35 protein-coding genes and 2 pseudogenes are annotated in these 46,499 nt (G+C 34.3%); 24 read left to right on the forward strand and 13 right to left on the reverse strand.

Annotated features, from left to right (window positions below; all coding sequences use genetic code 11):
• The first annotated feature begins 96 nt into the window (after window positions 1-96).
• The 14 genes and pseudogenes from C6H08_RS02830 to C6H08_RS02895 all read left to right on the forward strand — a co-directional run bounded on the left by C6H08_RS02830 (window position 97) and on the right by C6H08_RS02895 (window position 15,637).
• On the forward strand, window positions 97-1,302 hold the full coding sequence (locus C6H08_RS02830) for a DUF2972 domain-containing protein (RefSeq protein ID WP_104686094.1): 1,206 nt from the start codon (window positions 97-99) through the stop codon (window positions 1,300-1,302).
• Window positions 1,303-1,659: 357 nt separating this feature from the next.
• The gene (locus C6H08_RS02835; protein WP_158656792.1) at window positions 1,660-3,189 is read left to right on the forward strand and encodes a DUF2972 domain-containing protein; all 1,530 of its coding nucleotides are present in this window, start codon (window positions 1,660-1,662) and stop codon (window positions 3,187-3,189) included.
• 305 nt (window positions 3,190-3,494) lie between these two features.
• Window positions 3,495-4,347 (forward strand): annotated as a pseudogene (locus tag C6H08_RS02840) (class I SAM-dependent methyltransferase).
• Window positions 4,348-4,404: 57 nt separating this feature from the next.
• Entirely contained in the window at window positions 4,405-5,172 is a 768-nt protein-coding gene (locus tag C6H08_RS02845; RefSeq protein WP_005217920.1) for a class I SAM-dependent methyltransferase, read from the forward strand.
• Between the two features lie 27 nt (window positions 5,173-5,199).
• The gene (locus C6H08_RS02850; RefSeq protein ID WP_034580424.1) at window positions 5,200-8,106 is read left to right on the forward strand and encodes a PEP-utilizing enzyme; all 2,907 of its coding nucleotides are present in this window, start codon (window positions 5,200-5,202) and stop codon (window positions 8,104-8,106) included.
• A gap of 26 nt (window positions 8,107-8,132) precedes the next feature.
• Complete coding sequence (locus C6H08_RS02855) at window positions 8,133-8,783, forward strand: gamma-glutamyl-CDP-amidate hydrolase (protein ID WP_034562774.1); 651 nt, start codon at window positions 8,133-8,135, stop codon at window positions 8,781-8,783.
• Window positions 8,780-9,550 carry a phosphocholine cytidylyltransferase family protein gene (locus C6H08_RS02860; RefSeq protein ID WP_034580426.1) on the forward strand — a complete coding sequence of 257 codons (771 nt, stop codon included), beginning with the start codon at window positions 8,780-8,782 and terminating at the stop codon, window positions 9,548-9,550. The genes C6H08_RS02855 and C6H08_RS02860 overlap by 4 nt, the downstream gene beginning before the upstream one ends.
• 1 nt (window position 9,551) lies before the next feature.
• The gene (locus C6H08_RS02865; RefSeq protein ID WP_034562778.1) at window positions 9,552-10,049 is read left to right on the forward strand and encodes an adenylyl-sulfate kinase; all 498 of its coding nucleotides are present in this window, start codon (window positions 9,552-9,554) and stop codon (window positions 10,047-10,049) included.
• 302 nt (window positions 10,050-10,351) lie between these two features.
• On the forward strand, window positions 10,352-11,494 hold the full coding sequence (gene queA / locus C6H08_RS02870) for a tRNA preQ1(34) S-adenosylmethionine ribosyltransferase-isomerase QueA (protein ID WP_034580429.1): 1,143 nt from the start codon (window positions 10,352-10,354) through the stop codon (window positions 11,492-11,494).
• A gap of 53 nt (window positions 11,495-11,547) precedes the next feature.
• Window positions 11,548-12,147, forward strand: a complete 600-nt coding sequence (locus tag C6H08_RS02875) for a hypothetical protein (protein WP_034580432.1) — start codon at window positions 11,548-11,550, stop codon at window positions 12,145-12,147.
• Between the two features lie 9 nt (window positions 12,148-12,156).
• On the forward strand, window positions 12,157-12,630 hold the full coding sequence (gene lptA, locus C6H08_RS02880; protein ID WP_034562784.1) for a lipopolysaccharide transport periplasmic protein LptA: 474 nt from the start codon (window positions 12,157-12,159) through the stop codon (window positions 12,628-12,630).
• A gap of 20 nt (window positions 12,631-12,650) precedes the next feature.
• On the forward strand, window positions 12,651-14,237 hold the full coding sequence (locus C6H08_RS02885; RefSeq protein WP_034580434.1) for a methyl-accepting chemotaxis protein: 1,587 nt from the start codon (window positions 12,651-12,653) through the stop codon (window positions 14,235-14,237).
• A gap of 18 nt (window positions 14,238-14,255) precedes the next feature.
• Window positions 14,256-14,870 (forward strand): annotated as a pseudogene (locus C6H08_RS02890) (trimeric intracellular cation channel family protein); the annotation flags it as partial.
• 323 nt (window positions 14,871-15,193) lie between these two features.
• Window positions 15,194-15,637, forward strand: a complete 444-nt coding sequence (locus C6H08_RS02895; protein ID WP_034580440.1) for a toxin-antitoxin system YwqK family antitoxin — start codon at window positions 15,194-15,196, stop codon at window positions 15,635-15,637.
• A 135-nt stretch (window positions 15,638-15,772) separates the two neighbouring features.
• On the opposite strand, the gene C6H08_RS02900 is transcribed toward C6H08_RS02895, so the two are convergent.
• The 4 genes from C6H08_RS02900 to tig all read right to left on the reverse strand — a co-directional run bounded on the left by C6H08_RS02900 (window position 15,773) and on the right by tig (window position 21,141).
• Window positions 15,773-16,243, reverse strand: coding sequence for a GNAT family N-acetyltransferase (locus C6H08_RS02900; protein ID WP_034580442.1), 471 nt, complete (start codon window positions 16,241-16,243; stop codon window positions 15,773-15,775).
• 20 nt (window positions 16,244-16,263) lie between these two features.
• Window positions 16,264-17,280 carry a 3'(2'),5'-bisphosphate nucleotidase CysQ family protein gene (locus tag C6H08_RS02905; RefSeq protein ID WP_034580445.1) on the reverse strand — a complete coding sequence of 339 codons (1,017 nt, stop codon included), beginning with the start codon at window positions 17,278-17,280 and terminating at the stop codon, window positions 16,264-16,266.
• Window positions 17,281-17,306: 26 nt separating this feature from the next.
• Complete coding sequence (locus tag C6H08_RS02910; RefSeq protein WP_034580447.1) at window positions 17,307-19,412, reverse strand: polyribonucleotide nucleotidyltransferase; 2,106 nt, start codon at window positions 19,410-19,412, stop codon at window positions 17,307-17,309.
• 436 nt (window positions 19,413-19,848) lie between these two features.
• Window positions 19,849-21,141: a trigger factor gene (gene tig / locus C6H08_RS02915; protein ID WP_034580449.1), complete on the reverse strand. Its 1,293-nt coding sequence runs from the start codon at window positions 21,139-21,141 to the stop codon at window positions 19,849-19,851.
• Between the two features lie 80 nt (window positions 21,142-21,221).
• On the opposite strand from tig, the gene fliI reads away from it, so the two are divergent.
• Window positions 21,222-22,586: a flagellar protein export ATPase FliI gene (fliI, locus tag C6H08_RS02920; protein WP_052100054.1), complete on the forward strand. Its 1,365-nt coding sequence runs from the start codon at window positions 21,222-21,224 to the stop codon at window positions 22,584-22,586.
• Between the two features lie 181 nt (window positions 22,587-22,767).
• Here the strand turns inward: fliI and C6H08_RS02925 are convergent, their stop codons facing one another.
• Entirely contained in the window at window positions 22,768-22,950 is a 183-nt protein-coding gene (locus C6H08_RS02925) for a hypothetical protein (RefSeq protein ID WP_034562798.1), read from the reverse strand.
• Window positions 22,951-23,436: 486 nt separating this feature from the next.
• Window positions 23,437-25,440 carry a methyl-accepting chemotaxis protein gene (locus C6H08_RS02930; protein WP_104686096.1) on the reverse strand — a complete coding sequence of 668 codons (2,004 nt, stop codon included), beginning with the start codon at window positions 25,438-25,440 and terminating at the stop codon, window positions 23,437-23,439.
• A gap of 583 nt (window positions 25,441-26,023) precedes the next feature.
• On the opposite strand from C6H08_RS02930, the gene C6H08_RS02935 reads away from it, so the two are divergent.
• The 4 genes from C6H08_RS02935 to C6H08_RS11460 all read left to right on the forward strand — a co-directional run bounded on the left by C6H08_RS02935 (window position 26,024) and on the right by C6H08_RS11460 (window position 29,656).
• The gene (locus tag C6H08_RS02935; RefSeq protein WP_034562800.1) at window positions 26,024-27,127 is read left to right on the forward strand and encodes an MraY family glycosyltransferase; all 1,104 of its coding nucleotides are present in this window, start codon (window positions 26,024-26,026) and stop codon (window positions 27,125-27,127) included.
• A 139-nt stretch (window positions 27,128-27,266) separates the two neighbouring features.
• Complete coding sequence (gene groES, locus C6H08_RS02940) at window positions 27,267-27,536, forward strand: co-chaperone GroES (RefSeq protein ID WP_034562802.1); 270 nt, start codon at window positions 27,267-27,269, stop codon at window positions 27,534-27,536.
• Between the two features lie 18 nt (window positions 27,537-27,554).
• On the forward strand, window positions 27,555-29,189 hold the full coding sequence (gene groL / locus C6H08_RS02945; protein WP_034562804.1) for a chaperonin GroEL: 1,635 nt from the start codon (window positions 27,555-27,557) through the stop codon (window positions 29,187-29,189).
• A 311-nt stretch (window positions 29,190-29,500) separates the two neighbouring features.
• Window positions 29,501-29,656, forward strand: coding sequence for a hypothetical protein (locus C6H08_RS11460; RefSeq protein WP_194145880.1), 156 nt, complete (start codon window positions 29,501-29,503; stop codon window positions 29,654-29,656).
• 317 nt (window positions 29,657-29,973) lie between these two features.
• Here C6H08_RS11460 and C6H08_RS02950 read toward each other — a convergent pair whose 3' ends face one another.
• Complete coding sequence (locus C6H08_RS02950; protein ID WP_034580451.1) at window positions 29,974-31,947, reverse strand: methyl-accepting chemotaxis protein; 1,974 nt, start codon at window positions 31,945-31,947, stop codon at window positions 29,974-29,976.
• Window positions 31,948-32,503: 556 nt separating this feature from the next.
• Between C6H08_RS02950 and C6H08_RS02955 the strand changes: the two genes are divergently transcribed.
• The gene (locus tag C6H08_RS02955) at window positions 32,504-33,412 is read left to right on the forward strand and encodes a hypothetical protein (RefSeq protein WP_233708457.1); all 909 of its coding nucleotides are present in this window, start codon (window positions 32,504-32,506) and stop codon (window positions 33,410-33,412) included.
• 14 nt (window positions 33,413-33,426) lie between these two features.
• Window positions 33,427-33,762 carry a hypothetical protein gene (locus tag C6H08_RS11795; RefSeq protein WP_233708458.1) on the forward strand — a complete coding sequence of 112 codons (336 nt, stop codon included), beginning with the start codon at window positions 33,427-33,429 and terminating at the stop codon, window positions 33,760-33,762.
• 269 nt (window positions 33,763-34,031) lie between these two features.
• Here C6H08_RS11795 and C6H08_RS02960 read toward each other — a convergent pair whose 3' ends face one another.
• Together C6H08_RS02960 and C6H08_RS02965 are read right to left on the reverse strand one after the other, a co-directional pair.
• A complete protein-coding gene (locus C6H08_RS02960) occupies window positions 34,032-35,450 on the reverse strand; it encodes a mannose-1-phosphate guanylyltransferase/mannose-6-phosphate isomerase (protein ID WP_034578923.1) in 1,419 nt (472 codons plus the stop codon).
• A gap of 101 nt (window positions 35,451-35,551) precedes the next feature.
• Window positions 35,552-39,343, reverse strand: a complete 3,792-nt coding sequence (locus C6H08_RS02965; protein WP_194145877.1) for a midas domain-containing protein — start codon at window positions 39,341-39,343, stop codon at window positions 35,552-35,554.
• 97 nt (window positions 39,344-39,440) lie between these two features.
• On the opposite strand from C6H08_RS02965, the gene C6H08_RS02970 reads away from it, so the two are divergent.
• Window positions 39,441-40,034 (forward strand): phospholipase D-like domain-containing protein, encoded by a 594-nt coding sequence (locus tag C6H08_RS02970; RefSeq protein WP_233708459.1) that lies wholly within the window; start codon window positions 39,441-39,443, stop codon window positions 40,032-40,034.
• A gap of 101 nt (window positions 40,035-40,135) precedes the next feature.
• On the opposite strand, the gene tsaE is transcribed toward C6H08_RS02970, so the two are convergent.
• The 3 genes from tsaE to dnaX all read right to left on the reverse strand — a co-directional run bounded on the left by tsaE (window position 40,136) and on the right by dnaX (window position 44,106).
• Window positions 40,136-40,573, reverse strand: coding sequence for a tRNA (adenosine(37)-N6)-threonylcarbamoyltransferase complex ATPase subunit type 1 TsaE (tsaE, locus tag C6H08_RS02975; RefSeq protein ID WP_034562808.1), 438 nt, complete (start codon window positions 40,571-40,573; stop codon window positions 40,136-40,138).
• Window positions 40,574-40,776: 203 nt separating this feature from the next.
• A complete protein-coding gene (locus tag C6H08_RS02980; protein WP_138196154.1) occupies window positions 40,777-41,124 on the reverse strand; it encodes a hypothetical protein in 348 nt (115 codons plus the stop codon).
• Window positions 41,125-41,199: 75 nt separating this feature from the next.
• The gene (dnaX, locus tag C6H08_RS02985; protein ID WP_052099934.1) at window positions 41,200-44,106 is read right to left on the reverse strand and encodes a DNA polymerase III subunit gamma/tau; all 2,907 of its coding nucleotides are present in this window, start codon (window positions 44,104-44,106) and stop codon (window positions 41,200-41,202) included.
• Between the two features lie 159 nt (window positions 44,107-44,265).
• Between dnaX and dapF the strand changes: the two genes are divergently transcribed.
• Together dapF and C6H08_RS02995 are read left to right on the forward strand one after the other, a co-directional pair.
• Window positions 44,266-45,048 (forward strand): diaminopimelate epimerase, encoded by a 783-nt coding sequence (gene dapF / locus C6H08_RS02990; RefSeq protein ID WP_020995706.1) that lies wholly within the window; start codon window positions 44,266-44,268, stop codon window positions 45,046-45,048.
• Window positions 45,049-45,069: 21 nt separating this feature from the next.
• A complete protein-coding gene (locus C6H08_RS02995) occupies window positions 45,070-45,759 on the forward strand; it encodes a hypothetical protein (protein ID WP_034578921.1) in 690 nt (229 codons plus the stop codon).
• 349 nt (window positions 45,760-46,108) lie between these two features.
• Here C6H08_RS02995 and C6H08_RS11220 read toward each other — a convergent pair whose 3' ends face one another.
• Complete coding sequence (locus C6H08_RS11220; protein WP_158656793.1) at window positions 46,109-46,255, reverse strand: hypothetical protein; 147 nt, start codon at window positions 46,253-46,255, stop codon at window positions 46,109-46,111.
• Between the last annotated feature and the right edge of the window lie 244 nt (window positions 46,256-46,499).

Consider the following 46,499-nt stretch of genomic DNA (forward strand, 5'->3'; position numbering starts at 1 on the left):
CCCCCCCCCCCCATTTGAATTAACGGGTATTCACCGCAAACTAGCAATCATTTGAGTCCAACTCCAAACATAAATTCAATTCAACATAACATAGATATGGGTACTGTAATAAACCCGTATCCACCGCTACTTAACCCAAAAACAATAGACTATAAACATATCGGAGCGGAGATGGCGTGGGAACTAAACTTGCCATTGCCTAGCAACTATAAATTTGTATGGGTTTGCAATGGTGGGAGTGGCAGTGAAGCATTTATGTCATTTTTAGAACATTGCGGGGTGAATTTAGAGCCATTCTGGTATCACGCAAAAGAAAAATACATACTTGATTTTAATATGCTGGTCTCAAAACCAAACCAATATAATATCCTGTGTATTCACAACAGATATATCGAACATACAAAATACATTCATTTAACACAAAAGCGAGACTTTATATATATCGCAGGTGATGTGATAAGTAGGCTAAAATCAGGGCTAAATCATTTAGATAACGATGCAATGGCAGATATAATCACGCATGCAATGAGAAATCCAACACCAAACACACCAAAAGAGAAAATGTTTCCAGACTTAAGATATTGCTACAAAGATTCTCAAGGTTTGCCAAACACAAAGTGCTTAAACACACATATGCTTCATTCATACACTGGATTCTATGACTTTTTCTCTTATGTAAAGCCATATATTAAGAATCTATACATTCTAAGCACCAATGATTTGAATGCAGAAAATGCTTTTAAGACATTTCAAAGATTATATGAAATTTTTTGCTTACCCAAAGCACCAACAGATGAAAAACTCTTTACTCAAAGAGCAAATATGTTTCGTGGTGGGTTATATGTTTTACCAATTTCTCTAAGGATACAACTTATAGATGTTCTGGCCACAATAGAGATTATGCCATATCGATTCTCGTTAAATCTACCTTTTAAGGAGTCTAAAATCAATATTTCTCAAGAGATATTTGCCAAGGAAGTCGTTATAGATTCTATGGAGATAGTATTTATGATAAATAAAGATGAATTTGCAAAATTAATGGAAGATTATGAATCTTATGAAAAAGTAAGGCTTTATATTGCAGAATATATAGATATGCTAGAGGTAAGTGTGGAGCATAATAAAAGTCAGCTTGTGAGTGAAACCGACATTCTATTATACCTGCAAAAAACAGGCCCCCATAGAGAACAACTGCAAGAATTAATGAAAATGGAAGCAGAATATTTTAAGACTTATTGTAGAGACATTTTTTCTTCATGGAAATATTACCAGGAGTTTGAGGAGATATGCATAAAAGAGTAGTAATGGTGTGTTTGTGTATATGAGAATTATGATTGTTAATTTTTGTTGGATAAAATCAGTGTTTTATTTTTATTGCTGTGCGGTTTTATTGTTTGCATAGTTTCGAGGTTGTTGATGAGCTTAAAAAAGTCTAGAAACATAAGGGTTTTGAGACATAGGGGGATTACATTTTTTATATGCCACTATGCCAAAAAACAAATTGGTGCAATCAAAAGAGTCGGTGTAAAACGGTATATGCTGTCTTTTCTAGAGAAAAAAGTTGAAAAAAGACTAAAACGCTATAACAATAAGTTTCAGTTATTGTTGGAGATTTACCCTAAGAAATTTTTAAACAAATCTCAATATAAAACTTTCAAATTGGCATACAAGCATTTTGAAGAAAATTATAGAAATATAATTGTTATTAGTCCATTATTTTTTATGAAAAATCTCAAAAAACATATCGAGTGGCTAGAGTCTGAAATATTTAAAAGTCAATATGGTAGTATTGAGAATCTAGAAAATCTCAGCAAAAGTACAATAGGTGCGACTATGATGTCTCCACAGAAAGATTCTAGAATAGACGAATTTACCCCCCCCCCCCATTGTATTGCTGAATATCACCCTTGTTTGTCGGATCCTAATCTACAGATTACTACCCTATACAATACCCACACACAAAAGAGTATCAACACAGATGGTGATAATGCCATGAGTGTATTGCCACAACGCATACAATTATATCCACCGTTATTGCAACCAGACACCATAGACTACTCTACAATAGACTACAATCTTGCATTAGAATTGCGTTTGCCACCCAAAACACCATACAAATTTGTTTTTATTCGCTATGGTTTATCAGGTGGGGCTGCTATGTCGGACTTTTTGACGCATAGCAGTGTGAGCGAAATGGAATATAAAAAAATTTTTAAACATTATTGCAAACAACAAGATATCTGCCTATATATTAATCATCTATGGCAGAGAGAAGAAAAAGATTTACGACGAGTACTTTATGCTTTAAAAGATAATGATTGGTTTCTTATTCTCGTGCGAGACCCCATATCAAGGATAAAAACTGCAATAAATCATGGTTGGTTTAAGCATGGAAGAAATTATGACCACATTATTGAATTTGATATAAATGATGATTTTTACAAGGTTGTGGATAGCATGGGCTTTTTTAATACAGAGGGAAAACTTGTTAGCAATCACGCCTTTATACACAACGATTCTTTAAAGCATGTTATAGGATTGTGCTCTTTTGCATATTACTCAAATATTGCAGTATTACCAAAAAATGCAAATATAACCTACCTTGACATGCAAGAAATTATGCCAGAAAAGGCATTTGACACTATGACAAAACTCGCCAAAAAGTTTGATTTTTCATTACCCAAAGAGCAAAATAGGGAAGATTATGTAGATATTCGATTTGGTAATTTCTTCTACATACTACCACTTACTTTCGCAATGGAGACACAAAACAGCAAGAAAGTCAAAGTCCACATCAGTGTCCAGCATAATATAAAATCAGATTCAGTCATGATAAATCACATTCTCTTTGACACACCCCACCCATTACTAGACCAAGTCGCTTTTAGTATGAGTGAAGATGATTTAAAAGCCTTGCAAGATGACAAAGAAACATTGGATAAAGTTAAAGCCTATATGCTTAGATTCCTAGATGAACTTAAAAAGCGAACTGACTATATACAACGAAATAAAAAACATGAAAATGATGTGTTGGAAATCTTTAGAGGTGATAGGGATTTACGAAAGAAATTTAAAGCTATGCTAGATAGAGAACTTATCCATGTAAAAGCACATAGACCAGATATTGTTGCTTCGTGGAAATACTACCAAGAGTTTGAGAGAATGTGTGTAGAGGAGGGAGATATGTGAGAATAATTGCTATGAGATGATGAGAGTTTTGTTGCATTAACATATAGACTTTCATCATGGAAGAGTAGATTTTTTGTTTTATTTATGTTTTTTTTTGGAAACTAGATTTTGTTGCTTGTTATGGCTTGTGTAACAAAATATCTTTTTTGGTGCTTAAAACCTGAGAGGTTTGGTCGCAATAAATCAAAACAAGAATGGCTATTAATGTGAAATATAGACATATAAGTAAAGCAAAGAATCTAAACTCATTTTAAGATTCTTAAAATTTTGCATTCAAGCAAAGAAATCTAATAAAAAGGATAGGTATGAAACAAGGTGATTTTACGGAAGTGGCAAAGCACTATCACAATCGTCCCGCATATAGTGTGATGCTTTTAGACAAGCTTATAAAATGTGTAAATGACACTAATAAGCCTTTAGATAAGCTAAGAGTAGTAGAAGTTGGTGCTGGCACGGGCAAACTTACAAAGATTCTAGCTGATGACTTTGGCATGAATATAAGAGCGGTTGAGCCAAATGACTCCATGAGAGAAGAAGGGAAAAGCTACACAAAAGATTCTAATATTTCATGGTGCAAGGGTAGTGGTGAAAACACTGGTATAGAATCTAGTAGTGCTGATTGGGTGATTATGGCGAGTTCATTTCACTGGACTGATCCTAAAAAATCCCTGCCAGAGTTTGCTAGAATCTTAGATGATAATTATTACCATAATGTGGCTAATAACGCTGACAATGGGGGGGGGGGGCAAACCTTATCAAAATTCCTCTACACAAAACAAGGCAGCCTATTTTACAGCAATATGGAATCCGCGTCATATAGCAGAAGGCTCGATATTCCATGAGATTGAAACAGAAATTAAGAATATTGTTCCAGAGCTTACTCGTGTGAGTAGTGGGACACAAAATGTGAAAAAATGGGAAGAAATCCTTGTTTCAACAGGGCATTTCAAGGACTGCTTTTTTATGGAATGCGACTACCTAGAAGTAATGAGTAAAGAAAGGTATTTGGGTGCGTGGCATTCTGTAAATGATATTCAAGCACAAGCAGGACAAAAAAGATGGCAACAAATTCTTAGCATGATTGAATCCAAGATTGCAAATCTAGATGAGATTGCAATACCCTATAAGATTCGTGCGTGGAGTGTGCGTAAGGCATAAGTCGTTTGTTATCCTTATTTGTCTTGCTTTGTGCGTAGATAAGTAAGGATAAAAACGATGGAAAAAATAGTAGAACAAGTATGGGATTATACAAAACATGCGAAATTTTATAGTTATAGACCAAATTATGCACCAAAAAGCATTGATATGCTCACTTCTTTAGCAAAAGAGGGTAGGGCAAAGGCGAAAGTAGCAGATATTGGTGCGGGTAGTGGTAATTTGAGTATTATGCTTTTGGAGAGAGGCTTAGAGGTTGTGGCGGTTGAGCCAAATGATGCAATGCGTGAGATTGGGATAGAGAGAACGCAGGGTAAAAATATCACTTGGGTTAGGGCAACAGGTATAGATTCTACTTTACAAAGTGGCGAGTTTGATTATGTAACCTTTGGGAGTAGCTTTAATGTGATGGATAGAAATTTTGCCATGCAAGAAGCACATAGACTTTTAAAGCCAAATTGCTATTTTTCATGTATGTGGAATCATAGGGATTTGGCTGATCCTATACAAGAGAAGGCAGAAAGCGTGATTGTGAAATTTGTGCCAAACTATGATAGAGGTGTGAGACGACAGGACCAAAGAGAGATTATAGAATCTAGAAAAGATTTATTTGACAATATTATCTATCTAGAGGAAGATTTCTACTTTCATCAAAGCATAGATAACTATATCAACGCATGGAAAAGTGTGAAAAATCCTTATTGGGATTTAGAGACAAGCGAGGGCAATGCTTTGTTTGAGAATATCAGCAATGCCATGCGTGAAGCCCTGCCAAGTGAGTTTAGCATAAAATATACGACAAGGTGCTGGAGTGCTAGAAAAGTGTAGGCTTAAAGAATTAATGTAAGGAATAATATGCAAAAATTAGAGTTTCAAAGTAAGGCAAAGAATCTTTATATGCTACAAAACAGGCTAAAGAATGCAGAGATTTTACCGCTTTTAATACTCACAAAAGAGGCAGTAAAGACGAATTTAGAAGAAGCCCTAAATCTGATAGAATCTTTTTGCAAGAGTGAGGGCATACAAAGACTTATTATCCGCAGTTCTTCACTAAGCGAAGATTCTAAACATACTTCAAATGCTGGAGCATTCCTTAGTATCGCAGATATTGTAGCACATGATAAGAAAGCTATTATTGAAGCATTGCGAAAAGTAGCAGATTCTATGCCAAATAGTAACGATGAGATTCTAATCCAGCCATATTTGCAACACATTAGTTTATGTGGCGTTGGCTTTAGTGTAGATAAAGACAATTTTAGTCCATATTATTGTATAGAATGCGATAGTAGCGGCTCAAGCAGCAGCATTACTGATGGAAGCAGTAAGGAGAAAATAAGCTATTTTCAGTATAGAGATATGCCTGATTTTACCCAAGATGGCATGTCTTTAGATACAAATACTTGGGGTTTAGAATCTAAATCTTGTCATGTTGAGTGCAGCGAAACATCTAATATAAAATCTCATCAAAGCTTAAATGATAAAATAGATTCAAATAAGGATATTTCGCCTTTTTCAAAGACTCAATATGACAAGAATCTGGATTCTATAAATTTTGCACCCTTACACCCTGCACCCACCCAAGCGGCTGGGAATATAGAATCTACACCAACAGAGCACACAAACAAAACCACAAATTCTAGCAGTTGTTCTATGGCTTTGGCTGAATTAGAGGGTAGGAGTTATCTAAGCGATAATGACTATCCCTCCGATTCAGCCAATCGTTCAAATTGTATAGACAAGGGCGAATTTTTACGGAATCTAGATTCTAAAAATTACGCCCTAAACCCCGCAGCCCACCCAAATTTAGCGCAGAATCTAGAATCTAACAACAAAAGATTCAAACAAATCATCTCTCTTATGCAAGAGCTAGAATCTCTTTTGCAATATAACTTCATTGATATTGAGTTTGCTTTTGCAAAACCTTTTTCACAAGATATAAAAGAGACTTCTAATCGACTTGATTTAAAGCAAGATAGCATAAAGCAAAAAGATTCTATGCAAGAATGCACCAAAGATTCTAAAAATAAATTAAATGGTAATGAAACACTCTATCTCTTGCAAGTGCGACCTTTAGTAAAATCAAATATCAATCTCTTTAACGCATTGCCACAAGATGCCCTAACAAGACTTCAAAAAAGGTTTACAAGTTTCCTTAAAAAGACACCAAATGTGCTGGGCGATAGGGCTATTTTTGGTGTTATGCCTGATTGGAATCCAGCAGAAATCATTGGATTGCGTCCTAAGCGATTAGCCCTAAGCCTTTATAAAGAGATTGTAACAGATAATATTTGGGCATATCAAAGGGATAATTATGGCTATAAAGCCTTGCATTCACACCCGCTTATGCACTCTTTTTTGGGTATCCCCTATATTGATGTAAGGGCGTCTTTTAACTCATTTATACCAAAAGATTTAGATTCTAAAATTGCTTCAAAACTTGCCAATTACTACTTGCAAAGGCTAGATTCTAATCCACAATTCCATGATAAAGTGGAGTTTGAAATAGTCTTTTCATGTTATGATTTTAATACGCCAAATAGCCTTACAACACTTCTTAATCATGGCTTTAATAGCAATGAGATAAAAAGACTAGAGTTTGCTTTATTAGAGCTTACAAATCAAATTATTAACACAAAAAATGGCTATTACACAAAAGATTTAGAAAAAGTAGCAAAATTGCAAGATTCCTTTACTAAGATTAAAAACTCTGATTATTCCTTAATCGATAAAATCTATTGGAGTTTGCAGGAATGCAAAAGGCTTGGGACGCTGCCGTTTGCAGGTATTGCTAGGGCTGGTTTTGTAGCGGTTTTAATGCTAAATTCTTTAGTTAGCATTGGCTTTTTAAGCGAAGATGAAAAGAATGCTTTTTTACATACACTAAATACGATAAGTAAGCAACTAGCAGAAAGCAGTATGAATCTAAATGCAGAAAACAAAGCCGCATTTTTAGAGAAATTTGGACATTTGCGCGCAGGTAGTTATGATATTTTAAGTCCGCGTTATGATGAAGATTTTGAGCGATATTTTAACCTCGATAAATTGCATGAGATGCAACAACACACGCTATTTTCTCTAAGCAAAGATAGGCTAGAGAAGCTAGATAGAATCTTAAAAGAGCATGGATTAAAGATAGATTCTACTGAATTTTTCCATTTTCTAAAAATTGCGATTGAGGGAAGGGAGTATGCGAAGTTTGAGTTCAGTAAGCTTTTATCTTATACACTTGTTTTAATCGGCGAATTAGGGGAGCATTATGGCATTTCAAAAGAGGATATGGCACATCTTGATATACATGATATTTTATCACTTTATGCTAGTTTGTATTCAAAAAGCCCAAAGCAAAAGCTTTTAGATTCTATCTCTCGTCATAAGGAGGAATATAATCTTACACTAGCGATTAAATTGCCACCTTTAATCACTACAAAAGAGCAAATTTTTGCCTTTCAGACACAACAGGTCATGCCAAACTTTATTACGCAAAAGTCAATTACTGCATTAAAGGCTTTACATACAGATTCTAACTTAGAGGGTAAAATCGTTTTGATTTATGCCGCAGATCCGGGCTTTGACTATCTTTTTACAAAAAATATTGCTGGATTTATCACTTGCTATGGTGGGGCAAACTCGCACATGGCAATAAGGGCTTCAGAGCAAAACATGCCAGCAGTCATTGGCGTAGGCGAAGAGCAGTATCAAAAGTATTGCAAAGCTGAAAGGATAATGATTGATTGTCAAAGCGAACAGATTATTTGTTTATAAAACCATGCCATAAATTAAGGTAAAGCATGAAAAAAAGATATATAGCGATTTCACAGCGACTCTATAGCATGAAAGAATATAATGAAATAAGAGAATCTTTAGCAATAGATTGGGGGCAGTTTTTTGCGATACACTTGCATGATTTTCTTATGTTGCCTTTAAGTTATAAGCAAGATATTGCCCCTTATTTGCCTGATATTGCGGGGGTTATACTTAGTGGTGGGAATGATTTAAGCGTTTGTAATGAGACACCTTTGAATAAAGAAAGAGATATTTTTGAGACAAATCTTATAGATTTATGTATAAAAGATTCTATCCCTTTGCTTGGGGTCTGTCGTGGGGCACAAATGATCGCTTATTATTTTAACTCACAGATTACCCCTTGTAAAAATCATGTAGGGTTGCATGAAGTTGTGCAGGATTTAGAAACTACACAAAGATTTATAACAAACTCATTTCATAATTACGCCATTACACAGCTAGGCAAAGATCTTAGATCTTTAGCGATAAGCAGCGATACAAAAGATTACAGCATTGAATCTTTTAAGCATAAATCTCACAATATTTTTGGGATTATGTGGCATATAGAAAGAGAGAGGGGCATGGAAAATAGCGAAGTTTTTCAAAAGTGGAAAAATGCACTTTATACAAACTCTAATAATAAGGATACAAAATGAAAGCAATCATTCTAGCAGCAGGATTTGGACAAAGGCTAATGCCCCTTACACAAGATGTGCCAAAATGTATGGTGTGCTACAAGGATAGACGCATTATTGATTATGCTTTAAATGCAATGTTTGAGGCGGGTATAAAAGAAGTTTGCATTGTTGGTGGATATAAGTTTGATGTATTGCAAAAATATATAGAATCTAAAAGTTTAACAAATATAAGATTCTATAAAAATGAAAACTACGCAAACACAAATATGGTTACAACGCTCTTTTGTGCGAAGGAATTTTTACTTGAATGTGTAGAGAAAAGGCAGGATTTACTCGTATCTTACGCAGATATTGTGTATTTTAGCGATATTGTAAAAAAGCTTATGATATGTGATTATGATTTAGGTATCGTTGTAGATAAAGCATGGCGTAAGCTTTGGAGTTTAAGATTTGAAAATCCATTAAGTGATGCAGAGACTTTGAGGCTTTGTGGTGAAAAAATCATTGAATTAGGCAAAAAGCCAAAGGATTATAGCCAGATACAAGGGCAATACATTGGACTTTTTAGAATCTCGCATAGTTTTCTAGCAAAAGTTATAGAGTGTTATGAGAATCTTGATAGAAACGCAGAATATGATTCTAAAGATTTTAACAACATGTATATGACAAGCTTTTTGCAATTACTCATTGATACCTATCATAATGCTTATATGGTAGAGACTTTTGGGAATTGGTGTGAGATTGATTTTAAAAGCGATTTAGATATTGATTTTATAAGGGGTTAGCATGACAAAAAGCGGACTAATATTTATTACTGGACTTAGTGGCAGCGGGAAAAGCACATTAGCAAAGGCGCTTATACAAAAAATCGATGAAGTGTATAATACAAAGGCGATTTTTCTTGATGGTGATGTTTTGCGTGAATGTGTAGGCAATACAGATTATAGTAAAGATGGCAGGGAAAAGATGTCAATGTATTATGTCCGCACAGCAAAAATGCTAGTAGAACAAGGCTTTATCGTGGTGTTAGCTACAATATCTATGTTTGAATCTATAAGGAAGTTTAATAGAGAGAATTTTACTAACTATCTTGAAGTATATCTCAATGTTAATGTAGATATTTTGCGGTTAAGAGATAGTAAGGGCTATTATAAAGATGGTGTCGATAATATGGCGTTTATGCAAGGCTTAGTTGCCCCAACACAAAGTGATTTAGTCTTTTATGATAATTTTGATAGCAAAAAAGCAATAGATGAGATTCTAGAAAAGACACAAGGGTTTTGAGTGTAAAATTTTTGGGTAGATCGTTTGTGAGTTATTAAGTATATGTAAGCAATCTTACATTGATTTCTTGTGCAATATGAGACTAATCTACAAATTCAAGCCACCTCTCTTTATCAGATGTAAGAAAAAGATTATTCAACAGAAAATATTAAACTTTAGATTTTAAGAATATGATGATCCAATATGCTAAACACTTACCATTTCAACAAATTAAGGGCAGATATCATCTTTTACACAAATTACACTATAAAATCGTATTTAGAATGTAGAATAACGAAATAAGAAATCAATAGGATAATCCCATGTCAAACGATTTAGATTTATCAAGTTATGATTTTACATTACCAAATGATTTGATTGCAACAGAGCCTATCAAACCAAAAGAAAATGCTAAGCTTTTAATCTATCATAATGGCAAGATAACACATACGACATTTTATGAATTATTTAACTATATCCCAAAAGATTATCTCATTGTGCTAAATGATACAAGGGTTATAAATGCAAGACTTTTTGCAAATAAACTCTCCTTAGAATCTCTTCACAACGCACATGGTAAAACACAGATTCTAAGCGATCTCATACTCCCAACAAAAAGAGAAATATTCTATCATAAGCACATTTCTAATAATCTTCATTTAGTTCAAATAAAAGGTAAGGCAAAATCGCATGATATATTTACATTACAATACAATAACACAAATATATTTATACAAGTAGTAGATATAAAAGATGATGGATATAAAATAGTCTCATTTTTTACACTCAAAGATATTTTGGCATTAAAACAAAACTCACCACAAGATCACGCAAAAGAGCTATCACAAGAAAAAGTCTTTTCTATACTACAAACATGTGGCAATATCCCCTTGCCACCCTATATGAAACGAGAAGGCACAGAAAAAGATTCTAAAGATTATCAAAGTATTTTTGCTAAAAGTGAAGGTTCAGTAGCAGCACCCACTGCAAGTCTGCATTTTTCAGAATCTATGTTTGAGATTTTAAAAGAGAATTACAATCATGCGTTTGTAACTCTGCATGTTGGGGCAGGCACTTTTAAACCTGTAACTTGTGAGAATATATTAAATCATAAAATACACACAGAAACCTGCATAATCGCAAAAAAAGAAGCACAAAAGATTCTAGAATCTAAAAAGATTCTATGTGTTGGCACGACTGCTATGCGTAGTGTAGAATGGCTTATAAGAGAGAATGTAGCACAAATAAAAAGTGATATTATAGGCGAGAATGCGATCTTTCTAAATCCATTTAATCCACCTAAAAAAGTAAATGCCTTGCTTACAAATTTTCATTTACCAAAATCAAGTCTATTAATGCTTGTAAGTAGCATTATCGGCAGAAAAGAAACGCTTAGAATCTATGAAGAAGCAATAGCAAATAAATACAGATTCTATTCCTATGGTGATGGTATGCTTATTATTTAATTGTGTATAATATTTGCTTATTAGAATTTTAAGATATTTACAAAGGTTAGAATATGGCTTTTATGCGGGGCAAAGAGCTTACAAAATGGCGTATTTTTATACTCAAAAGATATATAAAGTTTAAGATATTTTTACATAATATAGACTATATTCTTGTGTTTTTTATTGCCCTTTTATTGTTTAGCTTTGCTTCATTACTACTTTTTAAGCAAAAAGGCGTTCAATATGATTATGCAGAAGAGATTCCAAAGCTTGAGATGTTTGACTTTACCCTGCATCGCTTTAATGCAGAGCATGTCGATATGATTGTAAAAGCAAGTAAGGGTATGCAATATAAAGATAAAGAAGTGTATATTGGCTTTTTTGGCAGTCGCTTTAATGATGATTTAAGCACAGAGACACTAGAGGGACAGGAAGTCTGGCATAAAGGTGATGAATATGACTTTGTAAATGGAATCAATTATACAAAAAGTCCGGACAGAAAGTTTTTTTCAGAAAAAGGTGTATATAATACGCTAACAGAAGTATTCATAGGAAAAGGGAAATTTTTCATAGAAGATACAGACATGACAACAAATGGAGAAAATATATTCTATGATAAAGAAACAGATATTATCAAAGCAAAAAATATTAAAACAACACTTATAAGATAAAGGATAGAAATGAAAAGATACTATATGATTCTATGTATTTTTGCGTTAAATCTTATGTATGCAGCAAAACCCGATGTGATTGACATTGTGGCACAGAACTTTCAAAGCGTTGGGAATGTAACGACTATTACAGGTAATGTAGATATTAAAAAAGGGAGTGATAGACTCTTTGCTGATAAAGTCATAGTCTATACGGATAAGGCAAGAAAGCCTTTAAAATATGAAGCCATAGGCAATGTAAGATTTAGCATTATCACAACAGATAAAAGAGAGTTAAAAGGTAAATCAAATAGACTTATATATCAAGTAAAGCAGAATGAATACAGGCTATATGATAATGCCTTTGTAGAAGAGATAGGTAAGCCAAATGTATTAAAAGGCGATGAGATAGTGCTATCTGGTAGTGGGGAGTATGCCAATATTGTAGGCAAAAAGAAAGCTCCAGCAAGAGTTACCTTTACGCTTGATAAAGATGATGAATAAATTTAGTAAGTGGAGATATTATGCTAAAGACTTTTCGCTCTAAAGTGCTTTTTACTCTTTTTATTTTTATTGTATGTGGGTTTGGTGGGCTTTATTTAACCATTGCAAATGGTTTTAACAAAATGGCAGCAAAAGAAGGAAAAGAAATCGCACAGATGATTGGAGATTCTGTATTTCAAACTATACGCATGGGTATGAATATCGGTGTGCGAGAAGTCATGGACGCAGGTATTGAAGAAGCAAGTAAGATTGAAGGTATAGAATCTATCTCAATATATCGGGCAAAAAGCATTGATGAAATATGGGGAGAAAGAGATTCTAAAAGCATTCCTGCTGATATAGAAAAGATATTTAGCACAAAGGAGCAATATCTTGATAGTGGCACACATAAAGGTAGCTTTACTCTTAAAAAGCCCCTTATTGCCAATGAAAGCTGCCTTGAGTGTCATGCAAATGTAAAACAAGGCGATGTGCTTGGCGTCTTAGATCTTAATATATCTTTAGGTAGTATGTATGACCAAATTGATGAAACACAGACTTACTTGCTTATCACAATGGTTGGTGCTGGAGTTTTTGCTCTTGTTGGATTATATGTCTTTTTTGAGAGAGAGTTGGTAAAACCACTTAATAATCTAAGAGATATGGCAAAGGATCTAACAGAAGGTGGGAGTGGTGATTTGACAAAACGAATCGCCATTAAAAGTCAAGATGAGGTAGGCATTACCTCAACCTATGTAAATCGCTTTATAGAAACGATACAAAATACTATATCCCTAAGCAAAGGTGTGAGTGAAGAGAATACTACAACATGCCTCATGCTTTCAGAAATCGCTGAAACTTTGTCAAAAAATGCAGATAAGCAATTTGTGCTTGTAGATAAAGTCAATATCCTTACACATGAAGTAGGCAAACAGCTAGACATTGTAGAACAAACCACAAGTCATACAATACATGATATTGATGATACAGAAGCGACTTTAGTAGAATTTACTACAAAACTTCAAGATTCTATCAATCTTATTACAGAGCTAGCTAGAAATCAAGAAAGCGTAGTAGCTCATGTCGATGACTTAACCACACATGCAAATCACATTAGAGAAGTTATATCTATCATTAATGATATTTCTGATCAAACAAATGTATTAGCATTGAATGCCGCGATTGAAGCAGCAAGAGCTGGAGAGCATGGCAGAAGCTTTGCAGTCGTAGCAGATGAGGTGAAACAACTTGCTGAACGCACGAGAAAATCACTCGGTGAGATCAGCAGTAATGTAAATCTTGTAACCCAAAGTATAAGTGATATGCAACACACAATCATTGCAGTAGCAGATTCTATGCGAACTATCACAGATACAACAGAGCCTTTAATCATACATGCAAACGATACAAAAGATAAGCTAAAAATCACAAAAGACAATTCACTAAAGCTAAAAGAGATAAATAATGCCATCGTGCAAAGCACAAGCGATCTAAATACCATGATGAATGATATGATGTCGCATAGTGAAAGCACGCAAGCAGTAGGGCATAGTATCCATGATGTCGTAAATGAAATGACACAAAAAGCACAATTGCTAGAAGATTCTATCTCAAAGTTTAAGACCTAAAAGTTAAGAGAATAACACATGATATTGCAAATACTCTATATTATAGCAATCGTTTCGGAATCTATCACAGGGGCATTAGCAGCTGGTAGGTATAAAATGGATCTCTTTGGCGTTTTGCTTATATCCTTAGTAACGGCTATTGGCGGTGGGACGATATGCGATATTTTACTCAATATGCACCCTATGACTTGGGTAAAACACCCTGAATATGTCATCATGCTATGCTTTTTTAGCATGCTTACAACTCGTATCCCATACTTTTTTGCAAACCTTAGCCGCCTTTTCTTATTGCTTGATGCAGTGGGCTTAATCGCCTTTAGCATTATCGGCGTAGATAAGGCAGCAGAGCATGGCTTTGGCTTTGTGATTTGCGTTATCGCTGGAGTTGTAACGGGCATTTCTGGTGGAATCTTACGCGATATTTTGTGTAATAAAATACCACTTGTCTTTCAAAAAGAACTTTATGCAAGCGTGTCTATTGTCGCTTGTATGCTGTATTATTGCCTTTATTTTTACACACCTATTCCTAATGATATTGCCGTTATTATTACGCTAACTTTTGGTTTTTCATTTCGTGTGATTGCTTTGCATTATGAGCTTAGCTTGCCAGTCTTTTCCTTTGATGAGACAAAATTACCACATGATAAGCAAAAAGATACAAGACAATCTTATAAAAAAGATTCTCTAGATTCTAAAGATTTTACAGAATCTAAGAATATAAAAGATTCTAAAAAAGAGTAGATAGAATTTCATTTAACTAGGCAAAGAAGCTAAAGTCTAGATTCTATAAAACTATTTTAAAATAACACTAAAATACAGAATCTATAATGAATCAATTATATTTATTCTACTTTTACGATAAATGTCCTAAAAAAAACTTGATTTTTGTTTTTTTTTTTTTGTAGAATCAGCACAGATTCTATGTAAGAATCATATTTCAAATTGAAAGGCAGCAGATGAAATCTCTTGGACTGATTAAAAAGGCTTTAGTTGGTAGTATAGCTACATTATGTATAGCAAGTATTGCGTATGGTGAAGAGCTAAAAGTATGTGAGATTAAACAGGATAAAATGAGTGGGTGTATAGAGATGATTGAGGGTGAAGAATCCTATACAAACACTCCCTATAAAAACGGAAAGATACATGGCGTTGTTGAAGATTCCATGCTATATTGTGAGGGTGCATGGATGGGAGAGTCAAAGGTGCCTTATGTCAATGGTAAAAAAGAGGGTGAAGCACAACTTTTTGTAAATACAAAACTAGTTGCTACGATAAAATACACTAATGACAAGTTTGTTGCAGGTAAATGCACAAACGGCAAGGCTTTATCAAGGAATGATGCGTCCGCTATAAGCAGCCCCAATGCATGTTCTGGTGGTTATGTGTGTCCAGCAGAGTAAGTTCCATACGCTAATCACTTTCTAACCCCCTCATTCGCTAGAAACTTGCTTCTTGTTGTTGTTTGGGGATCTGTAGGTGAAAATCTTTTCGGACTCCATGCTAAATGTTTGGCTATGGGCTCAAAATGTTGAAGATTAAGATTCTAAAACACAATGATAAATGCGGTTATTAAAGCCAAAAACATCATAAGCCATGCTGTGAAACACAAAACCAAACTTCTCATAAAAACCACATAAATCACTGCAAAGATATAGATTGCTAAAACCTGCATTTTTGCAATCTCTTTTTACCTTCTCAATAAGTATACTTGCAATACCATTGTTGCGATAGGATTCTTCCACATATAATGCCACTAAAAACGGATAAAGATTCGCACATGAGACAAAATCTTGCAATGCTATACCAACACAACCAACAATCTTTATGTCTTTATCTATTGCAAAAAGAAAATGTGGGATAAAATCGCTTGTTTTAACACAACATTGCAAAACTTCTTTATAAAAGTTTTCTGTTTTCTCATCTGCCCATGCTTTTAGCAGAAAAATTTGTGCTTTCTCTAGCAAACTTGGATTATCTTTTAGGGAGCAAATAGATATTTCTTGCATACACTCGCCTTTATTTACTATCAAGATTCAATAATATCCCTATAAATATCACCATTTCTGTGTGATTTTGCAAAAGCTACAAAATGATTATTACGGATATTTTCCTTATTATAACACAGGGGCTTTTTTGTCTGTAAATCAAGCGTAATTCCACCTGATTCTAGTAAAATAATCTCACTTGCGGCGGTATCCCATTCACTCGTGCCATTCATACGCGGATAAATATCAGCAATACCACTTGCTAACGCACAGATCTTAAGCGATGAGCCTCTCTTTAACACGAGGGCATTATATCTTTGTAGGAACTCTTCTGTCGCCTTTGTGCTATGATGGATAGAGTCACAAGCAATCAGTCTTTTTTGATTAGCTAGGGGTATAGAATCTATTTTCTCAAAACTCTCTGCACTTTTAGAAGCATGGCTAGATTCTATATACTCATCAATATTTTTTAGAATCTCTTGTTTAATATGAGAATCTACGCCACTTAAAAACTCTAAATTATCTCCATAAATCTTTTTTACATGCTCTTTTGCAAGTAGAATCTTATGCGTTTTAAGCCATTCAATACGAGATTTTTTCTCAAGATTCATATAAACAAAGTTTTTAAAATCATAAATATTATATGAAAAGCTACCAAAGCGTTTTAAGCCAATATATGCTTCATAAAGGCAAGGGGCATATACGACACCAAGTGCGACTTCATTTTTATGCAATAAAGCAATATTTATTGTAAAGTTGCCATTGCCGCTTATAAAATCCTTTGTGCCATCAAGCGGGTCAATAAGCCAAAAATACTCTAAATCTTTTCTTTCATTATGCTCTAAAACCGCTTCTTCAGAACATACCTTATATGGGCTTATTGCTTGTAAATGCTGTGTAATATAGGCATTAGATTCTAAATCTGCTTGTGTTAAAGGGCTTTTATCTGCCTTTTGTATATGCGTAGTATCACCATGGAATTTCATAATGATTTTTCCCGCCTCAATAGCTATGCAAAGGGTTTTATAGATTAGATTTTCAAAACTCTCTACTTGCATATTAAATTCCTAAATATTAAATGAGTTTATTCTGCATTCTCTTCTTTATTTTCTACAATCTCTAACTCAGTCTTGCCATAGCTACAACTTAGAATCCTAACAGATAAAGCTTGACCGATTTGCAACTCTTCTTGCATGGAAATAGCCCTTAAGATTCCATTGCCACCTTGTGCTAAATCCACTAGAAAGCCAGATTCTACTTGCTTACTCACTACGCCATCAACGCATTCTCCAACTTTATAGGGCAACTCCTTTTTCTCTTTCTTGCGTAAAAGCTCAAATATATAGTTTTTTGCATTCTGCATAGAATCTTTATTATTTGCACTAATATGCACGACACTTTCATCTTTATCGATATTGATACTAACTTGAAAGCGAGAGATAATATCGCGTATAGTCCGCCCACCTTGCCCGATTATCTCCCCAATGCTTGTGTGTGGCACACAAAAGCTCTCTTTTTGCGGGAGTAACTCATAGTTTGGCTTAATCTCTACATTCCGCATAAGTGAGAGAATATGTAGTATCCCTTCCCTTGCTTGGTCTAGGCTTTGATTAAGAATAGATTCACTAAGCCCATGTATCTTAATATCAAGCTGTAAAGCACTAAAGCCTTTTTCATTCCCTGCAATCTTAAAATCCATATCACCATCAAAGTCTTCTAGCCCCATAATATCGCTTAATATCGCAAATCTCTCTTCGCTCTCATAAATTAACCCCATTGCGATACCTGCTACCATATTGTGCATTTTTATATCCGCACCAAGCAAAGCAAGGCTAGCCCCGCATACACTCGCCATAGAGCTTGAGCCATTTGACTGCAGTATCTCTGATACAAGACGGATAGTATGCGGCGTATTTGCTACATTAGATTCTATTGCCTTTAATGCAAGATTGCCATGTCCTAACTCTCGCCTTGAACTTGCCCCAATAGGATAGGCTTCGCCGACACTAAATGGGGGGAAGTTATAATGGAATATAATCTTACTTTTACCTTGAGTTAGAATGCCTTCTTGTATTTGTGCGTCATTTTGACTACCTAGAGTGCAAGTAACAAGGGCTTGTGTCTGCCCCCGTGTGAAACAAGCACTGCCATGAGTTTTAGGCAAAAGGTTAGATTCTATGCTAATCTCTCGTATCTCTCTCAAAGTCCTACCATCAGCCCTTTTGCCCTCGTTTAGAATCGAGCTTCGCATAATCTCTTTTTTGATAGCAAATACATGCTTTGCTACATTTTCACGCTCAAGATTATGTGCTTGTGAAATCTCTTGAATAAGGGCTATAAGCTGTGTGTGCCGCTCTGTCTTTGACATGCTGCATAGACACTCTTTTATAGAATCTGTATATTCTTTTTCTAAACTTTCTTTCAAGGCTAAATCTAGCTTATTGCTACCCTCATATTCTCTTTTTTCTAAAACAAAAGGCTCAAAATGCTTCATATACAGCATTGACATAGCTTCTATATATTTTTTTGCTAGACTTATCGCTTCTAGTAAGTCATCTTTGCTAATTTCATTTGCATTCTCTATTATAGAATCTCTATTTTGTGTAGTAGTCTTTAAGCTTTGCATTTCTATCATGCTAACATTATTATTTATGCCGCTTACAAATAAATCTAGTTTAGATTCTAGTAATTCATTTAAATCATCACAAAGACTAAACTCATCATCACGCCACATAACCCTTATGCCATTTAGAATCCCTTTTTGTGTTAGCGGAATGCTTGAGAGATACAAACAAATACTTGCTAGATTCATAGCTTTTTGGCATATATCTATTTTTCCATCATAGCTCATTACAAGTATTGTGATTTGCACGGGATAGGGATAGTCTTTTGGGAAAAGTGGGCGAAGACTTCTATCGATTAAACGCGAGATTAGAATCTCATTATCACTTGGTTTGCCCTCTTTTTTAAGGAAGCCTTGCGGAATTTTACCGATAGCATACATTTTCTCAACATATTGGACGCTAAGGGGTAAGAAATCTTCACTACTTGGATTCTCATAATCTACACAAACACTGCATAACAATACGCTACCACCAACCTTTAGCATAACCGATCTATCCGCAAGTGTCGCATATTTATCAAGTATATATGTCTCTGTTTGGGTGTTAGTAATCTCAATGATCTTCATAGCTATCCTTGTAAAAAATAAATATGGCAAAAATAAGATAATTGTAACAAATATTTGTGTAGATAGGATGTCTAGCTTTTTTTGAATTGAGTTTAAAAGGAATTTTCATATATTTACATGAATTGTAAAATTGTAACGCTTGATTTTAGTATTGATTATCAAATATAATATTTCAAGCTCATCTATTAGAATTTAGCCCATTCAAACTATTCTTAATGTAATTTATTACGCCAATTATGAATAAAATAAAACAAGAAAAACATCACACATAAAAACATGTTGTAAAATCTTGCATATTTCATAAACGAGAATATAAAAAAGGGAATAAAATGAGGCATTAAAAAACCACTCTAACTTCACACTCAAGCTAGAATGATATTGTCTTAATTATTTCAATGTGTATTGAGAAAAACAGGGGAAGAGGTTATGAGAAATATTATTTAACCCCATTATGCTTATCAAGCAAGTGCGTGATAACTCTATCTTCGATGATTGCCATTTTTACTGCTGGTAGAAGGTTGTTTTTGCGATAATGCTCAATCACATCTTGTGGGTTTTGTCCGCTCATCATAGATTCATAATAAAGCGTTTGAAATACTTCATTATCATCTACGCTGATTTTCTCTTGTTTTGCGAGTTTATCCACGACAAAAGTAACTTTTACACTCATCTCAGCCTTTGGTCTTTGTGCTTCTCTTAGCTCTTTTACCCTATCTTCATTGCCCCTTAAAGCTTCTATTTCTTCTTGCTTCATGCTAGATATTTCATTATTAAGCAATACATTCATTTCTTGCTCTAAAATATTTTCTGGCAAATCAAATGTAAATTTCTTTGCGATATTTTCTAGGGCTTCTTCTTTTAGCTTTTCATTATAAAGCTTCATTTTAGATTCTCTCTCTAAATCTTTTTTGATTTGATCTTTTAGTGTTGCAAGAGTATTCTCTTCTTTATCGCCTAGAATAGCCTTTGCAAAGGCATCATCAATAGTTACTTCATCTTTTTGTTTGATAGCATGTAATTTTACCTTAAATTGCACGGCTTTTCCTGCAAGGTTTGGGGCTTGATAATCCTCTGGGAAAGTTACATCAATCATCTTTTCTTCACCCACACTCATGCCGATTAAGGCATCTTCAAAACCGGGGATAAATTGATTAGAACCAATTGTTAAATCAAACTTTTCTGCCTTACCACCATCAAATGCCTTGCCATCTAAAAACCCTTCAAAATCAATATGTGCTATATGTCCGCTTTTTAGCTTTTTAGCTTTTGATGGCGCGACCGGAGCGCGATTTTTTGCGAGTTGCTCTAATCGCTCATCTACTTGCTTATCAGTGATTTTTTCAGGTTTAAACTTTGGCATACAAGAGATTGCATCATCAACGCTAAATGTCGGTGTAATGCCAATTTTAAGCTCAATATCAATACCGCTTTCACTTTCTTCAAACTTTGAGATAAGTGGTTGCCCTATCACATCTTTTTCGGTGATATTTAATGCCTTAATAGCATTCGCAAAAAACTCATTAATGCTTTGCTGACGAGATTCTTCAAGCAGACTATCTTTGTAGCGAGTTTTTATAACACTCACTGGCACTTTACCTTTTCTAAAGCCATCTAGCTTCATAGTTTTTGCATACTTACTTGCAAGTGTTTCAATGTGCTTATTAATCGTCTCAATAGCGATTTTTCCACTTGCTTTTGCATTTGCTTCGTTAATTCTTTCTGTATTCATAACTATCCTTAAGGGTTTTTAAGTATAATTTCGTATTGTAACCAAATTTTTATTGTTTGTAAATCTTTTAAGGAGCAAAAATGTCTAAAACACATGATAACAACGCAAAACAACAAACTATTAAAATTGCTTCTATTGAGAATCTAAAACAAAAACTAAGCCTTACAACGAATCTTTCGCCAAATTTTGGCGAGATTATCTCTGTGGAGACAAATATCATAAAGGCAGTCGGTTTATCACCAAGTGTGGGCGATGTCGTATGGCTTATCCGCGGTAATGATACACGCACAGAGGGCATTGTAATCGCTACACATAAAGAAGTATTTAGCATTAGTCCCTTTAGTTTTACAGAGGGCTTTAAGAGTGGTGATAGAGTGATGATCGCAAAAGAGGGTTTAAATATCCCTGTGGGCGATGAGCTTTTAGGGCGAGTGATAAATCCTTTAGGTGTGCCACTTGATAGTCTTGGGGCGTTATATGCGAGTGCTTGCACCCCTATCATTAACGCACCTATTTCTGCGTTAAAACGGGGGCTTATAGATGAAGTCTTTAGTGTGGGAGTAAAAAGCATAGATTCTTTGCTTACTTGCGGTAAAGGACAGAAAATGGGAATCTTTGCTGGGTCTGGTGTGGGTAAATCAACACTTATGGGTATGATTGTAAAAGGGAGTGCCGCACAAATAAAGGTTGTAGCACTAATCGGGGAGCGGGGCAGAGAAGTGCCTGAATTTATCGAGAAAAACTTAGGTGGGAATCTTGAAAATACCGTGCTTGTCGTGGCAACGAGTGATGACTCACCACTTATGCGAAAATATGGGGCATTCTCGGCTATGGCAATAGCGGAGTTTTTTAAGGATAAAGGGCATGATGTGCTATTTATCATGGATTCTGTAACGCGTTTTGCAATGGCTCAAAGAGAGATAGGACTAGCCTTAGGAGAGCCACCAACAAGTAAGGGCTATCCACCTTCAGTTTTAACACTTCTGCCGCAGTTAATGGAGCGTGCTGGTAAGGAAGAGGGTAAAGGTAGCATTACCGCATTTTTTACCGTGCTTATGGAGGGCGATGACTTAAATGATCCTATTGCTGACCAAAGCAGAAGCATTTTGGACGGACACATTATGCTTGATAGGAATCTAACTGATTTTGGAATCTATCCGCCTATTAATATACTAAACTCATCATCAAGGGTTATGCACGATATTATCTCACAAGAGCATAAAAACGCTGCAAGGAAATTTCGCCGTATGCAAGCTCTTTTGAAAGAAAATGAAGTGTTAATCCGCATTGGTAGCTATCATAAAGGCAGTGATGTCGAGCTTGATGAAGCGATTGATAAAAAAGCATTAATGGAAGAGTTTTTAGGACAAGATGAAAATATGCAATCAAGTTATGAAGAAAGCATTACGCAAATGATAGAGATAGCAAATAGTGGTGGTATGTAGTAAAATTTTGTTTTGGTTTAGAAACTAGAGTAAAACTTAACTAATTTAATGTTTAAGGCTATACAGAATGTAAGATTTGACTGCAAATCTATCATGATTCTAACTTAATAGATAGATTTGCATTGTAGTTTTTATTAAAGCTGTAATGCTGCGGTAAGAGACTTAGACTTAGCAGATTATCTTATAATAATCCTCTTTTTCTAAGCTCCGCTTCCACTATTGCTCTAGTATTAGCATTCTCTGTGCGAGAATAAAGATCCTGCAGTTCCGAATCACTCATGCTCGCTGCCTTACTCTTAAGCACTCTTTCCGCACTTTCACTAGCCGAATCCATAAAGCCCTTAGCCTTATCCCAAAATCCCATGTTTATCCTTTATAATAAAATATACGCACATGCGGCGCAACTGAATTCTACAAAAAAAACAAATCAAGGGTATGAAGCCTTTTTTATAATAAAACCATGATGACCATCAAAGTATAAAGAAAGTGTAGTGCAAATGAGAAAAATAGCAAATAAAGGCATGAAAGACATGTTTAATTTTATAAATCCACAATAGTTTCATCTATAAAACAAAAAAAACTACAACTTAAATGAAACTTTTTACCCTTTTTAAGATCAAAGGTTCAAAATGGCAAGTGGGAATATTTTGCTTGTTGCAATTTGCAAAGTAAAAGGCCTACATCTAGAATCTAGTGCAACCATGGATAAAGCTTTTGCAGAGGATTTTACAAGTGATTTTTTGATGCTATAGTTATTCATTGCTTAAAAAACTTATTGGAGTCTTAACTCCAGCCTTGCTAAATCCTTTTCAATCTTTTGACTAACCTATCCTCTTACATTTACAATCATTTAAAACTTCTTCTTATTCACATCTTCTAAAATCTGCATAGCAACAGAATCTACTGCAAAGCTTATCTCTTGTGAATGATTTGCAATGCTTACATTTTGTTGTGTAATGCTTTCTAATTGCGTTATGGTTTCATTGATTTGGCTGATACCTTGTGCTTGTTCTTTTATAGATTCTGCCATATCATTTATGCTTTGAACGAGTATGTTTGTATTTGCTTCAATCTCACCCAAAGATTTCTGTGTTCTCTCTGCTAGTTTTCTCACTTCATCAGCAACGACTGCAAAGCCCCTACCATGCTCTCCTGCCCTTGCTGCTTCTATTGCTGCGTTAAGTGCTAGTAAATTAGTCTGATCTGCTATATCTCTAATAATACCTATTACATTTTTAATATCTTCGCTTTGCGTGATAACTTCGCCTGTTCTGCTGCTTACATTCTGCATTGATGAAGTGATTTGCTCTACTGCGGCGGCGGTTTGTTGCAAAGAACTTGCTTGATGATTTGAGCTTTGTGAGAGTGTTTGCACTGATTCTTCTAGCTCTTTTGACTTAGATTCTAAATCTTTTGCAAACTTTTGACTTGTATGCAACATTTTTCGAATCTCTTCGCCCAAAGTGTTTGTAACGACTTCTACTCTACCATTTGCATCTCTTACTTCTGTGGTAAAGTCTAGATTAACATAGCTATCAAATACTCTTGCTATCTCATTTGTATCACTGCCTATCTTTTTCTCTAAATCATCTAGCATGTGGTTTAATACATTTTTTAACTCATTTAATTGTGGATTATGTGGTGTTTCTGTAATACTTGCTCTAAAATCACCAGATTCTATAATCCTTGCTGTTTCCACTGACTGGGCTACGGCTTTGGAATCTTGGTCTAGTCCTAGCTTTGTTTTCTCAATATTCTCATTGATCGCCTTTGCCATTACGCCCAACTCATCGGTGGAAGAAATATCAATGGTTTGTGTATTTTTACTCTCGTGATTCAAAAATGCAAAAAAGTTAATCAAACCTTTTTGAATCTTATCGATAGGGCGTAAGAAAAAGCTAACAAGTCCAAAAATGACCGCACTAGCGATCAACGCAAAAAGTATCCCTATGCCCACTTGCACATATCCCTGCCTTTTGATAGGTGCTTCTATATCATCAAGTGTTTCAAAACTACACAAAGTATATAGTGAAAATGTTTTATCATGCGAAGTTTTACATTGCGCAAGTCTTGTAATGCCCTTATCTTTAATTTCAAATGCCTCAAAATCACCTGTCTTTGCAGACCATTGTGCCACTTCATCAAATATCGCAGCTTTCTTCATAATGATTTCTGTATCAGTTGCAAGATATGGGATATTTTTATCATCAAGCACAAAGATGGTGCTACCGTTTTTCTCACGCAAAAAGGTAAAATAATCTTGCAAAGTAGATAATAAAATATCGACACCAACGACTGCTACAACCTTACCATTTTTTACAACCGGATAGGCATAGCTCATATTTGGCTTACCAGTTACAGAATCTTCATATACTTCAGTTTGATAAAGACCATTTTTCGCAACTGCCCAGATATACCAAGGACGCTGCGTGGCATTGTAATCATTTGTATATTTGCCCCCACGCATTCTGTATGGCAAACCCTGCTTATCAGTCCCCTCTTCAGATTCTACAATAGCACCACTAGGAAAACCTACATAAGATTTTAGTGCACCGGTTGATTGTCTATGTGTTTGCAAGAAAGCACCAACCGCCCTTATAGCAACATCTTCATCTTCAAACATGCTTGATGGTAAAGACTTAATAGAACTTGCTAAGCCTTCTAATGCAATAGAATATTTTTGATTAGAATCTTGCAAGATCAAATCTACAATACGCAATTCATTTGCTTGTGATGATATTGCGTGATCCATAGATTCGCTTTTTTGCATAGCCATAGTAATTATGCTTAAAGTAATAATGCCAAGCATAATAACCGCTACTGCAACGAGTGCAACTTTTGTCTTAATGCTCATCTGTTTCATAGGTTTTCCCTTATTTAAGAATCTCATGCTACATATTACAAGATAGTGAAAAATTTCATACTACATTCTACACTGCCTTGTGTAGTGAATGTTAATTTAATGTAAAGTGAATTTGACATAAGCAGAGATTATTACACATAAATAATTAAAATTATGTTTATCTCATTAAAAAAGTTTATTTGAATATATTGTTATTCTTTAGTGTTACATTTTTATACTTTTTTGGAATATTCCTATGGGTTTATGATCTTTTTAAAGTTCTAATGATTATCGCAATTCGGCTTGAAGTATATAATCATACTAATTTTGAATATCTGCTTTCGTGCGGAATCTAGAATCTATTAACGCCATATCTTTTGAAATAAGGCAAAATATCTTTCATGGATTTATAATTAGATGTTTTGCAACTTCAACATGAGAATCCTAGAATATCTGTGTGTTTAAATGGGATTGAAAGATTTATAGTTATTCTTTATAATTCTTACTAGCATAAATCTTTAACTAGCCTAGCTTTTAATATACTTATAAGATTTACTATAATTTATCCCTATAAAGACATATTTGGAGTAAGTTTATGGAGTTTTCTACGCTTTTATATTTTGCAAATCTTGGGATATTTTGCGGTTGTATCACTATGGGTATTTCATATATTCTCGCACAAACCATGAATGTTATGCAGGATAAACCCGATACAAAAAGCTTTAAACTTCACGCAAAAACTACGCCACTTTGTGGTGGCATTAGCATTTTTATTGCTTATGTAGTTGTAGTTTTGGGTGGGATTGAAATACCTTTTATTCCTCACAATAATCATGTATCACGCACAAATGTTGGCGATTTTTACGAATATGCCGGGCTTCATTTTTATATTGCATGCTCTATTGTGCTTTGTAGTGGCATTATAAAAGACATTTATGGCAAAATGATTCTATGGCTCGTGTTTTGCATACAAATATGTGGATTCTGTGTGCTTCATTTACTTTTTTATTTACTAGATATGAATCACGATTATAGTTTAATATTTCTATTGCTGCCATGTTATATAGCACTTTTTTTGACTACAAATGGCATGAATACAATAGATGGCATACATGGCAATGCGGCATTATATAGTATGATCGTATTGTGTGCTTTATGTTATATTGCGTATCAAACACAGAGTAATTTTATTGGTTTTGCTGCGAGCGTATTGCTTGGAATCCTATTTGTTTTTTTGCTTTTTAACTATCCATTTGGCAAGATGTTTTTAGGTGGTAGTGGAGCATTTTTGCTTGGATTTTGCATTGGGGCATTACTACTTTTATGTGTGCTATATTATGGAATCAATATGTGGTATTGCATGGCTTTAATACTTTATCCTATATGCTCTATACTATCAAGTGTATTTGCAAGTCTCATTATGCAGTTGTGTTCTACTAGAAAACAAAATATAGCTATATTGGTTGATATCGTGTGGCAACGACATGATTTACATTTACACCATATATTACAAAGATATGTTGGAAACGCAGCGGCACTTATCATTAACACTTTTTTTGCATGTTTTGTTATTTTTGTAACATATTATTATACGGATACTCTTATGATTTTACTTGCTAGTGCTTGTTTTTGCCTATTTTATGTGCTTTGCTTTGCTATTTTATGGAGAAAAAGTGTTAATTTATACAATAAAGCTTAATAATATTTAGTCTAATACACTAAATATTATTTAATATATCACTATAAAATCTTGACTTATTAACCAAAAAATGAGTATGATTCTATCACTTAAAATTTTTAAGTGCTAATTATGAACTTTTTGTATAAGGAGAATGACAATGGCTTTTAAACCACTAGGAAAAAGAGTATTGGTTGAAAGAATTGAAGAGGAAAAAAAGACAGCTTCTGGACTTATAATTCCTGATAATGCGACTGAAAAACCAAGTATTGGTGTTATCAAAGAAGTAAGCAAAGAAGTCGAGAAAGATGATGAAGTCAAAAAAGGCGATAAAGTCCTATTTGGCAAATATAAGGGCAATGAGGTTAAAATCGATAATAAAGATTTTATCGTATTAGAATCTGAAGACATTCTTGGCGTTTTAAAATAATAGAAATAAGGAGCAACTATGGCAAAAGATATTAAATTTAGCGATGAAGCAAGAAATAAAATCTATGAAGGTGTAAGTGCGTTAAGCAACGCAGTAAAAGTTACAATGGGTCCAAAAGGGCGTAATGTTTTGATTCAAAAAAGCTATGGTGCACCTACAATCACAAAAGATGGTGTAAGTGTGGCAAAAGAAATCGAGCTTAAAGACACACTTGCAAATATGGGAGCACAGCTTGTAAAAGAAGTGGCAAGTAAAACTGCTGATGCAGCAGGTGATGGCACTACAACAGCGACTGTTTTAGCACATAGTATTTTTAAAGAAGGTTTAAGAAATATTACAGCGGGTGCTAATCCAGTTGAAGTAAAAAGAGGTATGGATAAAGCGAGTGCTTTAATCATTGAAGAGCTTAAAAAAGGAAGCAAAAAAGTTGGTGGAAAAGCAGAGATTACACAAGTAGCAACAATCTCTGCAAACTCTGATGAAAACATAGGTAAGCTTATCGCTGATGCTATGGAGAAGGTAGGTAAAGATGGCGTTATAACCGTTGAAGAAGCAAAAGGTATTAATGATGAATTAAGCGTAGTTGAAGGTATGCAGTTTGATAGAGGATATCTAAGCCCTTATTTTGTTACAAATGCGGATAAAATGAGCGCAGAGCTTGAGAATCCATATATCCTAATCACTGATAAAAAAATCACTTCAATGAAAGACATTCTGCCTATCTTAGAAGCTACAATGAAAAGTGGTCGCCCTTTACTTATTATCGCAGAAGATTTAGAGGGTGAAGCCCTAACTACGCTTGTAGTCAATAAACTTCGCGGTGTGTTAAATGTAGCTGCTGTAAAAGCTCCGGGCTTTGGTGATAGAAGAAAAGAAATGCTAAGAGATATTGCTATCCTTACAGGTGGCGATGTGATTAGCGAGGAAGTAGGACTTATGCTTGAAAGCATTGATATGAGTCATTTAGGACAAGCAGCAAGAATCGTGCTTGACAAAGACAATACAACAATCGTTGATGGCAAGGGTAAGAAAAAAGCAGTAGAAGAAAGAGTAGCACAAATCCGCACTCAAATCGAATCTACAACAAGCGATTATGACAAAGAGAAATTGCAAGAAAGACTTGCAAAACTCTCTGGCGGTGTAGCAGTTATCAAAGTTGGTGCGCCAAGCGAAGTAGAGATGAAAGAGAAAAAAGACAGAGTAGATGACGCACTATCTGCGACAAAAGCTGCGGTTGAAGAAGGCATTGTCATCGGTGGTGGTGCAGCCCTTATTCATGCAGCAAGTAAGGTAAATGCAAAAAATGCTTCATTAAAAGGTGATGAAAATATAGGATTTGACATTATCCATAGAGCAGTAAAAGCACCTTTAGCACAAATCGCTACAAATGCGGGTTATGATTCTGGTGTTGTTATCAATGAAGTAAGCAAAGCAAAAGATGGCAAAACAGGCTTTAATGCAAGTAATGGCGAATATGTAGATATGTTTAAAGAAGGTATTATTGACCCATTGAAAGTTACTCGTGTAGCACTTCAAAATGCGGTTTCTATCTCTAGCCTACTTTTAACAACAGAAGCAGCTATCACTGATATTAAAGAAGACAAACCAGCCCCAGCTATGCCTGATATGGGCGGAATGGGCGGTATGATGTAATAAAGCCCTATTTACTCAAATACTCTTTATTTAAAGGCTATATAGAACAAACTATATAGCTTGAATAAGAGTTTAAACAACAAACTACAAATAAATTTTGTTTAAACAATTAAATACACTTGCAAACGATTAACACGCACCCTCATAAATCATGCAAACAAAATTTTAGAATCTATATTTTTTATAACTGCGGTATTGAAGCAAATATGCCTTTTAATATGATTGATTTCTATTTTTATGAAATATAAACATGTAGAGTAACAATATTATTATAAAACCCTTTATAGCTGAAATCTTATGTTAAAATGCCGTTGTTTCAGAAACTTAATCTTAAAGCAAATGGAGCATATATTGAAGTGGGCTTAGGCTTATTAAAAATGATTCCGCTTTTAGTCAATACCGATATTACCTATCGTGCAAATATCTATGGCAGACATAATGATTTAGATTTAGGGACAATCCAATAGCTTAAAGTTTGTTTGGACTTTTCTCTAATGTTTATTGGCTATGAAATCTTAATATTTAGTATTATAGAATCTTGCTTTTTCTATGTTTAACATAGCAAAATATTTTAGCTTCGGACTCTAAAAATATTTTTTTTGCCCAATGCTTACATGAGTAAATCTAGGCTCTACACTTGCAATAATAAATAGAAATTATCTAATCTATATCATTTTTTAAGTGAAAATGAGAGAATCACAAACATACTGCAATAATACCATTGCTTAATGATACTAAATCTTTAATATAGTTTTCTTGCAAAAACTACACACAACAAAACATTTTAAAAACTCTTTTTATTCACATCTTCTAGAATCTCTGTTGCAAGATTTGCGACATTGTGGCTAATCTCTTGTGCTTTGTTGCTGACTTGAAGATTATCTTTTGTGAGAATCTCAAGTTGTGAAACTTGTTCGTTAATTTGATTCATACCGCAAGATTGCTCTTCAATAGATTTTGTCATCTCATGTATTGATTGTGTGAGAACATTGGCATTAGATTCTATCTCACTAAGTGATTTTTGTGTTCTTTCTGCTAGTTTTCTCACCTCATCGGCTACGACTGCAAAGCCTCTGCCATGCTCTCCAGCCCTTGCTGCTTCAATCGCTGCATTTAATGCAAGTAAGTTTGTTTGCTCAGCAATTTCTTTAATCACAACAACGATATTTTTAATATCTTCACTTTGACTTATCACTTCATCACTACGCACACTGACACTTGCCATAGAGCTTGTAATCTCTTCAATAGCACTTGCAGTTTGATGCAATGCGCTTGCTTGATTCTGTGTGCTTTCTTGCAATCGTATCACTGAAGTATTCAATAAATCGCTTTGCGTATTTAGCGTATTTGCTAATTTTTGAGAAGTTTGCAACATTTTTGAGATATTTAGAATAAGCATATTGACACTAACTTCCATGCCGATAGGATCTATGATTTGATTTTTAAAATTACCCTCATTTGCTTCCTTAAACACACTAAGAATGCGCGATAAATCCATAGTGATCGTCTCGCATAACGCCGCACTCATTTCATTTATAGAATTACGCAAGGAAATCATATTAGGATTTTTAGAATCTATTATAAGCTGTTTGCCAAACTTACCCTCTTTAACCTCCTGTATTACTTCATGAAAACCATCTTGCAATAACTTTTCTTGCTTATGTAATTTTGTAATGAATTCCACATTTTCATTTATTTCATCTGACATTTGACCAAACTCATCATTACTTTTTATATGTGTCGGCGTGTAGGTTTGAATCTTATATTGCAAATACTCAAAAAACTGCCTTAAATTTTTCCGTATAATATTCAAAGGATTTAATATATAACGGATAATAAAAGTCATAATAGCTAATGCGATTATGATAAAGCCTAGCGACCACAATAATGTATTGATGGCTATGTCTCTAAGTGCTTCATCATAGTCTTTTGTCGAGTTGGTAATGCAAGTGTTCCAGCCTATTTGAGTTTTACCACATGCTGCTAGTCTTTCTTTATTATCTAAAAGAGAGATGTAGCGAAATGGGCTTATCCCATGCTTTGCAATCCCCTCTTTCAGCGTCGCAACAAAGGGTTTTCCAGAATCATCCATAATATATTTTCCGGGTGTAACATAAAATAGATCTTCAAATATCAATGTGCGTCCTGTCGGCGATGTCTTAAGAGACTGCACATCTTTAGAAAATTGAGACAGATATAAATCCCCTACAATCTCTGCTACAATCTTACCATTTACTCGTATAGGTGCAAAAAAAGTGATAGCTAAATCCCCTGTTACAAAATCCACATATGGTGCAGAAACGCCGTCTTTTCCTAGAGATAACGCATTTTTAAACCAATCTCTAGTATTTGCATCATATTTGCCTCCATCACTCCCCATGAGAATCTTAGGAAAGCTATATTGCTCATCTTTTCTACTCATAATCGCTTCACCATCGCTCACATAAGCGATATAAAATGCATCAAAGCCAGACATTCTCGCGGTTTTATTTAAAAAATCATAGATTTCATCGCGATTTAAAAACTTTGGATTCTGTTCTAGCGTTGTGGCAACACTCGCTAATTTATCGCTTTTTTCTTGTATATAGTCATCTATGTAGAGTAAAACTGCTTTTAATAGAATTTCTTTTTGCGTATTGGAGGCTTTCATAAAATTTGCTTTTGAATCAAGCCATTTATACACCCCAAATATACCAAGTATAGCAATAAGCATAGCTATTGTTGATAATTGCAATTTTTGTGTAACACTTAACTTCATATATAATCCTTTTCATTTGCAAATATCAAGCATTGTAATAAAAAATCAAAAACAAAGCAATACAAAATTAAATATAAATGTTGGCTTAAATCAATAAAAAGCAACCAAGTAGCTATCAAACAATATATTCTATTGTATTGGAATTATGGTATGTAGTAGAGAATAATGTTAATCCCAATGTAATGTTGCGGTAATTTTAAAAATTAATACGGCGGTGTATTTTATGCATTAAGATTCCCAACAGATATTTGAAAACATGCCTTAAGGATCAGCTCTAGTACCGAAGATTCTAGAGATGTGCAGTTTAGATTCTAAACATTATACCCCCCCCCCCTACAACCATATAGCCCACCTATTTGACTTAAAACTAATTTCTATGCAAACCACTGCATTAAAACTCAATCCTATAAGATTTTAGATAATACAGCATTTAATATTCTAGGGTGTTTTTTTAGTAAAGCAACTCTTTAGAATCTATGCTACCATTATAAAAGTTTTTTATATAATTTAAAGGGGCTAATATGCAAAAGATCAAAAGATTCTAGTTTTTCTATGTTTGTTAAGTGCGTTTTTATTTGCAAAGGAGCTTGATGTAAATCGCATAAAGCAAGGGGATTTTACAGAGCTAAAAGCCTATCTCACGCAACTAAAATCTATATCTAAGCAAAGGGATTTAAGCTTTAATGAGTATAAAACACTTGCTAGATTTGGCATTGTAGATGGGATAGATGGCGTGTATAATGGTGGGGGTAATAGGGAGTTTGAGAGTATTTATTTCTCTAAACTTTCCCCATTTCTTGCTAAAGAATTTGGGGATTTGTTTGCAGAATATGGCATTATTTTGGGTGATGAAAATAAAGCTGGGGTTAAGGCAGAATATGACTTGCATAGACAACTAGTGTTTTGGTTTAGTGGAGAAGATGTGAGAGATTATAAGCAGATTTTTACCACACAAAAAACTTATGAATCTTTTCTCTTTTTTAAGCATAATGCCATATTTGCCACAAGAATAAACAAAGAAGAGCAAGGGGTAATAAATTGTGGCTATGGTGATGCAGGTGGTGGTGAGTGTGAGTTTATCTTTAAAGAACCCATAAAGGCAAAAGGCACACTCACTTTTCACGCCGACTTTTCTTTGCCACCTAATGAAGTGAGTGCGTGTGATAATTCCGCATATTTTAGCACTTTTAAGACGCAAGATTCTAGGCTAGAGTTTATCAATGGTGGGCATATTGTTTTAGATAAGCGTGAGTATTATGACAAGTTTGCCCAGCTTTTGCCAAAGTGGTATAAAGATAGGCTTGGCGGGAGTGTAGGCTATGAAGTGGAAGTAGAGATTGCAGGTATTATGCCTTGGGTTTTTTCAGCGTGTGCGGCTGGGAAAGATATAACCATCACAAATATCAAAGTGGGAAAAAAGCTACAAGATAATCCAAATGATAGAAAAACCTATGCTAAAAAATAGATAAAGAATTTAATATGTATAGGCTTACTATTAATAGCACAGATAAGTATGTGAATCTGCGTGAAAAGCCAAATGGTAAGATTCTAGAGCAAATCCCCACTGCTAAAAGTGAAGAGATTTTACTGCTTAATCTCAATATGTCGCTATGGGAAGTTAAAGGTGTGAGTGAATGGCAAAGGCAGCTTGGCTATGAAAGGGCTGAATCTAGCGATTATAAAGAAGTTATGGGGCGAGAATGGATAAAGGTGCTTTATTTCCCACCAAGCCTTTCGCCAAAGACACAAACAATCACGGAAGCAAAGATAGGTTATATCCATAAATCACAGCTTATTGTGAGTGATTTACCTTGATTAAAATGTAGTTTTGTGATGCATGCTTAAACCTTACTATTATTAAGAAACTACATAAAAAAGATTCTAACAGCATGGATTAACATGCAATAGAGCTCAGAAACTTGTAGCAAAATCAAGTATTGATAGCTAATGCTTGTAACATAGAGATTAGTATACATTTTACGAACCTACTTTTCTTATCACATTCACTAAAAAATAATAGATATCTACACAAAAATGCGAAATATGCCTATACATCACAACTAGTTTCCATAAAACTACCACACCTAGCAATTATCTCTTGCATAATCATCACTAAGTCTTACAATATCATCTTCGCCCAAATACTCCCCTACTTGCACTTCTATCATAACAAGATCGATTGTCCCCGGGTTTGTTAGCCTGTGTGCGTGTCCCATAGGGATATATGTGGATTGATTTGGTGATAGAAAGATTTCTTTATCTTCAATTTGGACTAATGCACTCCCACTTACAACAATCCAGTGTTCATTCCTATGATAATGTTTTTGCAAACTTAGTCTATGCTTTGGTTTTACCACAATGCTTTTTAGCTTGTATGTAGGACTTTCTTGTAACACGGTGTAACTACCCCATGGTCTAAAAGCTTTATTGTGTATCTCAACTAATGGACTTTTTATAGAATCTAGCTTGGCTACAATCTTTTTTACATCTTGTGTATAGCCTTTTTTTGCTACTAAAAGTGCATCTTGCGTATCAATGATAACGCAGTCATCTATCCCCAATGTTGCTACCATTTTATTAGACATAATGAGATTGTTGCAAGAATGGAAAGCAATGCTTTGCTCATTCATCGCATTATTATTAGAATCTTTTGGCAGCTCTTCGCATAAAGATTCAAAACTCCCAACATCATTCCATGTAAAATGACTTGGAATCATATAAAGTTTATCAGTCTTTTCCATCAAAGCATAATCAATGCTTTCATCGAGTAAATCCTCACTTAGTTTTCTATCAAGTCGCACAAATTCGCTCTTATTGTTACGCAAAGAAGATTCTAATAAGATATTACAGCATTCATAAATCTCTTTTGCATGGACTTTCATCTCATCTAAAAGTGTTTTTGCTTGATAGCAAAACATGCCACTATTCCAGTAATATCCACCTTTTTCTAGGTAGATTTTTGCTTGTTTTTCATCTGGTTTTTCATGAAATGCTATAACTTTATGTGCTTGTTTTGTCTCATTATTTTCAACTTGAATGTAGCCATATCCTGTGTGTGGTCTATCTGGGGTAATGCCAAATGTTACAATATTACCCTTTTCTGCAAACTGACATGCCATCTCTACACAAGCCTTATACGCATTATCATCATGGATAATATGATCACTTGGAAGTGTTAGGATAATCTCATTTGGATTTTGTTTTTCCACAAGCATTGCCCCTAAAGTCAGGGCTGCTGCGGTATTTTTACTCAAGGTTTCTAGGATAAACATATCTATGTCTATATTGAGCGATTTTGCTATATCAAGGGCTAGAAAATAATGCTTATCATTTGTGATAACCTGCCAACTATCATTTACGCTTAAAAGCTTAGCGTTTCTCTCTAGCGTCATCTTAAAAAGGGAATCTTCGCCGATTAGTTTTGCAAATTGCTTTGGCATAAGCTTCCTTGAAAGGGGCCAAAGACGCGTCCCACTACCACCACATAAGATTGAAACAACCATATTTTTCCTTTTTTCTAGATTATCGCTTTATTATTCTAGAATCTAGCCTAAAGTGTTTAGCAAACACCAAGCAATTTACATATCTTATAGACTCACAATCTCTATTTATCCTTACCAAAATGAATGCTAAAGTTGATTTCAGAACCATCAAGAATTTCATGTAATTTTTCTTTTGGCGTATTTTTGAAAAAATCGATAAGAGAATTTGCATCAAGCTCTTTTACATTGTCTTTATTGATAGTATCTGTTGTGCTGAGAGTGTCTAGCGGTGCTTCATTATTTAATGGCATTGTATCATCTAGTTGTGTTTCATTAAGATTAGATTCTATTTCTTGTGTATCTGTTATGCTAGATTCTGTGTTAATGGCTGGTGTATCCCGTGTTTCATCAAGCTTATTTTGATTGAGTTGATTTGGATTAATATCATTTGGATCAATACGCACAATATCTAAATCTGTAATCTCGCCTAGTGCTTCTGCTAACTCTGTTTCTGTGAGATTTTCAAGTGTTTCTTCATTGGAAGGTAGGGCGACATAGAGTGTATCGGGGTTAGTTTCTAGAGACCCTGTTGAGTTATCATTAGAAGCAATATCGCTGGATTCTAAAGTGTCAGTTGAACTTTCAGAATCTAACTCTGCTAACATATCATCAAGCACATTAGAATCTGTGTCTATGCCATCTTGTGTGTGAGTTTCCCCATCAATTAAGTCTTTTTGCAAATCTAGCTCACTAGAATCGCTATCGCTTAAGAAATCTGTGAGTAAGTCATCTGCATTATCTAAATCCATGCTGTCTTTATTCTCTGGATCTAGCAATTCATCTTTTATATCATCTGCTTGAGATAAATCTGTATTATCATTTAAAGCCACTTTATCATTTAAGGCTTCTAAGGCTTCATTCACTTCTGCCAAAGTGTCTTCTTGTAATACTTGTGGTTTGCTATCTGGATTCTGTAGCTCTTCATCAATATTAAGCATTGCTTCTAAATCCATATCTATTTGGTTAGAATCAGGTGCTTTTGTGTCATCTATTTCTATGCTTAAATCTTTGTCTAAATTTAAATCATCTAATGTATTAGATTCTAAATCTGGGGTGCTAACTGGAGAATCATTGGAATCTAGCCCATCTAATAAATCATTATCTAGCTGTTGTGTATCATTTGTTTCTAATTCTTTACTCTCTTGTGATTGCAAATTGAGATCATCATCTAATTGCAATAAAGAGTTAATATCATCTTCTTTATTTTCGGTATCTAGTGTTTTAGATTCCATGTCGTGCGTTATGTCCATAGAATCTAAACCAAGCGAGTCAAGCAATAATTCATCGGCTTCTTTAGATTCTAGATTTTTAGATGTTTCGCTTTGCTCAACATGACAATCATTAGAATCCATATTTTCACTATCTTGTGCTTTAGATTCTAGTAACTCACTAGAATCATCAATAAGAGATTCTAAACTCTCATTTTGTGCTAGATTGTCTGTATTTGCTGTTTCAGAATCAGAATCTAAAAGAGATTCTAAACTTTCATCATCTTTGGCTTTGTTGTCTAAATCTATATCTAAAAGATTAGAATTAAGACTAGATTCTATATTATCATCTGTGTTTTCAGTCTCATTTGCAGTTTCATTTATTTGCAAGTCTAAATCATCAAGACTCATATTATCTGCTTCTTTAGAATCTTTACTTTCTTCTGCATTTATTGCACTATCAAATGCGTTATCAAGGGCTTCTGTGAGATTATCAAACGCATCATCTAGAGTGTTTGCATTTGTATTCTTACTTTGGTCTTCTTGCATGTTGAGTATATCATCAATGCTTTCTTCTGTCTTTGCTGGTGTTAAATCTGTGTCTATATTGAGATCATCTATTAAATCATTTGGTAATTCATCGCTTACGCTAGATTCACTAGATATAGAATCATCTGTTTCTAAAGCATCTAATAAATCACTATCTAGCTGTTGTATATCGTTTGTTTCTACTTCTCTATCTTCTTGTGATTGCAAATCTAGCTGCAATAAAGAGTTAAGTTCATCTTCTTTATTTTCGGTATCTAGTGATTTAGATTCCATGTCGTGCGTTATGCCCGTAGAATCTAAATCAAGTGAGTCAAGCAATAAATCATCAGCTTCTTTGGTTTCTAAACTCTCATCTTGTGCTAGATTGTCTATTTCTTTAGGATTAGAATCTAGACTAGATTCTGTGCTGTTATCTGTGTTTGTAGTTTCATCTATTTGCAAGTCTAAGTCATCAAGTTGTATATTATCTGTTTCCTTAGAATCTAAATCTTTTGTTTGTGTTGTAGAATCTGCTACATCTAAATCGCTCAAGTTAGTAGTAGAATCTATATTTTTTAAATCTTCTAAATTAGAATCACTCTCCACAGAATCTTTTGCTTCATCACTTGATTCTCCATCTAATATCATATTATCAAAAGCACTATTTAGAGCAGCACTCAATTCATCAAAGGCATCATCTAGCGTATTTGTGGTTGTGGTATCTTGTGTGGCTTGTTTGCTTAGTGTCTCATCAAGTCCGCTTAAATCAATGGAATCTATATCATTTTCTACACTTGGTTTGGGTGTTGATTGAGGGGCTTGTGTATCTAAATCCATATCCATTAGCCCCATATCATCTAACTCTTTTTTATCTATTGCTGTAAGATTATCTGTGTTTTTTTCTGTGATATTAGCCCCAGATTCTATACTTTCATCTTTTTCTTGCGTTATATCGCTTTGCAAAGCTAAAGATTCTAAATCAATATTGTCTAAATCGCTGTTTGCTGATTCTGTGTTTGCGTCCGCTTCTATATCGTTTGTGCTAGAATCATCACTTACATTTTTTAAACTCTCATCATTTAATATATCATCTAAACTTTCATTTTCTAAAGATTGTGTATCTGCTGTATCACCTGCATTATTTTCTTGCTCTTTTGCCTTGAGTTCTTCTTCCTCTTTTTTTGCCTGCATGAATTTCTTAGGGCTAGGCTGCAATAAATCCCTTTCATCATCACTCAAAAACAAATCATCTTCATCATCGCCAAGATTATCTGCTACTTCTTTTGCTTCCCCTTCTATCTGTGCTGGGATACCTAAACTAGCAGCTTTTAGAGCTGATGAATCCACAATAGAATCAAGATCAAAGTTTGCTAAATCAAGCGGATTATCACTGCTTGGTTTAAGATCGCTTAAATCGCTATCAAATATTGAGCCAACTCTGTGTTCTGGCTCTTCTTCACCCTCTTTAATAGAATCTTCTTTGTTGGCAGTATTGTTTTCTTCTTCCGTGCTTTCACTATCCGTAGAATCTGCAACTTCTTCACTCGTTACTTCACCAGCGGCTTGAAGATCTGAAAAATCAAGTGAATCTGGATTAAAATCAAGCATAGAATCTGTATCTTCACCCGCAATCTCTTCAGCTTCTGCTTGAAGTTTTGCGGTGTCTATATTTATGCCATCTGGCGGGGTAATTTCTGCTGATTTTAAGTCCATATCAATTTCATTAACAGACTTTACATTATCATATTCTTCTAGCCCTTCATTTGATATTTCATCATCTGCTTCTTTTATCTCGCCCTCTTTTGGTATGCAGTCATTGAGTATTTCTAAAATATCTGTGGGGAGAAAGGGTTTTTGTATCGCAATATTAAATTCATGTTTTTTAATCTGTGTTTTACGCGCAAAAAGTAAGCAAACTTTCACTTGGTCTTGCAGGGCGGTTAGTCGCTCAAGATTTTTGCCTACATTCTCATCATCTACAATGATACATATATAATCTTTTGGTCTAAAGTCATTAGCAATGCGTGCTACATTTTCAACCTCAAGGTTTAGCTTTTTACTTGCCATGCCAACAAGCTTTTTAATAACTGGATTCTGATTGATGAGTAAGACTTTCATATACGCTCTCTTGAAAATTAATGATGATTATGACAAAAACTGATAAATTTAGCATTATAATACAAAATTGTTTTATTTTTATATAGTAAGGATTTAAATGCAAGAAAATACACACTTTTTACCGACAAGAAACATGGGATTCAATAAAATGAAGAAAAAAGTTGTAATAGTATGCTTAAGTATAATGTGTGCTTTTATGCCATTATCAGCGATGGAGAAAATCTATCTCATGCCCTACGAACAACAAGAGGCATTGGGTGAATTACTTAGAGTGATTAAACAAGCAAATAAAAGCATTGATATTGCCATTTATAGCTTTACAAATAGGGAGATAGCAAAAGCCCTGCGTGATGCAAGTAGCAAGGGTGTAAAAATAAATATTATCTATGATATGGGGCAAAAAAGTGTCAATAATAGCACCATTGGTTACCTTGAGAAATTTGCAAATATCCATACTTGTTTGCTAGAGGGAAATCCCGCAAAAAATGGCAAATATAAAGGCATTATGCATCATAAAATGATTATTATCGATGGGGCTTTAGTGGGATTTGGTAGTGCAAACTGGAGTAAAAATGCGTTTGAGAATAACTATGAATCATTATATTTTACGGATTCTAAAGAGATTATCCAAAAATCACAGGGTTATTACAATAAAATGCTTAAAGCATGCACACCATTCATGAGTTATTAATATTTTGTTTCTTAGTGTTGCTTGGGGGAGATTTTATTGTGTAGAATCTAACTTATAGAATCTATGTTTGTTTGTAAGCATTTATTTATAGCTTCTAAATTTCATATTAAAAAGTTATAGTCTCTTGTGTTGGTGTTATCAGTAGGGAGTATCTCTAAGAGTATGCAAGAAAAGCCCATGTTTTGTAGTTGTAGATATAGGGATTCACTGCCCCATTCTATGAAATGTAAGCCCTTGTTTGCTAAAGATTCATAAAGTCTCATCATAGCGTATTCATCATTCTTTAAATACAAATCATAATGAAATATCTCATTATTATACTCATGCAAAAAGGCAAAGGTAGGGGAGCTACTTAAAATGCCTTTGTGTTTGCAATACTCATGCACAAGATGACTTTTCCCCATGCCAACTTCCCCTTTTAAAAGGATAATATTTATGGGCTTTTTGGTGTAGTTGTTTTCCTTTTGCAATAGCTTGATAAAACCTATAATTTCATTCAGCTGTTCTTTTGTGTTTGTGCTGTGAAAAATGCTTTGCATGATGTTCCTATTGAAAGATTTTTTTAATTTAAAGCGATGATATTATCGGCAATACAAACCAAAACCTTATTGTGAATATACCTTTATTGTAATCACTACTCAAAGTGGCTATTTGATGACAAAAATACCACAACTACTCATAACAAATAGGGGATAAAAAGTATTTGCATTAAAGATTCCATTCATATCCTCCAAATTTGTGATTATTGTATCTTTCCATTTACTAAGCAACCTATCAAGGCAACAAGCAATAAGAAGCAGAGAATCTCAACTATATTTTTTCTATATTTTTTGATAAAAAGAATAGTTTTGACATATAGCATAGGGGCAATATATTTCATTATTAATATGACAATAATGCAACTACAAAGCAGTATCGCAATATTCGTAAAAGTTATAGGTGGAGATAAAATAAAAATTAAGATTCCCATTATCGTATAAACAATCTTTTTTAAGACTCCCATATCTTTATCATCTGGGACAAATAATCCTATCCACCAAAATATTACAAAGCCTAGAAATAGCAAAATAAGAATAAAAAATATCGACATTAAAAATTCCATAATTCTACCTCCATATTGCTTGGTTGGTATAATGCGTTTAAAACTGCATTGCCCTTGCATTACTTATTGCAGTGTCGTTGATACAGGCAATGATATGACTTTCATGTCTTTTATGCCGAGTTCATTTTGCATACTTTTTAACATATCGCTATTTTGTGCGATAAACTGCATGGCTGGATCTGCACTCATTGTTTGATTGTTATTTGTTTCTGTGTTTAGATTCTGTGGTTCTGCTTGTTGTGTATGGGTGGGGTTCTTGTCTGTTGTTTCGTTTAGATTCTGTTTAGTTTGTAGTTTGTTATGTGTTATTTGAGTGGCTCTTGTGGTTGTATTTTGCATAAGTTTTTCTAAATCCTGTGGGTTTTGCTTTACAACCTGCATTTTTATAGAATCTCCATAGACTTCTTTCATCACCTGCATAATACCGCTGTATGCTTGTCTCAATGTGCCTGTCTCTTCCTCTGTGGTGTAAAATATAAGGTGCAATACATTGCCTGTGAGTTTGTCAAATGCGATTTTGTTTTCAAAAAGATTACCTATATTGTAATCCCTTTCATATAGCTTTGCTATAAGTGTTGTAAAAAGATTGTCGTTTTTTGTAAGGCTAAAGGGTTGTTTATGTGCTTCTTGCTGTGTGTTTATAGAATCTATTTGGCTTTGCTGTGTGGGGTTAGATTCTATTGAGTTATTAGATTCTGTTTGGTTATTAAAATGTTGCGAGTTATTAGAATCTAGTTTAGATTCTGTTTGAATGTTAGAATCTTGTGTGGTATTAAGATGTGTTATAGAATCGTTATTGCTAGATTCTATTGTGAAATTAGAATTTATGCTTATTTGTGTTTGTGGCATAAAATCTTTATTTATAGAATCTTGTGTTATAGAATCTTTTATTAACTCTTCTTGCGCGTTGTTTTCTTGTGTTGTATGTATGGTTTCATTTTGTGGGGTTTTTATATTAGTTTCCATTGTGCTGGGGTCTATTTGCTGATTAATATAGGCTTTGCTAGTTTCTGTTAAGCTATTAGAATCTATTGATAGATTAGAATTATTTAAAGTATTAGAATGCACTAGATTATGAGTATTTAAAAAGAGATTAGAATCTTTATTGCTAGATTCTTGCGTATTGGTTTTAGATTCTATAAAAGCATTAGAATCTTGTGTTAGATTCTGTGTGTTTTGTTGAATTTGTGTAGTTTGTAGATTCTGTGTTGTTTGGTTGGATACTTCGGTTTGGGTTGTATTTGTAGTTATAGAATCTGTTATGGAATCTTTAGGTGCTGTTGCATTTATAGGTTGTGTAGAATCCAAAGAAGTAGAATTTGGGGAATTAGAATTTACATGACTTATAGAATCTTTGGAGTTTGTAGGAATTGTCGCATTTATAGAATCTATGGAATTTTTAACAGAATCATTATACTGCATAGGATTTATGGAATCTTGTGCGGTATTAATATGTGTTATAGAATCTTTATTGCTAGATTCTGTTGTGAGATTAGAATTTACACTTGTTTGTATTTGTGGTAAGGAATCTTTATTTATAGAATCTTTAGTGTTTGTAGGATTTATAGAATCTTTAATGGGATTTATAGAATCCACCTGCATAGCATTCCTAGATTCCATACTATTTTGTGTGGCTATATACTCATTTGATAATTGCGTGATTTGTGCGTTTTGGGCTGGGGTTTGTATGCTTTCTAGCTGTTTTAGTGCGTTTGCTACCTCTCGTATCTTCTGGGCTTCAAGCATTTTTAGAATAGTTAATAACAGACAAAAATCACTATCGCAATCAAGCTGTAACATAGCCTTAGAATCATTAATAATATTTGCATAACGCATACCTAAAACGGGTGGGATTTGTGGTATCTCTTCTAGCATTTTATTCTTAATATAAAGGCTTAACTCATCTAATATCATCTCAATTTCATAGCCTTCCAGCGATTTAGCAAATTTTATACATTCCTGCATATCCTTTCTTAAAAGGGCTTGAAAAAGCGTGTCAAAGGCACTTGGATCTAGTGCACCTAGCATATCTGCTAACTTTTGCGTATTAAGGCTATTTTGACAAAAGACAATGGCTTGGTCTAGCAAGGTTAGGGTATCTCTAAGGCTTCCATGTCCATTTCGTATCAGCATATCTAGGCTTGCTTCATCACTACTTACATTTTCTTTTTGCAGGATATGTGCTAGGTGGTTTTTTAATGCTGTTGTTGGAATCTTTTTAAAGCGGAAGTGTTGTGTGCGACTTAGTATTGTAGCTGGGACTTTTAGCGGGTCTGTGGTCGCTAGGATAAATTTCACATAGTTTGGTGGCTCTTCTAGCGTTTTTAAAAGTGAGTTAAACGCCTCTTTTGTTAGCATATGGACTTCATCTATGATAAAGATTTTAAAGCGTCCCATTGTAGGCTTGTATTTGGTCTGCTCGAGTAAGTCTCTCATATCATCAATCTTTCTATTACTTGCACCATCAAGCTCTGTAATGTCTAAATGTGCGCCTTTTAATGCAGCGATACAATTCGCACAAGCCCCACATGGACTAGAAGTAATGCCCCTTTCACACTGCAGGGATCTAGCTAAGATTCTAGCCGATGAGGTCTTACCGCTACCACGCAAACCGCTGAATAAATACGCATTTGCAATCTTTTTGCTATCAAGGGCTAAACATAGCGTCCTTGCGACACTCTCTTGCCCTACAAGCTCTGCAAATGTCTTTGGTCTATATTTTAATGCAAGGGCTATTGCCTCTGTGCTTTCAATCGGTGTTTCTTTGGTTTTTGGTGTGTTGTTAGTTTCTTGTTTTATTGGGGTTTGTGCAGGTTGCTTTATTGTAGGCTTTGTTTCACTTGAAGTCATTGAGAAAATATCAAGCGGCTTTGTAAATACAAGTTTATGGTCAATGGGATTTGGTGAGACTCTGTTTATATCCCATGGTGGCATATTTTCATCAGTTGTATGTGTAGTTGTATTATCCATTAAAATCCCCTATTTATTCTACAAGTTAAAGAGTGAAATTATAACAAAATAGCTTAATATTGCGATAAAGCCTTACACTTTATTACAAAAGTTAAGGATTTTGGGTATAATAGGCGGGTTTCTTGTGGTTTGTGGCTTATGTGGCTTAAAGGATTAGATATGATTATAAGCAAATATTGTGCGAGTGGCAATGACTTTTTGATATTTCATAGCTTTTTAGAGCAGAATCGTGCGAAAATGGCAGTAGAGCTTTGCAATAGATTCTATGGTATTGGGGCTGATGGCATGGTTGTAGTTTTGCCTTATGAGAGTAAAGATTCTAATATCGCATATAAATGGGAGTTTTACAATGCTGATGGCAGTTTTGCTGGTATGTGTGGAAATGCAAGTAGAGCTGTAAGCCTATATGCTTTTCATAATAAACTTGCTACGCAAAATCATAGTTTTCTAAGTGGAGCGGGGATCATAGATACAAGCATTAAAGAAATAATAGATTCAAAACATGCGTATGTGCAAAGCAACCTTGGCGAATATGTCCTGCAAGGCAATATCGTTGAGAATAAAAAGGGGAGTGTCTATGAGTTTGAGCATATTATCATGCGTATCCCGCATTTAGTGTATTTTGCTACTTCTATGAAAGAGTTTAATTTGCTTAGCAATGACTTAGAGTTTCTCTCACATTTAAGACATAAGTATGATGCAAATGTAAATATTGCTATAAGGGAGAATGATAAAATCTATTATGTAACTTTTGAAAGAGGGGTAGAAAATATCACACAAGCCTGTGGCACAGGGGCATGTGCGGTATATGTCAGCCTAAGAGATTTTAGCAAAACCTATACGCTTATACCACCAAGCAAAGAGAAATTGCAAGTATCTTATAATAATGGTTTAATCTATTTTTCTGGACTTGTAACAAAAGTGTGTGATTGTGTTTTGTAGTCTGCGTCAAAGGAATTATTAATGAAAGAGAATGTAAATAGTAAAGATACTAGTGTTTTTGCTGATATTTATGAAGATAAGCGAGTGTTTAATGTAGATTCTAAAACAGCATGTTTTATTAAGCAAGGCGGTATGTCGAAAGTAGATTCTAAGCTTTGTCATATTGAGCGTAGCGAAATATCTAGTATAGAATCTATGTTACATTTAAATAAACATAAAGCTTTATCCACAAAGCTATGGAATCTAGACTTTAAAATAGATTCTAGGCAGGATTTTTTATCTCATGCTGCAAATAAAGTTATTTTAGAAAATACCAACAAAAAGCCCCTTTATTCTCACAAAAAGCAAGGTAAAATACCTAAGAAGCTACACTTAATCTATTTGTTTATAAATACTAAGTCTAAAGCAACACTAACTCTACACTATCTCTATAAATCCATATATAGAATCTTATCTATATTTTTATTTAGCCTTATATGTAGCATATATGCGGCAAATGCCAATACACTCACAGATAGCAATGCCAAAACAGGACGAGATCAACAAAATAAAACAACACAATCACAAAAAGTGCAAATAAAAGGCGATACTCTAGTCATACAAGATGCCTCATGCCAATCGGGCAATAAATCGCTACTCAAGTCATTACAAACAAAAGATTCCAAAAATACAACGACACTACAAGAATGCGATGATATAAATCATAAATAGTTATGTCATATTAATATAAAGTCTCTCATAGTAACTAAGACTGAGTGAAATGTTACTAATGAAGCGGGGTTAAAGATTTGGGGTTTTGAGTATGTAAGTGGAGTGAATGTTGTATTGTTTGCATGATTATTGATTTTTATATCCACAACTTGGATAGACAATGCTGTTTTAATGCCAAATATAACAATAGGCAATCTAATTATAGAATTGGTTATATGTCAATATCAGTTAAAATCTAAATTTCATTTTTTGCACCCCACGCCCTACACACACCCAAGTAAGATAGATTTTAAAACTTAAATCTCACCTACACAATTCTTAGCTTATTAAAAAGTCTTTATATACGACTTTACTTATACACTACGCGTGGTGGTTTATAGCTAAGTTTAAATAAAGCGCGTTTGATTTGTATATATGTGCGATAGAATGGCTTTAAGATTCTATAATGCAAGGGTATTCCCCCTCCCCCCTCCCATAGTAATATTTTCGCCAACATTTATACTCTCACCCTTATCATATTGAGTATTATTTGCTGCATTTTTTACAATGCTATAACATAAAGGGGCAAGATATTTAATATAATTGTCATTAGCACAAAAAAACTACATGATACATATAAAATCTCCGTTTCTTAAAATAATGCAGTATTATAACAAATTATGCGTTGAGGATTGCATAAAGATGTATCAAAAAAATATGTCAAACCTACAAGTAAGAATTTCAAAAAACTTGCAAGTAGA

The sequence above is a fragment of the Helicobacter bilis genome (genome assembly GCF_900198365.1).
Lineage (GTDB): Bacteria > Campylobacterota > Campylobacteria > Campylobacterales > Helicobacteraceae > Helicobacter_A > Helicobacter_A bilis_B.

Coding starts and splice junctions, on each gene's coding strand:
- C6H08_RS02830 (WP_104686094.1), top strand. CDS start 97: ATGGGTACTGTAATAAACCCGTATCCACCGCTACTTAACCCAAAAACA.
- C6H08_RS02845 (WP_005217920.1), top strand. CDS start 4,405: ATGGAAAAAATAGTAGAACAAGTATGGGATTATACAAAACATGCGAAA.
- C6H08_RS02850 (WP_034580424.1), top strand. CDS start 5,200: ATGCAAAAATTAGAGTTTCAAAGTAAGGCAAAGAATCTTTATATGCTA.
- C6H08_RS02855 (WP_034562774.1), top strand. CDS start 8,133: ATGAAAAAAAGATATATAGCGATTTCACAGCGACTCTATAGCATGAAA.
- C6H08_RS02860 (WP_034580426.1), top strand. CDS start 8,780: ATGAAAGCAATCATTCTAGCAGCAGGATTTGGACAAAGGCTAATGCCC.
- C6H08_RS02865 (WP_034562778.1), top strand. CDS start 9,552: ATGACAAAAAGCGGACTAATATTTATTACTGGACTTAGTGGCAGCGGG.
- queA (WP_034580429.1), top strand. CDS start 10,352: ATGTCAAACGATTTAGATTTATCAAGTTATGATTTTACATTACCAAAT.
- C6H08_RS02875 (WP_034580432.1), top strand. CDS start 11,548: ATGGCTTTTATGCGGGGCAAAGAGCTTACAAAATGGCGTATTTTTATA.
- lptA (WP_034562784.1), top strand. CDS start 12,157: ATGAAAAGATACTATATGATTCTATGTATTTTTGCGTTAAATCTTATG.
- C6H08_RS02885 (WP_034580434.1), top strand. CDS start 12,651: ATGCTAAAGACTTTTCGCTCTAAAGTGCTTTTTACTCTTTTTATTTTT.
- C6H08_RS02895 (WP_034580440.1), top strand. CDS start 15,194: ATGAAATCTCTTGGACTGATTAAAAAGGCTTTAGTTGGTAGTATAGCT.
- C6H08_RS02900 (WP_034580442.1), bottom strand. CDS start 16,243: ATGCAAGAAATATCTATTTGCTCCCTAAAAGATAATCCAAGTTTGCTA.
- C6H08_RS02905 (WP_034580445.1), bottom strand. CDS start 17,280: ATGCAAGTAGAGAGTTTTGAAAATCTAATCTATAAAACCCTTTGCATA.
- C6H08_RS02910 (WP_034580447.1), bottom strand. CDS start 19,412: ATGAAGATCATTGAGATTACTAACACCCAAACAGAGACATATATACTT.
- tig (WP_034580449.1), bottom strand. CDS start 21,141: ATGAATACAGAAAGAATTAACGAAGCAAATGCAAAAGCAAGTGGAAAA.
- fliI (WP_052100054.1), top strand. CDS start 21,222: ATGTCTAAAACACATGATAACAACGCAAAACAACAAACTATTAAAATT.
- C6H08_RS02925 (WP_034562798.1), bottom strand. CDS start 22,950: ATGGGATTTTGGGATAAGGCTAAGGGCTTTATGGATTCGGCTAGTGAA.
- C6H08_RS02930 (WP_104686096.1), bottom strand. CDS start 25,440: ATGAGCATTAAGACAAAAGTTGCACTCGTTGCAGTAGCGGTTATTATG.
- C6H08_RS02935 (WP_034562800.1), top strand. CDS start 26,024: ATGGAGTTTTCTACGCTTTTATATTTTGCAAATCTTGGGATATTTTGC.
- groES (WP_034562802.1), top strand. CDS start 27,267: ATGGCTTTTAAACCACTAGGAAAAAGAGTATTGGTTGAAAGAATTGAA.
- groL (WP_034562804.1), top strand. CDS start 27,555: ATGGCAAAAGATATTAAATTTAGCGATGAAGCAAGAAATAAAATCTAT.
- C6H08_RS02950 (WP_034580451.1), bottom strand. CDS start 31,947: ATGAAGTTAAGTGTTACACAAAAATTGCAATTATCAACAATAGCTATG.
- C6H08_RS11795 (WP_233708458.1), top strand. CDS start 33,427: ATGTATAGGCTTACTATTAATAGCACAGATAAGTATGTGAATCTGCGT.
- C6H08_RS02960 (WP_034578923.1), bottom strand. CDS start 35,450: ATGGTTGTTTCAATCTTATGTGGTGGTAGTGGGACGCGTCTTTGGCCC.
- C6H08_RS02965 (WP_194145877.1), bottom strand. CDS start 39,343: ATGAAAGTCTTACTCATCAATCAGAATCCAGTTATTAAAAAGCTTGTT.
- C6H08_RS02970 (WP_233708459.1), top strand. CDS start 39,441: ATGCAAGAAAATACACACTTTTTACCGACAAGAAACATGGGATTCAAT.
- tsaE (WP_034562808.1), bottom strand. CDS start 40,573: ATGCAAAGCATTTTTCACAGCACAAACACAAAAGAACAGCTGAATGAA.
- C6H08_RS02980 (WP_138196154.1), bottom strand. CDS start 41,124: ATGTCGATATTTTTTATTCTTATTTTGCTATTTCTAGGCTTTGTAATA.
- dnaX (WP_052099934.1), bottom strand. CDS start 44,106: ATGGATAATACAACTACACATACAACTGATGAAAATATGCCACCATGG.
- dapF (WP_020995706.1), top strand. CDS start 44,266: ATGATTATAAGCAAATATTGTGCGAGTGGCAATGACTTTTTGATATTT.
- C6H08_RS02995 (WP_034578921.1), top strand. CDS start 45,070: ATGAAAGAGAATGTAAATAGTAAAGATACTAGTGTTTTTGCTGATATT.
- C6H08_RS11220 (WP_158656793.1), bottom strand. CDS start 46,255: ATGTTGGCGAAAATATTACTATGGGAGGGGGGAGGGGGAATACCCTTG.